Consider the following 56,128-nt stretch of genomic DNA (forward strand, 5'->3'; position numbering starts at 1 on the left):
TTCAATTCCTACCGAGCCGCGGCCAACCAGTTCATCGCGCAGGGAGGCGGCGGCAAGATCATCGGCGCGGCCTCGATCGTCGCGTTCCGACCCTTCGCACTTCTCGGCCCCTACTCGGCGACGAAGTGGGCCGTACGCGGTCTCACCCAGGCCGCGGCCATGGAGTGGGCCGAACACGGCATCACCGTCAATGCCTACGGCCCCGGCATCGTCGGCACGGCGATGTGGGATCTCATCGACGAGAAGCTCGCCGCGAAGCACGGCCAGCAGAAGGGCGAGGCGCTCGCCGAGAACGCCCAGTCGATCCTGCTGGGCCGAGTATCGGTGCCCGACGATGTGGCGAAGCTCGTGAGCTTCATGGCATCTCCGGATTCCGACTACGTCACGGGCCAGACGATGCTCGTGGACGGTGGCATCCAGTTCTCCTGACGCGGACGAGGTCAGCCGGTGCGCAACCACCGGCTGATCTCGTTCGCCGCGGACCGCAACGCGTGCTCCACCTCGGCCGCCCGTCGACGGTCCACTTCCCGATCGGGGGTGCTGATGGCCACGGCTCCCATGACCGCACCCGACGCATCATGGACAGCCACTGCAGCGCACGCTTTCGTCGGAACGAACTCCTCACGCTCCCATGCCACCCCACGACGGGACACCTCTGCGAGGTGGTGTTCCAGTTCGTCGCGGTCGGTGATGGTCGTGGACGTGAGCCGCTCGGTGCCATGGGTGTCGAGGTACTCGGCTGCGTCCTCGCGGGACATCGCAGCGAGCAGGATCTTGCCGAAGGCAGTCGCGTGCCCGGCCTCGTGGAAACCGAAGTTCAGCGGCGTGATGCGGGGGTGGGTGGCGCAGTCGGCGACATGCGCCACCACAACGTCGGACCCGCGGTAGACGGCGAAGTAGCTTGCCGTCACCAGTGTCTCGTGCAGCTTCGAGATACGCTGCCGCACCGACACAGGCACGCCGACCTGGCGATGCAGGCTGACACCGAGACGAGCCAACTTGTATCCCAGCTCGAACCGCTGTCGCGCTCGGAGATGAACGAGGTAGTCGCAACCGACGAGTACCTGCAGCAGACGGTAGGTCGTGGGCAGCGGGAAGCCCAGCACCTCGGAGACCTCCTTGGCGGTGGCGCCGCCGCGATCGGCCACCACCTCGAGCACGGCGAGGGTCTTCTCCACCGTGGCGACTCCGCCGGCTCCGGCGCGCCGCAACCGCGTCGGGACGTCGGGGGTCGGGGGATCACGGGGAATTCGATCGTCGTCGAGCACACCCCCATCGTCTCTCAGCACCGCCGCAGGGGGCGGAAGATCGAGCCCACGGGTTTCGTCGATCACAGAACTCGACGGGCGCGACGGTCCAACTCGCGGCGCACCCGGGTGCACTCGTTGGAGACCGACACGACGTCGTCCGGTGGCGCGTCGCGGGCAATGGCGGAACGGCGGTCCGTCACCAGCCGCTCGTACCGTTCCTGCAACAGATCGGTGGACATCTCCGCATAGTTCATCGCCCGACTCAGCTCTGACCGAGAGGGTGACCCGGCAGGTCACACCACACTCTCGATCTCCACGATCAGGATCCATCACCGGAGGTCGACTCGGGCATGAATGGCAGATCCCCCACGGACGGTCCATTGACCCGTTCCATTGTGGCGCCACCCTCTCGCGACGCGGTTGACGTGGAGACCGGCCGCGCCTAATTTGGGTGAACCTTCACCCATATGGAACTGGAGCCCAGCGATGGCAGAGTCGATCGAGCAGCTGATGCACGCCAACCTCCTGCAGGTCTTCGGCGAACGGGACCCCGCGGCGAGGCGGGCCGCCATCGCGCGGACGTACACGGAGGACGTCGTCTTCTCCGATGCCGAGGCTCGGGTGCAGGGCCACGACGCACTCGATGCCAAGGTGCAGGCGATCCTCGACGACGCACCGGGATTCGTGTTCACTGCGGACGGCAGCGTTCACCTCATGCAGGACGCCGGCTACCTGGCGTGGGCACTCGGACCCGAGGGCTCCGATCCCGTCGTCCGCGGAGCCGATGTCGGCATCGTTCGCGACGGCCTCCTGGCACAGGTCTACACCGTCATCCTCACCTGAGGTCGGTGGCCGCCTCGATGCGGGCCGTCCGTCGTCGGCCGGGTACAACAGGACGATGACCGAGTACGACGTGGCATCCGAGTCTCCTTACGCCTTTCTCGGCGAGGAGGAGACACGGGCCTGGTACGCCTACATGAAGGTGCACCTGCGGCTGCGCTACGAGATGGATCACCAGCTGCGCGGCGATCACGGCATCTCCCTGGCCGACTACGACGTACTGGTGGCGCTGGTCAGCGATCCCGAGCGCACGCTCTCGGTGTCCGACCTCGCCACCCGCATCGGCTCCGAGCGCAGCAGGGTCTCGCATCAGCTCCGCAGCCTGAGCGCACGGGGACTCGTGACCCTGGCGACCGACCCCGACGACCGTCGAGTGACCCGAGTTGCACTGTCCGACAGAGGTAACGACACCCTGGCCGACGTGTCACCGCGACACATCGATTTCGTCCGGTCCGTCTTCTTCGACGCCCTCACTCCCCCTCAGGTGCAGGAGATGTCGACGATGTTCGAGGGCATCTACGACCAGCTGATCCGACACGGGACACTGCCCCGGCCTGTCGACCATCCGTGAGTCACCCGACTCCGATCAGTCGGAGTCGGACGGGAGAGCAACGACACATCTGATCTCACGGCGCTTCTCACGGGTTACCGACCCTCGAACACTTCCTGACACCGAGACTGGCGCGATTCACGAACTCCTGGTCGCCCGCTGCTCAGGAAACGGACCGCACGGCGCACGACGCGAGATACGCGGTGTCCGTTCATGCGAGCGTCGGGGCCCGCATGATGCAGAATCAGCCCATGACCACGGCGGAGTACGCATCTCCGCGACGAGCGCGCCCACCATTTCTCGATGTCGATCGGTCCGATCGTGCAGCGACCGAGGCGAACGCCGCTGCGCTGGACCGAGACCTTCGCGACCGTTGCGGTGTCCTGCTCGGCCTGATCGCCTCCGGGGACGACCGTGCGATGGTCGAACTGATGCTGGTCACTCGACCCGTGGTGTTCGCAGCGGCGTTGCGAGTTCTCGGAGACCGTGCGCGCGCCGAGGACACGGCTCAGGAGACGTACTTCCAGGTGTGGACCTCGGCCGGAACGTTCGACTCCGACCGAGGGACACCTCACGCCTGGTTGGCGACTCTCGCGCGCCGACGAGCGATCGACCGTTCGCGCTCCGACACGGCGTCGGCGAGGCGGGACACGGCGTACACCGCATCGCATGTCGACCGCGCTCACGACGGCGTCTGGGAAGCGGTGTGGACGAACGCCGACAACGATCTGCTGACGAAGGCACTGATCGAACTGACCAGTCTGCAGAGGAGCGCAGTCGACCTGGTCTACTTCCAGGGCCTGTCCTGCCGCGAAGCAGCCGAGCGGCTCGGCGTACCTCACGCCACCGTCAAGACTCGCGTGCGAGACGCCGTGTTGCGCTTGCGACTTCACCTCGCGCGCACCGCCTGAGCGAGCGTTCAGAGGGTGCAGCGAGTCCCTGCCTCGGGTGTGGCCAGCTCGACGAGATAGTCGGCCACGATCTCGTTCACGCAGGCATTCGCACCGGAGATCGCGACGGTGTGCTGCTCGCCGTCCACGGGGAGCAGCGTTCCGCCCAGAGTGTCCGCGAGGTTCACACCTCCTTCGTAGGGCGTGGACGGATCACCCGTGATCGAGATCGTCAGAGTGTCGGGAACGCCCTCGACATCCCGTGCGTAGGGAATTCCGAGTGTCGGCTCGGCCGGCCAGAACTCGCACGGATCACGAGCTCCCTCCGGACCGAGTCCCGCGTCCGTGAACGGCGCGATCTCCTGAATTCTCCGTTTGAGCTCGACTTCCTCCTCCGGTGTGTTGCGGTCCTCGTCCATGCAATTGACGGCGTAGAGCGCTTCGCTGAAGTTGGGGTGGGTGCCGTCCTCGTCGCGGCCGCCGAACACGTCGAGGATCTTCAGCAACGTGTCTCCCTGTCCCGCAGTGACCTCGGCTATCCCTCGGATGATGACAGGCCACACCGTCGAGTCGTAGAGTCCCGCGACCACCGCTCCGTATGCAGCGTCGAAGTCGAGGCGCCGACCGCTCTCGGTGACGATGGGATTCTCGACGAGAGGCCTGACGATGTCCTGGAACCTCTCGACCGCCCTGCTCGGATCGGGGCCCAGCGGACAGTCCGGAGACGCCGCACAGGACGCGGCCATCTCGTCGAACGAGCGCTGGAAGCCGGTGAACTGGTCGACTCTGCGGTCGGCCGTGCTCTGAGCGGGGTCGATGGCGCCGTCCAGGACCATGGCGCGCACGTTCTGAGGGAACATCTCGGCGTACACCGCTCCCAGTCGCGTTCCGTAACTCTGACCGAGGTAGCTCAGTTTCTCGTCGCCGAGCACCTCTCGCAGAATGTCCATGTCTCGCGCGGCATCTCGAGTTCCGACCGCCGAGAGGACGTCGTCGCCGCCCGAGCGCTCGGCGCAGCGTTCGACCAGGCGACGCGAGTCGTCCTCCGTCAGCGTTCTCGAGCCGGTCAGCACCGTGGTGTACGCCTCGCCGGCGTCGTTCTCGGCATCGGTGAAACAGTCGATCGCCGGTGTCGACGCACCGACCCCGCGAGGATCGAAGCCGATCAGGTCGAAGTGTTCGGTCACGCGACTGTCCGCCAAGGTCGTCGCACCCGCGGCGGCCATGCTCATTCCCGGCCCACCGGGCCCACCCGGATTGAGCAGTAGTGACCCGATTCGCTCACCCCGCGCGGGTGCCTTCAACAGGGCGATCTGCGCCGTCCGACCGTCGGGATCGTCGTAGTCCAACGGCACGGTCACGCGAGCGCACTCGAAGGTCGGGTCGGCGGCGAACGCAGTGGCATCGGCCGACGTCACCGCGTACCCGTCGCACGATTCGAAGGCCACGTCCTGGTCGTGAACACTGCTCAGATCCGGCTCGGTCCGCGGTTGCGCACACCCGGCGAGCACCAGCGCAGTGACTGCCACGGTGACTCCTGCCGTTCTGCGGCTCACGACAGCGACCCGCTCGGTGCGTGGACGGACGAGGGACTCGCGGAATGTTCGCGCCCACCCAGGTGCTGGGCGAGGAACCGCTCGACCTCGCGGTAGAACGCGATGGTGTTCTCGGGGTTGACGAACCCGTGTCCTTCGTCGTCGAAGACGAGGTAGTCGACGTGGACCCCACACGAGCGGAGGGTGGCGACGACGTTGTCGGACTCGGCTCTGGTGACACGAGGGTCGTTGGCTCCCTGCGCGATGAGCAGGGGCGCCGTGGACGCGTCGAGACGGCTGATCGGGGACCGCGCGAGCATGTCCGCTTCCTGCTCCGGATCACTCGGGTCGCCGACGAACCGGTACCAGTTGTTGACCAGGCTGGCCCGGAGAAAGGACGGTTGTGTCCTCATGAAGTTGGCGAGGTCCGAGATGCCGACCAGATCGACCGCCGCGGTGAACACGTCGGGGGTGAAGGTCGCGCCGACCAACGCGGCGTACCCGCCGTACGAGCCGCCCATGATCGCGACGCGCTCACGATCGGCGTACCCCTGCTGTACGGCCCACTCCACCGCGTCGACCAGGTCGTCGTGCATCGCGCCCGCGAGTTCCCCCACCGCGGCGTTGGTGTGAGCCTTCCCGTAGCCGGTGGAACCGCGGAAGTTGACCTGCAGCACCGCATACCCGCGGTTGGCGAGCATCTGCACGGCGGGATCGAAACCCCACGAGTCGCGATACCAGGGGCCGCCGTGGACGAACAGCACCATCGGCAGCGCGGTCGGGTCGACGCCGAGAGGCAACGTCAGGAAGGACGGCAGCGCACGCCCGTCGCGCGCCTCGATGGTCACCGGTTCCATCGGCGCCATCGCGGTCGGCTCGAGATGCGGATACGGACGGAACAACTGGCGGCTCGCACCCGTGGTGTGGTCGTAGAGATAGGTGACGGCGGGATCCCGATCGTGCACGAAACTGACGGTCCAGCGCAGTCCGCTCCGGTCCGAGGACAGTTCGCCGACATCGCCGTCCGAGAGCAGTTCGAGTGCTGCCAAAACCTCTCCGAAGCGCTCGTCGAGGACCCGTATCTCCTGGCGCTCGCCCAGGTATCGCACCCCGAGCAGGCCGCCGGTCTCGGCGTCGCAGATCAAGGGCGACGATGTCTGTTCGACAGCGCGGCGGGCTGCGTCGAGTTCCAACGTCGGGTGCGAGTCGACGACGGTCTCCTCGCCGGTGTCGAGGTCGAGGCGCACGAGGTGCGTCAGGTCGCGGCCGCGGGTCGAGCCCATCCACAAGCCTGTACCGTCCGGGGTCATCTGAGTCGGGGTGATCCCGATCGGGTAGTCCGTCGCGTCGATCGACGCGATCGGATTCCGTGTTCCCGACGGGGTGACCCGGGACAGGAGCAGGTGGCCGTCGTCGGTCATCTCCTGCTCGACGAGCGTGTCGTCCTCCGCGAGCATCAGCAACCGGTCCGTCCCGGCGCTGCGTCCGATCACGGTGATCTCACCCGTCGCGACGTCGATCCTGTGGAGGTCGAACTCGGCAGGGTTCCGCGCGTTGAGCATCACCGTGTAGCTGCCTGCCCTCCCGTGCACGGGCAGGAGTTCGATCGCACGAGCGCCGGGGAACGGCGTGAGATCGACGGCGGGACTGCGGGGATCGTCGAGATCGACACGGAACACGTGGTGGTTCTCGTCGCCTCCGCTGTCCTGCAGGTACAGCAGCCACCGGGGGTCGTCGGTCCACTGGAAGTTCATGACGCTGCGGGTCTCGTCAGCGCTCACGCATCGTGCATCACCCACGGCGGAGAGATCCGGGGCGATGTCCTGCACCCAGACGTTGAGCCTGTTCCTCCACGGTGCGAGGAAGGCGATTCTGTTGCCTTCCGGAGATATTCGGGCACCGACCGCGGCGGGCGGGCCGAAGAGGTCGTCGATCGCGATCAGATCGGGAGCAGTGGTCATGGGAGGTCCTTTCCTCTGGTGGGGCGGGTGTCGAGCTGTCTGTCAGTGGTGTCTCTCAACCGACGAAGTGCGTGGTCGAACGCCGGAACGCCCAGACGGTGACCACCACGGCGACCGCGAACAACGGCGCACCCATCGCGATTCTCGCGACGGCGAGCCAGCCGGTGGCGTCGGTGTCGTACAGCCAGTCCTGCACGAGGTACCGGGCACCGAAGAGCACCGCGAAGGTGAGAGTGGCGACGTCGTGGGCGCGGCGGACCGAGGAGTTCCGTCGCCAGGCATATCGGTTGCCGTGCAGCGCGTTCCACAGCAGGCCGGTCACCGGCCTGCGGATCAGCACCGATGCGAGTACCACGACGCCGGCCACCAAGCTGGTCCAGATGCCGAGGAGGAAGTAGCCGCTCGCACTGCCACTCATCGCCGCGACGGCGCCGGCGGCGAGAACGCCGACGAGACCGCCGCTCGCCCCGGCGATCGACTCACCACCTCGGACGCGATGGACGGTCAGTCCCAGTGCGACGAGCACCGCGGCGCCGATCGCGACCGGCAGCGTCCAGACGGCGTTCGCGACGACGAACACGATCACCGGTATCGCGGTGCGGATCATGCCGCTGGTGCCACCCAGACTGTCCACCACCCTCGCGCCGGCATCGGTGGTCGGTGCGTCCTGCGTGCTGTCGTGCGGCGGGTTCGCCATGTCGCCCTCCTTGCGCCTCGGTCGATCCGGTCGAATGTGTTCATCGACAACCAGAGTCGTCGAGCTGACCGACCGCTGCCAGTGCCTGCGTGCACCGGATACGGTGACACTGTCATCGACCGGTCATGACAGATGTCACGGCGTCAGCCGGTGCTCACTGCGTCGCCCGAGGACACTGGGCGTCCTTCTCCGGCATGGTGCCGTCGACGAGATAGTCGGTGACCACCTCCTGAGCGCAGGGGTTGGTTCCGAGTGCGAAGACACCGTGCCCACTGCCGTCGACGGTGAGCAGCCGGGAACGATCTCCGAAGCGCTCGTCGAGCAGTTCACCGCCGCGCAAGGGCGTGACCGGATCACGTCGATGCTGCGCGATGAGGATGTTCGTCGGTCCGTCGGAGTCGATGGAGACCGGGGGTTCGGTCGGGGCATGGGCCCAGAACGCGCACGGCATGATGTTCGCCGCCGCTGCGCCGAACAGCGGGTAGTCGACCCTGTCGGTGGCGACGGCATTCTCGTACGTGGTCACGTCGTGCGGCCACTCGACGTCGTTGCAGGTGACCGCCAGGAAGACGGACCACGAGTTGTCGCCGGCCGACGGTACCGGAGCCCCCTGCGGAAGGTCCCCACCCTGACCCGCCGCGAGTTGTCGCCGGTACGAGACCCACGCATCGGCCGCAGTCTCGTACGTCGCCGGGTTGTACAGCGTGACGAAGGTGGCCAGACGGAACGAGCGACCGTCGACCCCGTTCACGGGCGTGGCATCGAGCCTGGAGGCGATGTCGAAGTACGTCGCCCGCACCTCGTCCTCGGTCGCACCGAGACCGTATCGGTCGTGACGCTCGGCCATCCACCGGGCGAGATCCGGGAAGGTGTCTTCCATTCCTCGGGAATAGCGCCGCATCCCGGCTCGATCGAGATGGGTGTCACCGATGTTGCTGTCCAACACGATTCGGTCGGTGCTCTCGGGGAACATCGACGCATAGGCCGCGCCCAGCGCCGAGCCGTAGGAGTAGCCGAGGAAGCTCGCGGTGTCCTCGCCGAGAGCAGCTCGGACGCGGTCGAGGTCCCGCGCCATGTTCGTGGTGCTCACGTGGCGCAGCAGGCCGTCGTCCTCGGCGGCGCACCGGCGCGCGACTTCTCTCGCAGTACGAACCTGCTCGTCGAAGGCAGCCTGGTCGTACGCGTACGGCGGGACTGCGCCGTAGTAGTGCAGGTCGTCGGTGAAGCCGCAGCTGATGGGACTGGAATGGCCCACCCCACGGGTGTCCATGCCGATGAGGTCGTAACTGTCCAGCACGGACTGCGGCATGCCCCGATTCACCAGGAACGTCGGTTGGTCGAGCCCCGTACCACCGGGGCCGCCCGGGTTGAGCAACAGCACCCCTCGCCGTTCCTCCGGCTTCTGGGAGGGCAGCCGAGAGATCATGACGTCGATCTGTCCAGCGTCGGGGTCGTCGTAGTCGATCGGCACGGGCACCGACGCGCACTGCAGGCGCGACGGTTCCTCCGCTGGGTCACCGACGTCGTCGGGACATGAGGCCCACTCGAGGTCGGGCATGGAATATGGTTGCTGCACTGCAGTATCGGGCTGAGACGCGGTGGAGGTCGTCGAGCAGCCGACGAGAACGAGGCTGATCGCGGCCACCGCAGCAGTACGCGTGTCGTATCGGTTCACGGGATGTCCATTCGGTAGCAGGGGTGGCCGACGGCCGATCAGTTGCCGGCGGCGTCGAGCCAGTGATAACGCAGTCGCAGAGCGCGTTCCGTGCTGCCCACGGCGGCACCGACGGTGGAGGCGACCGTCGACCACGTCGGCAGATCGATCGGTGCGGCGATGACACCGACCGACTCGGCGATCGGCGGAATTCGAGACACCGTCTCGACGAGATACACCGCGAGCGACAGGACTCCGCTGAGAACGAGGGCGATCGAGACGACGCCGATGACCGAACTCGCCGCGGGGTGCCGCCTGTCGAATCGGGCCCGGCGCCCTTCGGCCGAGCGAGGGTCGGGGCTCAGCTGCCGCTCGCTCCCGTCAGCGGAGACGAGATGGCACCGCTTGACACCGAAACCACTCATCGCGACCTCGATGCGGCCGTCCTCGACGGGGAACGCGGCGGGCAGTGCCGACCGTGCTTCGCACAGACCGTCTCTGTACAGATCGGCCGTGACAGAACCGGAGGCCTGGTCCTGCCAGTGCCTGATGTCGACGGACCATTCCGGCTCATGGGGGCCCGACGGTGGGAGATGAAACAGCGCACGTCCCAGCAACTGCCACCATCGGAACGGCTGCAGTGCTCGCCCGTCGCCGGGTCGCACCCGACGAGCCGCGCGGCGGCGCCTGACTCGATCGAACATGATTCGCTCCTCTTCCGCCGGCCGTGCCACTAGCACGCTGTACTGTCGCGAACGATGGCCACGACGCTAGCACACCGTGCTAGCACACCGTGCTGGTCAAGTGATCGGTCCTGCTCAGAGCAGGAACGTGCGCAGAGGAACAGAGGGGCGCGATGCCGACACCGGACGAACCCGGCCCGGACACGCGGGCGCGGATACTCATCGCTGCCTGCGAGATGATCGGTGAGGATCCGGCGTCGACACTCAGCGTGCGATCGGTCGCCGCGCGCGCCGGAGTGAGCATGGGATCTCTCCGTCATCACTTCCCCACCCAGCGCGCACTGCGCGAGGCCGTTCTCGCCACGATCTACGACGTGGTGACACCGGACGCCGACGTCATCCACGACCGATCGATACCAGCTCGGGATCGCCTCGTGCGCTGCCTCGAGCAGGTTCTGGTGCCTGCCGTCGGTGCGCAGGCGCGGCGCGCGTTGATCAGCACCGTCGAGGCGTTCGCAGTACCCGAACCCACCGCAGACATCCGAGCGGCCTACGCGTCCTTCGCCGAGGAAGCTCACCGGAGAGTCGAGCAGTGGCTCGACATTCTCGCCGCCGAAGGTGCAGCGCCACAGGGTGATCAGTCGCTGAACGCCGCGTTCCTCAACACTGTTCTCGACGGCCTGTTCTGGGACCGGGCGATGCCCACCGATCCCGCCACGCTGCACCGAGCGACCGCCATTCTCCAGCATGCAGTGGATTCGGTCCTCACGCCGCCGTGACCACGTCGAGGATGTGGCTCGGGGGCTTCATCCTCACCGCGAGGAGGCGGATGGACGACCCGTGCTGCGCCGTGTCGACACCGCCCGGTGGTCGTGATATGCCTGGCGGCATCGTCGCCACCGCGCACGCATCGACCGACCGGAAGGTCCACCCATGACCGCCGACCTCGCCGCAGGCCCCGACACCCACTCGTCCTCGGCATGGGCGCCGCTGCGTGGCAGGGTGTATCGCACGCTGTTCATCGCTCAGCTGGTGTCGAACATCGGCCTGTGGATGCAGACGGTGGGATCACAGTGGTTCCTGGTGGAGCAGAACAGCAGCGCGACCGTGGTCGCCCTCGTGCAGACGGCCAGCCTGCTGCCCACCTTGTTCTTCGCCCTCCTCGCCGGCGGACTCGCCGATCTGCTCGATCGGCGCAGGTTGTTGATCGCGATCAGCACGTACACCGCCGTCGCCGCGACGGCCACCGCGGTGCTCGCCTTCACCGACGTGCTGACCCCGATGATGTTGCTGGCGATGACGTTCCTGCTGGGGTGCGGCTCCGCGCTGTCGTCTCCCGCATGGCAGGCCATTCAGCCGGAACTGGTCCCGGCCGAACAGATCCCGGCAGCATCCGCCCTGGGCGGCGTGACCGTGAACGGTGCGCGCGCCGTCGGCCCGGCCATCGGCGGCGTGATCGTGGCTGCGGCCGGACCCGCCGCGGTGTTCGCCATCAACGCCCTGACGTTCGTCGTCATCATCGGCGCGCTCGTCTGGTGGCGTCGGCCCGCAGACGACCGGTCCGTCGACCGAGAGCGCCTCGGCAGGTCCATGCTGACCGGGCTGCACTACATGCAGTCCGCACCGATCGTGCGCCGGATCCTGCTGCGCTCGGCCCTGTTCGCCTTCCCGGCATCGGCGCTGTGGGCCCTGCTGCCCCTGGCCTCGTCGCGCCACCTGCACTTCGGCGCGTCGGGGTACGGGCTCGTCCTGGGAATGCTCGGTGTCGGCGCAGTGTCCGGCGTGGCGCTCTACCCGCGGTTGCGACAGTCGATGTCGGGCAACGCCGTGCTGGCACTGTCCGCGGTCACCTATGCCGTCGGCGTCGTCTCCGTGGCCTACCTCCCCGCCGGCGCGGCCGTCCCGTTGCTGCTGCTGTCGGGCGCCGCGTGGATCGCCACCCTGACCACACTCAACGCGGCGATTCAGCTCTCTCTCGCGCACTGGGTGAGAGCTCGGGGGATGTCGATCTACCTGTTGGTGTTCATGGGCTCCCAGGCGCTGGGCTCGTTCGTCTGGGGTCTGGTCGCGTCGCACGTCGGTTTCGCTGCGGCGCTACTGATCTCGGCGGTGCTGCTGGTGGTCACCGCCGCCAGCGTCACGGTCCTGCCTCTGCGCGCCGACACCGGCACGCTGCCGCGCGGGGTGTCGACGGCGTGGCCGACACCGATGGTGATGTTCGAACCCGAACCCGACGACGGCCCGGTCGTCGTCTCGGTGACGTACCGGGTGCGGCCCGACTCGACGACCGACTTCGACCGCGCCATGGCGGCCGTCGGGAAAGCTCGCCGCCGGACCGGCGGGTACTCCTGGGCACTGTTCAGGAACGGCGAGGACCCGTCTCTGCGTGTCGAGCAGTTCACCGCCCGGTCGTGGGGCGATCTCGAGCGGCAGCACCGTGAGCGCTGGACCGAGTCGGATCACCAGCGGATGACCGAGGCTCTGTCCTACACGGTGACCGGTACGACCGAGAAGGAGGAACACCTGTTCGGCGTACCGGCCGACCGGTAGTGCGAGACCCCGGCCGGACGTGACGACCCCCGGTCAGGCGTGCAGGAACCTTGTCGTCAGCCACTGATCGGAACCCACGAAACCTGGAGGTCGCCATGCCCTACATCACCACCACCGACGGAACCGAGATCTACTACACCGAGCAGGGCACCGGAAAGCCCGTGGTGCTGAGCCACGGATGGCCGCTGTCGTCGGATGCCTGGCAGGTCGAGCTCAAGCTGCTCGCCGACGCCGGCTACCGGGCCATCGCCCACGATCGCCGCGGACACGGCCGGTCGTCCAAGACCTACACCGGCAACGACATGGACACCTACGCCCGTGACCTCGCCGAGCTCGTCGAGGCTCTGGATCTGCAGGAACTGACGTTGATCGGCCACTCGACCGGCGGCGGCGAAGTCGTCCGCTACGCCGCCCAGCACGGCGGATCCCGCGTCGCCCGCGTCATCACTGCCGGCGCCGTCCCGCCCATCATGCTGAAGTCGGAGTCCAACCCGGAGGGCACTCCGATCGAGGCACTGAACGACATCCGCGACGGCGTGCTGACCGACCGCTCGCAGTTCTACCAGGACCTCGCGCAGCCGTTCTTCGGCGCGAACCGTGACGGCGCCGCGGTCTCGCAGGGCGCGATCGACGACTTCTGGCGTCAGGGAATGCTCGTCAACCTTGCTGCCGCCTACGACTGTGTGAAGGCGTTCTCCGAGACCGACTTCACCGAGGACCTGAAGGCGCTGACGGTCCCGATCTTCATCGCCCAGGGTGACGACGACCAGATCGTCCCCATCGCGGCGGCGGCCCTCAAGTCCATCGACCTCGTCCGGGACGGCACGCTCAAGGTGTACCCGGGCGCACCGCACGGCATCTACGGCGACTACGAGAAGGCACTGGACGCAGACATCCTCGACTTCCTCGCCCGATGACCACCCCCCTCGCCCTCGGGCCCGTCGGCAACGTCTTCTACTTCGTCGACGATCTCGAGGCCGCAGTCGAGTGGTACTCCGCCCGGCTGGGTCGCACACCGATCCAGCGGGGCGGGGCACTGGTGGCCTTCGACATCGACGGGGTGCGGCTCACGCTGCACGAGAACGACGACTACAACTCGTCCGGGCCGGCAGGAGTCTCCGCCTACTGGACCGTGACCGACGTGGATGCGATCGTCGCGGACTGGACAGCCCACGGAGCGGTTGCACACCGGGGACCCAAGACGGTCTTCACCGGTGAACGTCTGTGCCAGCTGCTCGATCCGTTCGGCAATCTGTTCTCGGTGCGACAGGCTCCTGCGCAGACGAGTGTCGACGGCTAGGACAGGGGATCAGAGACCAGAAAAGCGGCCACGCGTATCGCGAGGCCGCTTTTTCTGAACTGTGTGGAGCCGCCTAAGAGAATCGAACTCTTGACCTTTTCATTACGAGTGAAATGCTCTACCGACTGAGCTAAGGCGGCGTGGCTCCCTGAGGAGCCATCGCAAGTTTAACCGGTCCCCCCGCCCGAACCCAAAACGGGGGTCAGCGGGCCGCCGCGCCCAGTGTGGCGACCATCGCGTCGACCGCGAACTTGGGCTTGACGTTCATCTCCAGCGCTTCGCGGCACCGGAGGATCGCCTCGATGCACTGCAGCAAAGACTCGGGAGTCGATACCGAGGCGAGGCCGCGGGCCTGGTCCTCCATGTCGGGGTGCGTCATCGTCGACGAGGCGCCGTACGACTGTGCGAGAGCGTCGCGGTACAGCCCGGCGAGGTCGATGAGTGCCCGGTCCAGCGAGTCTCGACCGGTACGAGTGCGCCTCGACTTCTGCCGCTGTTCCAATTCCTTGAGCACGCCGGCGGATCCGCGCAGCGCGCCCGCTGCACCCTTGCCGGTGCCGCCGGCGCCGAGTGACGTCCGCAGTTCGTCGGTCTCCCGCTCGTCGCGGTCGGCGTTGATCTGCACCGCGTCGGACTCGGCGGCCTTCACCAGTTCTTCGACCACCGCGTACTGGGTGGCGGGGCGGAGCGCCGCCTTGGCGATGCCCAGTGCCCGCTGCCGTCGCTCGCGTGCCTCGGGGTCCGTCGCCAAGCGGCGCGCGCGGCCCACGTGTCCGCCGCCCACCGAGGCGGCCCACGCGGCGGTCTTCTCGTCCAGGCCGTCGTTCTCCCGCAGCACGCGCGCGATGTCGTCGGGCTTGGGCGTCACCAGAGCCACGTGCCGACAGCGCGAGCGGATGGTGACGGCGATGTCCTCCGGATCCACGGACGGTGCGCAGAGCAGGAAGATGGTGCGGGCCGGCGGCTCCTCGACCGCCTTGAGGAGCGCGTTGTAGGCGCGCTCACCCAGCCTGTCCGCGTCCTCGATGACCACGATCTGCCACGTCCCCGTGGTGGGGCGACGCGCTGCCATCTGCACCACCTCGCGCATCTCCTTGACCGAGATGCTGAGGCCCTGCGGCACGATGCGGCGCACGTCGCCGTGGGTGCCGTGCATGGTGGTGGTGCAGGCGTGGCAGTGGCCGCACCCGATGACGTCCGGATCCGTGCACTGCAGCGCAGCCGCGAAGCAGACAGCGGCGATGGAGCGGCCGGACCCGGGAGGCCCGGTGAACAGCCACGAGTGCGTCATGCGGGAACCGATGTCACCCTCACGCGCAGCCGCCGCCGCGTCGGACAGCTCGGCGACCACCTCGTGCTGACCGACCAGCCGTTCGAACACTCCCGCCATGGGAGGAGAGCTTAGTGCTCCTGTGCGACAGCCCCACCGCGACGCTTGGCCAGCAACGAGGACACCCCGGTCATCACGGCCACGACGATGGAGCCGACGACGAGACCGATCAGCGCGGATGCCAGCGTGTTGACGATCCAGGCCAGCACACCCCCGATACCGGCGACGTCGTGGACCGCGTCCTCCATGTGGTGGACGAACTCGTAGATCGGGTGGAAGCCCAGCTCGTCAATGCCGTTGAGCAGGATGTGGCCGCCGACCCACAGCATCGCCGCGGTGCCCACCACGGACAGCACCGCCATGACCTTGGGCATGCCCTTGACCAGGCCGCGCCCGACGGTCTGCGCGATGCCCGACGAGGTGTCGGCCAACCGGAGACCGATGTCGTCCATCTTCACGATGAGACCGACAACGCCGTAGACGAGGACGGTGATCACCACGGCGACGACGGCCAGGATGATCAGTCGGCTCCAGAAACCCTCGGCGGCGATGGTGTCGAGCGCGATGACCATGATCTCGGCGGACAGGATGAGGTCGGTGCGCACGGCTCCGGCGACGACGGTGTCCTCGTCGCGAGGTCCGTCCTCGTCGTGATCGTGAGCGCCGTGACCGGAGACGGCGCCCCAGATCTTGTGCATCGCTTCGTAACTGAGGTAGGCACCGCCGACCATGAGGATCGGCGTCAGCAGCCACGGCAGGAACTGGCTGAGCAGCAGCGCGATCGGCAGGATGATGAGCAGCTTGTTGCGGAGCGACCCGAGGGCGATGCGCCGCACGATGGGGAGCTCGCGTTCGGCGGCAAGACCGCGCACGTACTGCGGCGTCACGGCGGTGTCGTCGATGACCACACCGGCGGCCTTGGCCGTCGCCTTGCCGGTCGCGGCACCGACGTCGTCGATCGACGCCGCCGCCAGCCTGGCAAGCGCTGCCACGTCGTCGAGCAGGGCTACGAGTCCGCCGGCCATCAGTACTCCCGAAGTAGGTCAGTGGTTCGAGAGTGAGAGTACCGCTCCGGGGGTGGGCTCGACCGCGCATCTCGCAGCAGTTCGCGCAGGCCCTGGACCGTCGCGAACCGCCGAGAGGTGCGCGTACGTTCTCCATCCCCAGCCTGTGGAACACGGCCGACGACTCGACGGCCGGATCGCGCACCCTTCGATACATGTCTCTGATCCCCCGAGCCGATCTCCGACGACGCGGCGTGTCCGACGGTGAGGTACGCGCTGCTGTCCGGTCCGGTTCGATCGTTCCCGTGCGCCGCGGCGTCTACGTCGATCCGGCGACGACCGACTTGTCCGACGACCGCACCCGCCGACTGCTCGAGCTACGCGCCGCCGTCCTCTCCTCCGACAGCGATCTGGTGGTGAGCCACAGCTCGGCAGCGCTGGTCCACGGCATCGACCTGTGGCCCGACATCGATCGTCGAGCACACCTGACGGCGAATCGATCCGGCGGTGGTCGGGCCGGCACGTCGCGCGTCGTGCACGCATCGCCACTGCACCCGGACGACGTGACGACGGTCGACGGGGTGCGTGTCACCTCGCTCGCCAGAACAGTGGTCGACCTCGCCTGTAGTCGGCCGTTCGAGTCCTCGGTCTGCTCCGGCGATGCTGCTCTGCGCCGAACATCGGCGGACGATCTGGCTGCGACGCTGGCCCGAGCGCACGGTCGTCGCGGGATCGACAGGGCGCGGCGGGCCATCGCCTTCATGGACGGTGGCGCCGAGAGCGTGGGTGAGTCTCGGAGCCGGGTCTACCTGCACCGGCACGGCCTCCCCGCTCCTGCGCTCCAATGCGACGTCCTCGACGAGCGCGGACGCTTCGTGGGACGGCCGGACTTCCTGTTCGACGGAGTGATCGGCGAGTTCGACGGGCTTGCGAAGTACCGCGAGTACGGAGATGCAGCGGATGTGGTGATCGCCGAGAAACTGCGCGAGGACCGGTTGCGCTCACTGGAGTGGCGGATCGAACGGTGGACGTGGAACGACCTGGCGACGTCGGCTCTCGCCGATCGTCTCCGGGCAGCGCTCACAGCAGCAGAAGGACGCGCACCCCTCGGCAGTACGCGCAGGCACGGGACGGTCGCGAACTGCGGGGAGGTGCGCGTCCAGGACGGCAATCGCGCCTAGAACTCCAACCCCATGTCACCCGCCACCACACCCATCGTCGACTGCCCGTCCAGAGCCTCGCGGAGGATGTCGGCGTGCCCGCTGTGGTGGGCGATCTCGCGCAACAGGTGCAGCAGTACGCGCCGCGCCGTCCACCAGATGCGCTCCGGCGCCCACGGTGCGGTGGGTTGCGGGATCAGGTCGTCGAGGTTGCCGAGCGCGGCGATGCACTGCTCGAGAGCTCGCCCGGCGGAGTCGAGTTCGGCCAGCACCTGTTCGATCGACTCGGGCACCTCGGGCTCGCCCGATCCCGAGAAGTCGACGGTCGAGTTCTCGTCGCGCTCCTCGAGCATGGTCACGTTCCCGCGGATCACCGACGCGACGTGCGCGATCAGCGAGGCGAGCGTGAACTCACTGACGGTCGTGCGCCGACGCGCCTGCTCATCGGTGATTCCCCGCGCCGTGATCGCGAGCATCCCGCGCTGATCGGCCAGGATGGTGACCAGATCGGGCTTCTCGCCCGTGACGTCGACCGACGGCCCCACGGATGTGTACGTCCCCGCCATGATGTGCCCCTCTCCTCGTGTGTGAGGAGAACGCTAAGGGCAATCGCGGACAGGTGCGGTCCTCAGGACTCGGCGGGCGGCGCCTTCTTCGCAGCGGTCTTCTTGGCGGCCGCCTTCTTCGCGGGAGCCTTCTTGGCCGGCGTCTTCTTCGCTGCCGCCTTCTTGGCGGGAGCCTTCTTCGCCGGCGCCTTCTTGGTGGCCTTCTTCTTCACGGGCCCGCGAGCGCGACGATCCGCGAGGAGTTCCATGGCCCGCTCGTCGGTGATGGTGCCCACCTCGTCGCCCTTGCGCAGGCTGGCGTTGGCCTCACCGTCGGTGACGTACGGACCGAAGCGGCCGTCCTTGATCACCATCGGCTGACCACTGACAGTGTCCACACCGAGTTCGCGCAGCGGCGGCGTGGCGGCACCCTGACGTCCGCGACGCTTGGGCTCGGAGTAGATCTTCAGAGCCTCCTCGAGGGAGACGGTGAAGATCTGGTCCTCGGTGGCCAGCGAGCGGGAGTCGGTGCCCTTCTTGAGGTAGGGACCGTAGCGCCCGTTCTGCGCCGTGATCTCTTCCTTGCTCTCGGGGTCGACGCCCACCACGCGCGGCAACGACAGCAGCTTCAGCGCGTCGTCCAACGTGACCGTCGCGAGATCCATCGACTTGAGCAACGAACCCGTTCGCGGCTTCGGTGCGGTCGCTTTCTTCGCGGCCTTCTTGGCGGGAGCCTTCTTCGCCGCCTTGGTGGCCACGGCGGTGCCGCCGCCCCCATCGGACGAATGCTGTTCCACCGGAACGATGTCCGGGGTGGGCTCGGGCTCCTCGGGGATGACCTCGGTGACGTACGGCCCGAATCGTCCTTCCTTGGCGACGATCTCGTGACCCGACAGCGGGTCGACACCGAGCTTGCGACCCTCCTGCGGAGTCGCGAACAGCTTCTCGGCGAACTCGAGCGTCAGCTCGTCCGGCGGAAGGTCGTCGGGCAGGTTGGCGCGCTGCGAGATCGGATCCCCGTCGGGATCGTCCGGGTTCTGCACCATCCGTTCGAGGTACGGGCCGTAGCGACCGACGCGGACGTGTACGTCGCGACCTTCGGAGTCGTCGAACAGGTGGATCGAGTTGATGACGCGGGCGTCGATGTCCTCGAGGTTCTGGCCGACCATCTTCTTCAGTCCGCCGGACCGTGCGACCGACCCCTCCGTGCCGTTCTCACCGCCGAAGTAGAAGGCGGACAACCAGTCTCCACGTCGTTCGCGGCCACCGGCGATGGCGTCGAGGTCGTCCTCCATGCCTGCGGTGAAGTCGAAGTCGACCAACCGGCCGAAGTGCGCCTCCAGCAACGCGATCACGGAGAACGCCACCCACGACGGCACCAGGGCGCTGCCGCGCTTGTAGACGTATCCGCGGTCGAGGATGGTCTTGATGATCGACGAGTACGTCGACGGGCGACCGATGCCGAGTTCCTCGAGCGTCTTGATGAGCGACGCCTCGGTGAAGCGGGCCGGTGGGTTGGTGGTGTGACCGTCGGGATCGAGACCGGTGGCCGTGACCGCCTGTCCCTGCTCGAGAACCGGCAACCGGGACTCGGCGTCGTCGGACTGTCCCCCGGCCTGGTCGTCGACACTCTCGACGTAAGCCTTGAGGAAGCCGGCGAACGTGATGGTGCGTCCCGACGCGGCGAAGGTGCACTCCTCACCGGTACCCGCGGTGCCCGAGATGCGCAGCGACAGAGTGGTTCCGCGCGCATCCGCCATCTGGGAGGCGACGGTGCGCTGCCAGATGAGTTCATAGAGGCGGAACTCGTCGGTGTCCAGCGAGCTGTGCAGTTGGCCCGGTGTCGCGAAGGAATCACCCGCGGGGCGGATGGCCTCGTGCGCCTCCTGGGCGTTCTTCACCTTGCGGGTGTACTGCCGCGGGGTGTCGTGCACGTACTCCGGGCCGTACAGCTCGGTGGCCTGACGACGTGCGGCATCGATCGCCGACGCCGACAGGTTCGTCGAGTCGGTACGCATGTAGGTGATGTAGCCGTTCTCGTACAACCGCTGCGCGATACGCATGGTGCGCTCGGAGGACATGCGGAGCTTGCGCCCGGCCTCCTGCTGCAGGGTCGAGGTCATGAACGGGGGGTACGGACGACGCGTGTACGGCTTGGACTCGACCGATGCGACGGTCAGATCGACACCGTCCAGAGCCTCGGACAACCGGCGTGCGCGCGCCTCGTCGAGAACGGTGACGCCCTCGGACTTGAGTTTGCCGTCGGCACCGAAGTCGCGTCCCGACGCGACACGAGAGCCGTCGACGTTGACCAGGCGCGCACCGAACGCCCGCGGCGTCGCCTCGGCGCCGGCGTCGAGCTGCGCCGAGATGTCCCAGTACTCGGCCGATCGGAACGCCATGCGCTCACGTTCGCGCTGCACGATGACACGTGTGGCCACCGACTGGACGCGGCCCGCCGACAGCTTCGGCATGACCTTCTTCCACAGCACCGGCGAGACCTCGTAGCCGTACAGGCGGTCGAGGATGCGGCGCGTCTCCTGGGCGTCGACGAGGTCGGTGTCCAGTTCGCGGGTGTCGGCGGCGGCGGCGAGGATGGCCGGCTCGGTGATCTCGTGGAAGACCATCCGTCGAACCGGAATCTTCGGCTTGAGCGTCTCGAGGAGATGCCACGCGATGGCCTCGCCCTCGCGGTCGGGGTCGGTGGCGAGGTAGAGCTCGTCGGCGTCCTTGAGCAAGCTCTTGAGCTCGGCGACCTTGCCCTTCTTCTCCGGGCTGACGACGTAGAGAGCCTCGAAGTCGTGGTCCACGTCGACACCGAGACGAGCCCAGGACTCGCCCTTGTACTTGGCCGGAACGTCTGCAGCACCACGCGGGAGATCTCGGATGTGCCCGACCGAGGCCTCGACCACGTAGTTCTTGCCCAGATAGGGCGCGATCTTCTTGGCCTTGGTGGGTGACTCGACGATCACGAGACGCCGAAGCCCGGACGCGCCGGACGACGAGTTCCCCGTGCTGTCTCCTGCTGCCACCTGCTGCCGAACCTTCCTGGTCCCCGCGAGAGGGAACCCGTTCACCTGCGTCGATACCCCGAACCGTTCGAAGCCGACACACTACAGAGTGACACACACGTGCAACTCGTATGTGACACCGCGGCCCATCGACCATCGGTGACCTCCGCCCGAGTCCCCCTCTTCCTCTACACGAGGACGGGCCACCCGCCCGCGGCGAGAGCGCCCGGTGGCGGCTCGCCGATGTTCTCGATGAGCCTGGTCACCCGACGCCGACCGGTGATCCGGAGTGCCGGCGTCCCTCCGTGGGTTCCCACCAGAGTCGGCGCCACACCGGCGCGCATCAACGACTGGGCGAGCACCGGATGCGTGTCGGGGGCGTGCGGATCGAGTCCGAGGACGAACCGGGCGCCGCCTGCCTCCTGCCGTCCCGCCGCGACCACCCAGGCCCGCAGGGCGCGCGGTCCGGGCACCCAACCCCCGGGCACCGCCTTCACCGCTCCCCGGACCCACTCCGCGGCGAGCGACGCCAGCTCGGGCACCGGCTCGGTCCGGACCAGTGGCCGTCCCTCGTCGGTCGTCGTGATCTCGGCGTCGAAGCCGCACGACTCGATCAGGTCGGCCACCGCGTGGGCACGCCAGGTGGCGTCGACGACGACGGAGATGCGCGTGCGCCCGGACACGATCACGGGCTGACCCTGCGCAGCCAGCAGCCCGGCGAGGTCGGCCGCGTCGGGCGGCGTCGACTCGGCGGAGAAGAAGGACAACTGGCTCACGATCGCGACAGTAAGCCACGAACGCCCCGCCGGCGTGGTGTCCGCGACGCAGTGTCACGGAAACGAGACGTCCCCCGCCACCTCGGAAGGCGACGGGGGACGTGTCGGTAGAGACTGTCCGATCGAGATCAGACGGCGCGGACGCCCGTGGCCTGGGGGCCCTTGGTGCCCTGTCCGACCTCGAACTCCACGCGCTGGTTCTCCTCGAGGGTGCGGAAGCCGCTGCCCTGGATCTCGGAGTAGTGGACGAAGACGTCAGCGGAGCCGTCCTCGGGTGCGATGAAGCCGAAGCCCTTTTCGGCGTTGAACCACTTCACAGTTCCCTGTGCCATGCTTGTCTATCCTTTTCTTGAACACCGGATGCGATGAACGGCACTTACAGTCCATCGGGCCGGTTCCGACCGCTGTGATGATCCCCCCCAAGAGTCACCCCGTGGGCAGAGCTTCACGCACCGCGCTCGCAACATTAGATCCTGCGAGCGTGAAAACGAACACAGAAGCTGCGACCGAGAACAGTGAACCACGTCGGACGGCGGCGCGACAGTCGACGAGACAACAACTTCGTAAATATCCTCGCGGGCTCTGTCCGCCCGTTCTTCTACGATCGACACGAGCACCGAGGGAGTGAGAGACAGTGAGCACGACGACCGACGCACCGGCCTCCTCGTTCGGCGGAATGCTGCTCGGACGAGCGCTGGCGGGAACGCCGCCGGGAGAGTCTCCGCTGACCCATGCGGCGGAGCTGCCGGGACGTGAGTCCCGGTACGCCGCATGGCCGCAGTGGCTCGAGCCCGCGGTCGTCGAGGTCTTCCAGGACTGCGGGATCCCGCAGCCGTGGACCCACCAGGCAGAGGCCGCGTCGCTCGCGTGGTCGGGCCGCAACGTGGTGGTCTCGACGGGCACGGCGTCGGGCAAGTCGCTGGCGTACCGGATGCCCGTGCTGTCCCGTCTGTCGACCGACGCGCGCGCCACCGCGCTCTACCTCGCGCCCACCAAGGCGCTGGGGGCAGACCAGCTTCGGGCTGCAGTGGACATGACGGACTCGCTCGCCGCGCGGGGCTTCCCGGACATCGCACCGAGTGCGTACGACGGCGACACACCCCTCGAGGTGCGCCAGTGGGCCCGGGCGAACTCACGGTGGATCTTCACCAACCCCGACATGCTGCACATCTCGCTGCTCAAGGGCCATCAGCGGTGGGCGCACTTCTTCCGCAACCTGGCGTACGTCGTCGTCGACGAATGTCATTCGTATCGAGGGGTGTTCGGCTCCAACGTCGCCCTGATCCTGCGACGACTCCGGCGCATCGCCGCGCGCTACGGCGCCGCGCCCGTCGTCGTTCTCGCGAGCGCCACCGCGTCGAATCCCGGGGCCGCGGCCAGTCGCCTGGTCGGTGCACCGTGCGAGGAGATCACCGAGGACGGATCTCCCCACGGTCCCCGGACCGTCGCCCTGTGGGAGCCACCGCTTCTGGACGTCACGGGTGAGAACGGGGCGCCGATCCGGCGCGCCGCCGGTTCCGAGGCCGCACGCATCATGGCCGACCTCGTCGTCGAGGGCGCCCGGACGCTGACGTTCGTCCGTTCCCGACGCGGCGCGGAGCTGACGGCACTGGGTACCGCGCGGCTGCTCGCGGACGTCGATCCCGATCTGCCGCAGCGCATCGCGGCATACCGGGCCGGATACCTCGCCGACGACCGCCGCGAACTCGAGCGGTCGCTGTCCGACGGCACCCTGCTCGGCGTGGCCACCACCAACGCACTCGAGCTCGGCGTCGACATCGCGGGGCTCGACGCCGTCGTCGTCGCCGGCTTCCCGGGGACGGTCGCGTCGTTCTGGCAGCAGGCCGGCCGCTCCGGTCGCCGCGGCCAGGGGTCGCTGGTGATCCTGGTGGGCCGGGACGACCCGCTCGACACGTACCTCGTGCACCATCCGGCCGCGTTGCTGGACAAGCCCATCGAGGCGACGGTCACCGATCCCACCAACCCCTACGTGCTGGGGCCACAGCTGCTCTGCGCGGCCATGGAACTCCCGCTGACCGACGACGAGGTGATCGAGCTCGGCGCTCAGGACGTCGCGCAGTCCCTCGCGGACCGGGGTCTGCTCCGCCGTCGGCCGCACGGGTGGTACATCACCGCGGACGCGACCCCCCATGCGGCGGTGGACATCCGGGGCGGTATCGGGTCGCAGATCGCGATCGTCGACGGCTCCACCGGACGCATGCTCGGCACCGTCGACGCCGGCCGCGCGCCCTCGACGACCCACCCCGGCGCTGTCCACATCCATCAGGGCGAGTCGTTCGTCGTGGACACGCTCGACTTCGAGGAAGGCCTCGCGGTGGTGCACCCCGAGGAGCCCGAGTGGACCACCTCGGCGCGCGAGATCACCGACATCGTGATCGAGGACGTGCACGAACAGCAGTCGTACGGGGAGGTCGACGTCGCGCTGGTGCAGGTCCAGGTGAGCCACCAGGTGGTCGGATACCTCCGCAGACTGCCGTCCGGAGAGATTCTCGACTCCGTGGAACTCGACATGCCGATGCAGGAACTCCACACGCGCGCAGTCATGTACACGATCACGCCGGAGTTGCTCGAGTCCGCCGGCGTGACCGCCGAACGTGTCCCCGGGTCGCTCCACGCGGCGGAGCACGCGGCCATCGGTCTGCTGCCCCTCGTCGCGACATGCGACCGATGGGACATCGGCGGCGTGTCGACGGCACTGCACGCCGACACCGGCCTGCCGACGGTCTTCGTCTACGACGGGTACGACGGTGGCGCCGGATTCGCCGACCGCGGCCACGCCGTCATCGGCACCTGGCTCTCCGCGACCCGCGAGGCCATCGCGTCGTGCGAGTGTGTCTCGGGGTGCCCGTCCTGCGTGCAGTCACCCAAGTGCGGCAACGGAAACGATCCGTTGGACAAGGACGGCGCCGTGCGCGTGCTCGACGCCGTCCTCGCCTGTCTGGAGGGTTAGGCAGACACGGTGGCCGGTTCGCCGAGCGCCACCGGTAGCGTGCGGAACCCGTGCAGCACACGGGTGTCCCGCTTGACGCCGGTGCCGGCGGACGACAGATGCGGGAAGCGGTCGAACAGCGTGCGCAGTCCCACCTCGCTCTCCGCGCGCGCGAGTGCGGCGCCGAGGCAGTAGTGGCGCCCACCCGAGAACGACAGGTGCTTGTTGGCGTTGGACCGACCGACGTCGAAGGTGTCGGCGTCGTCGAAGACCTGCGGGTCCCGATTACCGGCCGCGAGGACGCACACCACCAGATCGCCGGCCTCGAGGTCCATGCCTTCGAGGGTGACGGAACCCTTCGCGACGCGGGCCGTCATCTGCACCGGCGACTCGAGTCGCAGCATCTCGTCGACGGCCGTTCCCCACAGCGACGGATCGTCCTGCAGTCGCGCGAGCTGGTCGGGGTTGTTCATCAGCAGATTGATGCCGCTGCCGAGCAGGTTGACCGTCGTCTCGAACCCTGCCGCCAACACCAGACCCGCGGTGGCGCGGAGTTCCCGATCGTTCAGGTACACCCCGTCCTCGGACGCCGCGATGAGCTGACTCATCAGATCGTCGCCCGGGTTGTCGCGCAGTCCCGCGATGTGGGTGGCGAGCCAGCGGTCGAAGCCCTCGAGGCCCTGCTCGACCTCGCGGAACTGCGACCACGTCAGACCGACGTCGAGACTGGGCGCCGCGAGTTCGCCGAATTCGAGCACCTTGTCGCGGTCCGCCTCCGGCACGCCGAGGATGTCGCCGATGACGGCGACCGGAAGCTTCGCGCAGTACGACGAGACGATGTCGACCGTGCCGCCGCCCGCGGCCACGAGTTCGTCGAGGAGCGTGTCGGCCACCTGCTGCACGTTGTCGCGCATCGCGTTGACGGCGCGCGCGGTGAACACCGACGACACCAACTTGCGGTAGCGGGTGTGCGAGGGCGGCTCGACCGACAGCAGCGACGGCGGCGCCAGCGGGTGCAGAGCGGCGGTGCGGGTGCGACGCTCGATCGCCCGTAGCGGCTTCGGGAGGTTGCCGCCCACGACGACGGTGCGGTAGTCGTCCGAGCGCAGGAGGTCGAAGATCAACCCGTGGTCGACGGTGAGGTAGGCGACGCGGCCCTTGACGATCCTTCCCCGGTCGCGAATCTCCTGGTAGACGACACCGGGGTTCGCGCGAGTCACCGGATCGGCGATGAGCTTGGCCTGCGGGTCACCGATCTTGATGCCCCGTTTGGCGAAGAAGCGCACCACTCCGTGCACCGCGAACCACCGCAGCCGCGATCGTGCCTCGTCCTTGACGTCCGCCACTCTCGACATTCCGATTCCCCCGATGCTCGGCCTGCGATAACCCGGTTGCGCGTTACCGCACGTCACACGTGTGACTCACCTCATGATGCGCCGGTCACGACGCCGGTGTCTACCGTCGTGTCATGACCCTGCGTCGGAGCGTCGCCTCCTTGTGGATCGCCACAGTCCTCTACTGGCCGATGCAGGTGATCGTCTCGCGTTCCTGGACCACCCCGTACAGCTGGCGTGACGACGTCATCAGCGCCCTCGGTGCGGCGACGTGCACCGACTACTGCTCGCCCGATCACGTCGTCATGAACGCGACGTTCGTGGCCGTGGGCGGCGCCACCGCAGCGGGCGCGGCGCTCCTGGTACGTCCCTCGGTGGGCATCGCACGGACGGGGTGGATCCTCGTGGCGCTCTCCGGTCTCGCGACGTGCGCCGTCGGGTTCCTCCCGATGGACGTCGCACCGGTCCCCCACACCGTCGCGGCGCAGGTGCACTTCGGCCTGCAGCTCGCCGGAATGCTGTGTGTCGCACGATCCGTCGGTCGAGTCGCCTCGCGATTCACCTACGCCTGCAGTGCGATCGCCGTGGTGGGCGGCATCGCCTTCCTCAGCCCCGGGAAATGGGGACTGGGCTCGGGTGTCACCGAGCGGCTCGCCCTCGACACCCTGAACGTGTGGACCATCGGCATGGGCGTGCTCCTGCTGGCGCGATCGTGGAATCCAGGCCCCGGAATCCGGGGTCGATAGTCCACGATCACCGAGACCCCAGTTGCGTGTCTCTGTGAGGCGGGCTGCTGCACGAGCCGCCGTGGCCGCCAGCGTGAAGACCGGCCGCCCCGTCGCACCGGAAGTACGCAGGCTCGCCGAGTCGCGCTGACCGACATACCGAGGTGCTGGTCCACGATCACTCCTTTACCGGCCCCGCCCGCGCGGAGGCCACCGCGTCCCTCTCCCCGAAGCGCAGCAGCGCGATCCGCACCCGCACCCGGACCTGCACGTCCCACTCCTCCACCGCGCATCCGTCCAGCACCGCATCCATCCGGGCAGCCGATGCCGTCGCCGCCGCGCACCCTGCCTCGGACCCCGACGTCAGTGCGGCGGCACCCGCCAGCGCAGCGAGGTCCGCCGCCGACTGCGCCTGGTGACGGGCCGAGACGGCGGCACCCACCGAGACCACCGCCGCGGTCACCACCACCAGCGCCGCCGTGACGAACGCTCCCAGCACAGTCGCCGAACCGCGGTCATCCACCCGTCGGCTCCGCCGTCGCCACCGCACTCGCCGACACCGTCAACCCGGGCAGCGGCGACGACGCCTCCACCCGCACCGTCACCAGATCGCCGACGCGCGACACCGTCACCCGCGCACCGGGCGGGGCCACCGCCGTCGCCGACGTCACCGCGCTCTCGTCTCCGAGCGCCGAGAGCCGGGCACCCTCCCGCGCCGCGTCGATGCACCGGATGTGCTCGGTGACGGTGACCAGCGCACCGAGGCACAACACCAGGACGGCAACGATCGACGAGATCGCCAGCGCCGCCTCGACCGTCACCGCCCCGCTGTCGCCCGTGAGACCCGAGTCCCCCGTCAGACCTGCGTCTGCAGAGCCTTGTCGATGATGGACGTCAACGCGGTCACGATGCTGTCGCCCGTCACCACCGTGTAGAGCACGGCACCGAACGCCGCCGCCGCGATGGTGCCGATGGCGTACTCGGCCGTCGACATCCCGTCGTCCTCCCGCGCCACCGTCAGGATGCGCGCGCCCACCTCGGTCAGGAACTTGCTCATGTTCTCCCCCTTCGTGTTCCGAGGAGGACGTTCCCCCTCGGCGTTCTCGGGCGGGGGTCACATCACCCCGCCGTTCAGGACGGACCCGGCAAGCCCGATCACCACGGGCACGATGCCGAGGCAGACGAACGCGGGCAGGAAGCACAGCCCCAGCGGTCCGCTCACCATCACTCCGGCGCGTTCGCCCGCGGCAGCGGCAGCATCGTCGGCCCGCACGCGCAGATCGGCTGCCGCCTCGGCGGTCGCGTCGGCCATCGAGGTTCCCGACCGCGCCGAGCGGAGGATGACGCGTGCCACCGACTCGGTGTCGGGATGCGCCGCCAGCGCCGACCAGGCCGCATCGGGATCCGCTCCGAGAGTGAGCAACTGGGCGGCGCGGCGCAGTGCCGACGCCATGGGTTCGGGCGCGACGGAGGACACCGCCGAGGATGCGCTGCCGATGTCGAGTCCCCCACGGAGACAGGCGGACAGCAGGTCCAACGCGCCCGCGGTGGCGTGGTGGTCCGTCGGCGCCACCCCCACCGATGCGGAACCGTTCGCGCCCGGCACCCGGAGCCGGGCGCGCACACCGACGGCGGGCGGGAGCGCGAGCACCGCGGCGGCGAGGAGCACGAGAGTGATCGTCACGGTGCCACCTTCGCGACGATGGCGTCGGTCCAGAGCAGCCCGGCGCAGGCGAGGGCCACTCCGACGACCAGCATGATGGCGCCGGCGCCGCCTCCGGTGAGAACCGCGAGGGGCGCTGCGCCCATGGCCTGGCCGAGCAGGACGCCGACGGCGGGCAGCGCGGCGAGGACCATCGCCGTGGCGCGCGGGCCGGCCATGGACGCCTCGATGCGCCGGGCCGAGCGTCCGCGATCGCGCAGATCGGAGCGCACCGCGTCGAGCAGTGCCGCGAGACCCAGCCCGTGCACCTCGGCCACGCGCCACACGGCACCCACCCGGTCCCACGCCGGCCCGTGTCCGCCGACACGCACGGCATCCGACATCGTGCCGCCCAGTTCCGCACGGGCCGCGGCCGCGGCGAAGACGGTGCCGACCGGCCCGGGGTGCTCGCGTGCAGCGGTGCGGCAGGCCGTGGCCGGGTGGGCTCCCACGCGGAGTTCGGCCACCACCGTCTCGAGCGCCGCCGCCAGGGTGTCCCCCGCGCGGCGACGGTCCGCCCGCACGGCGCCTCGGGTGCGCCGCAGGGCGACGGTTCCCAGCACGACGGCCACGGCGGCACCCACCGCGGCGCCGAGGGCCAGCGCCGCCGCGCCTGCCGCGACGGGTATCCAGGCAGGCGCCGGCACTCGCACGGACACGAGCGAGCGTCGGCGCACCGGTCCGAGGCGCCGGCGCGCGTCCGTGCAGGGCAGCACCAGCAGAGCCGCCGCGAGACAGACCGCCGCGAGCATCACGCGGACCCCTCCCGCCGGCGCAGGATCGCGGTGAGAGCGTCGAGTCCTGGACCTCGTGCCCGCGTTCGCGACCAGGCGTCGACCACGGTGCACAGCCCGCGGTCGTCCCGTTCGAGCACGCCGATGGACGACAGCACACGCTGCCCGCTCGGCGTGCGGGCGGTGTGCAGCACCACCTGCACCGCGGCGGCGAACTGGCTGTGCAACGCCGCCCGGTCCATCCCACCGAGGGCCGCCAGCGCTTCGAGTCGTGCGGGTACCTCGTCGGGCGAGTTGGCGTGCACGGTGCCCGCACCGCCGTCGTGTCCGGTGTTGAGCGCGGTGAGCAGGTCGACGACCTCGGCACCGCGGACCTCGCCCACCACGATGCGATCGGGACGCATGCGCAGGGCCTGACGCACCAGATCGCGCACTCCCACCTGGCCCACTCCCTCCACATTCGCGGGCCGGGCGACGAGCCGCACCACGTGGGGGTGCGAGGGCGCCAGTTCGGCGGCATCCTCGACACAGATGATGCGCTCGGCCGCGTCCACCTCGCCGAGGAGTGCCGCCAGCAATGTCGTCTTGCCGGTTCCTGTGCCACCGACCACGAGGAAGGCCAGGCGTCCGGACACGATGCGGCGCAACAGACCTTCGGCGCCCTCGGCGAACGCGCCGGTCGCGGCGAGCGCTGCCAGACCCTGCGTCGCGGGACGGAGCACGCGGAGCGACAGGCACGTCCCGCCCTGCGCCACCGGCGCGAGAACGGCGTGCAGTCGCACTCCGAACGACCCGGGATCGATTCCGGGCAGACGACCGTCCACCCACGGCTGCGCATCGTCGAGCCGCCGCCCGGCCGACAGCGCCAGCCGCTGGGCGAGGCGGCGCACGGCGGCCTCGTCCCCGAACCCGACGCCGGCTCGCCGCAGACCCTGTCCCCGGTCCACCCACACGTCGTCGGGTCCGGTGACCAACACGTCGGTCACGCCGGGCTCGCGCAGGACGGCGTCGAGCACGCCGGCACCGCGGAACTCGGTGTCCAGGAGATGCAGTGCGCGCAGCAGATCCGCGTCACCGAGCACGCCGCCCGCCTCGGCCCGGAGCGCCTCCGCGATGAGGGCGGGCGTCGGATCCCGGTCGGCGTCGACGAGGCGCACCCGGACGCGATCGAGCAGATCCGTCGACACCCATCCCGTCATGTCGTGGGCGCCGAGGTGAGCAGTGCCAGGACGTCGCCGGCAGCTCGCGCCAGGGGAGATCGGCGGCCGAGGACCAGTCCACGCCCGTCGAGCATCGCGGCGAGTCGACGCTCGGGGCGCACGGAGGCGAGCAGGGGAAGACCCACCACGTCGGCCACCTCCGCGGCCGTCAGTCCGGACGGCGCGGGACCGCGGACCACCACTCCCACGTTGGCCGATGTCGAGGTGATCGACCGGGCGAGACACTGCGCCGCCGCGGCCGACCGCACCGTCGCCGGGACCAGCACGACCACCAGATCTGCCGCCTGCACGGACATCTCGTGAATGGGGCCTGCGCGCGGTACGTCGCACACGACGACCTCGCCCGCCGTGACTCCGGCGTCGACGACGGCGCGCCAGGCCGCTGCCGTGATGGTGTTCGTCTGCTCGCGCCGGGTCGAGAGCACCGCCAGATCGCCGCGCCCGGGCAGCGCGTGATGCAGTGCGTCGGCCGTGACGGTTCCGCCGTCGATCACCAGTTCCGGCCAGCGCAGGCCCGGTGTGCCGTCGAGTCCCGTGACGAGGTCCATCCCGCCGCCCGCCGCGTCTCCGTCCATCAACACGGTGCGCCCGGACCGGGACGCGACGACGGCCGATGCCGCGGCGAACACGGACGCACCGGCGCCGCCGCAACCGCCCACCACCGTCACGACCACACCGCCACCGACGGGGACGCGTGCGGCCGCGGACAGCACCCCCATGAGATCGGCCTCCTGCGCCGGCAGCGCGAGCACACGGGAGGTGCCGAGCCGCGACGCGCTCTGCCAGGCCTCGACGTCCGCCGGTCCGTCGGTCACCACGACGACACCGGGATGCCTCGAAAGGTGTTCCCGCACTGCTCGTTCGGCAGCTGCCGTTCCCAGCACGACGATGTCCGAGGACTGCCACAGCGCGCGGTCCGGCAGCGCGCCGAGGTGCGTCGACTCCCGACCCGCGGCGGCGGCGATGCGCCGGACGCGATCGGAGAGTGCGGCGTCGGGCACGATCACCAGGAGTGCTGAATCGAGGTCGGTCACGCCGTCGATCGTGCGGCGTCCGCGGTCGGTCCGCCAGGGCGACGAGCCGAACCTGTGGACAACTCGGTACCCGGGGACGGCGCCTGCGCCGGCGCGGAGAAGGTGCTAGCGCACCGGAAGTAGGGGACGACCCCCGCCAGGGGGGGAGGAGGCGGGGGTCGTCGGAGTTCAGCCCCGGGGGGTCGGGCTGAACACGCCCGGTTCGAGACCGGGTAGTCGAAATCTTACACCGCCGACCACCCGCACCGACACGGACGACCGTCGGTCCGTCGCGCCGTCGAAGCAGGTGGAGACACCGTGACCCGCGATCCACCTCCGGGCACCCTTAGGCTGACGGGGTGAGCACACCCCTCCGCCCGGACGCCCCCGGCCGCGTCGCCGCGTTCTTCGATCTGGACAAGACGATCATCGCCAAGTCCTCGACGCTGGCCTTCAGCAAGCCCTTCTTCGACGGGGGTCTCATCAACCGCCGGAGCGTGCTCAAGAGCAGCTACGCGCAGTTCCTGTTCCTGGTGTCGGGCGCGGATCACGACCAGATGGAACGGATGCGCATCCACATCGCCAACATGTGTACCGGCTGGGACGTCGAGCAGGTCCGAGCCATCGTCGCCGAGACGTTGCACGACATCGTCGATCCGCTGGTCTTCGCCGAGGCTGCCGACCTCATCGCCGACCACAAGCTGCGCGGCCACGACGTCGTCATCGTCTCGGCCTCCGGCGAGGAGGTCGTGGCGCCCATCGCGGAGGCTCTGGGCGTGGACCACGACATGGGTACCCGGATGGCCGTCGAGGACGGCAAGTACACGGGCGAGCTCTCGTTCTACTGCTACGGGCCCGGCAAGGTCACCGCCATGGAGGAGTTGGCCGAGCGCGAGGGATACGACCTGTCTCGGTCCTACGCCTACTCGGACTCGATCACCGATCTGCCGATGCTCGACGCGGTCGGACATCCCACCGCGGTGAACCCGGATCGAGGCCTGCGCCGCGAGGCGTCGGCCAGGGGATGGCCGATCCTCACGTTCTCCGACCCGGTCTCGCTGCGCGCCCGGTTCCAGGCCCCGTCGTCGGGCACGGTGGCCGGCATGGCCGCCGTCTCGTTCGGCGCCCTGGCCGCGGGCGCCGCGACGTACACGCTGCTGCGTCGGCGACGCTGAATCGATCGGGTTCGCGAAACCCTTGCTGTGGCGCGAGTCACAGAGTACAAATGGTCGTACGGGAAGACGGAAGGCCAAGAGCGGGCCGGAAGAGAAGGATCGCTCTCCCAGCCGGGCTTTCCCCAGCACGACCGATCAGTACCCACGCGTAGCGCGCCGCTATGATGGCACAAGCGTTGTGGGCCTGCGAAAGTCGCGCATCAGGGATGAGAACTTCGCACTGGTTGCGGACACGAGTCCCGGGCGCACGATTTCTCGCCGAGGCCTCGCGGAGTCCGCTCCGCCGCAACCCACTCTGCACGCCTGGTAACCGACGTTCGTGCTGACGGGCGACGTCGTCGAGGTGAGAACTCGGCAGCGTCGCCCGTTTCATGCGTCAGACAGAGTTGTCCGCGATGGTGGTCGCCTCGGCTGCTCCGGCCTCGAAGGTGCCGCAGCACAACAGCACCCAGCTCCCCACGCCCTGCTCGGTGCCGCGGGCGAAACCGTCGGCGCCGGTGCGGTACGCGGCGAGCCGCTTCGCCCAACTGATCTCCGGGACACCGAGATTGTGGGGGTCGAAGCCCGTGGACACGGCCACCAGCCGCGAGGCCGCCCGGGCCACGATGCCGTCGGCCGTGCCGAACGGCTTCAGCGCCAACAGTTCTCCGTGCACCACGGCGGCCAGCACCGGGGCGGGCGCCTTCGTGGCGCCGGTCACGAGATCCGCCAGGAACGCCAGGCGGTCGGCTGCGTCCGCACGGGGTCGTCCGAGATCGTCCTGTGTCGTCGCCAGGTCCGCGGCGGCCAGGAGGTGCAGCCGCGCGAGTGCCTGCAGCGGCGCCCGCTGCCAGACGCCCACCATGATCGGCAGGGAGTCGCCGTCGAGAGCCTGGGCCACCCGCAGCGCGCCGGCGAGCAGGGGCGGAGCGGCCTCACCGTCCTCGGGCATCGCCGTGGAGGAACCCTCCATCGCGGCGGAGGCCCGCGCGGCCCGGACCGCCGCCTCGGCTGCCGTCGCCTTCCATCCGCGCCGGTTGGCCTTGTGCCGGTGCACCTCGCCCAACGCGTTCCGCGCCCGCTCGGCGGCGTCGCGCACCCCCTCGAGCTCCAGGATCGGGCCGAGGGGATCTGTGGCTGAGCTGGTCATCCGGTCAGGCTATCGGTGGTCCTACGTCGCGGTGGATCCGGCGTTCCGCTCGGCAGCCATCAACTCGGCACGCTCGCGGCGCCGGACGGCCTGCTGCTCCGGGTCGGGAACGGGCACCGCGGCGAGCAGCCGCTTCGTGTACGGGTCGGCCGGCGAGCGCAGGATGGTGTCGGTCCGATCGAACTCCACCAGCTTGCCCGCACTCATGACCGCGATGCGGCGAGCCAGCACCTCCACCACGGCGAGGTCGTGGCTGATGAACAGGCACGCGAAGCCGTACTCCCGCTGCAGCTCCTGGAAGAGCTCGAGCACCTTGGCCTGTACGGACACGTCGAGCGCGGACGTCGGCTCGTCGGCGACGAGGAGGGTGGGTTCGAGAGCCAGGGCGCGGGCGATGCCGACACGCTGGCGCTGACCACCCGACAGCTGATGCGGGTAGCGGTTGCGCATGTCCCGCGACAGGTGCACCTGATCGAGCAACTCCTCGATCTTGGTGTTGCGCTGACCACGGTCCATCTCGGTGTGCAGCAGCATCGGCTCGCCGATCGACTGGCCGATGGGCCACCGCGGGTTCAGCGACGAACCCGGATCCTGGAACACGATGCCGACCTTGCTGCGCACCGGACGCAGGTCGCGGGTCGACATCGACGTGATGTCCGTTCCGGCGATGGACAACGACCCCGAATGCAGCTTGAGCAGGCCGACGGCTGCCTTGCCGATGGTCGACTTGCCCGATCCGGACTCACCGACCAGACCGACCACCTCGCCCGGCTCGATGCTCAGGCTGACACCGTCGACCGCGCGGAAGCCACCGGAGCGACGCGAACCCGGGTACTCGATGACGGCGTCGACGAGTTCGAGCGCGTACCGCACGTCGGGGGTGTCGTCGGTGCCCGCCTGCCCGGTCCGGGAACCGAGGTGGGGCACGGAGGCCAGGAGTTCGCGGGTGTAGGCGTGATCGGGACGATGGAAGATGTCGCCGGAGGTGCCCTGCTCGACGATGTCGCCACCGCGCATGACGAGGATGCGGTCGGCCATGTCGGCGACCACGCCCATGTCGTGGGTGATGAGCAGGATCGCCGCGTCGACCCGACCGCGGAGGTCGCGCATGAGCTGCAGGATCTCGGCCTGCACGGTCACGTCGAGTGCCGTGGTCGGCTCGTCCGCGATGAGCACGGACGGCTCGGATGCCAACGCCTGGGCGATCATCGCGCGCTGGCGCTGGCCACCGGACAACTGGTGGGGGTAGTACTTGACGCGCTTCTCCGGCTCCGGCATCTCGACGAGCCGCAGCAGCTCGATGACACGGTCCTTGGCCTGCGCCTTGCTGAGCTCGCTGTGCGCGCGGATGGCCTCGGTGATCTGCCACCCGATGGTGTAGACGGGGTTCAGAGCCGTCATCGGCTCCTGGAAGATCACGGCGATGTCCTTGCCGCGCACCGAGTTCAGCTCACGTTCCTTCAGGCCGATCAGTTCGCGACCGTTGAGCGTGATGCTGCCACTCACGCGGGCGTTGTCGGCCAGCAGGCCGGGCACCGCCATGGCGGTGGTGGATTTACCCGAGCCCGATTCGCCGACGATGGCGAGGATTTCACCGCGAGCGAGGTCGAACGAGACGTTCCGTACGGCTGTACGCCACGTCTTGTCGACTTCGAAGTCGATCGTCAGATCCGAGACTCCGAGAATCGGGCCGGTCTTGTCGTCACTCATGTCCGTCAGCTCCGTTTCGGGTCGAGCGCATCTCGCAGCGCATCGCCCATGAGGATGAAGGCCAGCACGGTCACCGACAGGAACCCTGCGGGGAAGAGCACCAGGTGCGGCGAGGTGGAGATGTAGTTCTGGCCGAGGTTGATCTGCAGGCCCCACGAGATCGCCGGCAACTGCAGCCCGATACCCAGGTAGGACAGCGTGGCCTCGGCCGCGATGAACGTGCCGACGGCGATGGTCGCGTACACGAGCACGGGTGCGAGGGCGTTGGGCAGGATGTGGCGGACCAGGATGCGGAACGTGCTCGCGCCCAGTGCCTGTGCGGCCTGCACGTACTCGCTCTGCTTGATCGAGATGACCGACGAGCGGACCAGTCGCATGGCCGTCATCCACCCGAAGGCGATGAGAGCCAGCGCCACCGTGGTGACGGTCCGCTCACTGGTGACGGTGAGCAGGACCAACGCGCCGAGCAGGAGCGGGATGCCGAAGAAGATGTCGGTGAAGCGGGCGAGCAGGCTGTCGAGCACGCCGCCGAAGTACCCGGCGAGCGCGCCGATCAGGACGCCGATGATCAGCACGCCGATGACGGCGAGCAGTCCGATGGTCAGCGAGATGCGGGCGCCGTAGATGACGTTGGCGTAATAGTCGCATCCCTGCAGGTCCGTTCCGAACCAGTGCTCGGAGCTCGGCGAGAGCCGGGTGTCCGACAGGTCGCAGGCGCGCGGATCGATCCCGCGAGCGAACAGCTGGGGCACCACGGCCATCAGGACGAGCACCGCGGTGATGACGGCACCGAACCAGAAGAAGACGCTGCGCCGCAGCTTCTTCCACGCGTTACCCCACAGGCTCGCCTGGCCGACCAGCTCCTGTGCCTCACCGGTCACGACGTTGCCCGGCTCGCCCTCGGCGGCGACATGCTGTGCATCGTTGGTCATAGCGCCTACTCGTATCGAATTCGGGGATCGAGGAGCGCGTAGAGCACGTCCACGACGAGGTTGAAGAAGATGTAGAAGAAGACCATCAGCGTGACGATGCCGACGACCACCGCGCCTTCCTGACGCTGCACGGCGTCGAAGATCGCGCGTCCGAGGCCCGGCAGGTTGAACACCGACTCGGTGACGATGGCGCCGCCCAGCAACGCACCGATGTCCGCGCCGATGAACGTCACGACGGGAATCATGCTGTTGCGCAGTGCGTGACGCAGGACGATGCGCCGGTACCCCACGCCCTTGGCGCGGGCGGTGCGGATGTAGTCCGCCGCCATGGCCTCCGACACCGCGGACCGCGTGAGACGCGCGACGTACGCCATGGACAGCGACGCCAGGACCAGGCCGGGCAGCAGGTAGCTGTACCACCCGTCGTTGATACCCGCGATGGGGAACAGGTCGAACTTGTAGCCGAAGAGGTACTGGGCGACGAAGCCGAAGACGAACACGGGAACCGACACCAGCAGCGTCGTCGACACCAGCACGAGGTTGTCGAAGAAGGAGTTGCGGCGCAGACCGGAGAGCACACCGGCCGCGATGCCGATGACGGCCTCGAAGACGATGGCCACGATGGTCAGCCGCACCGTCACCGGAAGACGCTGGGAGATGGTGTCGAGCACCGGGCGCCCGGCGAAGTCGGTACCGAAGTCACCCTGCAGGAGCCCGCCGACGTACTTGACGTACTGCACCAGGAACGGGTCGTCGAGGTTGTACTGCGCACGCAACTGCGCGACGACGGCCGGAGCGAGCGGGCGATCGCCCGCGAGCGCGCGGATGGGATCACCCGGAAGGGCGTACACCATCGCGAAGATCAGGAACGAGGCGCCGATCAGGACCGGGATGGTCAACAGCAATCGGCGCGTGATGAAGCGACCCACTGGGTTCTCCTCTTCGGGGTCTCACGGTTCACGCGTCGGTGGGGCGCCCTGCGTCTGCACGGCGCCCCACCGAGTCGAGAGAGAGGTCAGCTGACCGTGACGTCCGCGACCTCGATGTCACCGAACAGGTCGATCTTGACGTTGTCGACCCGCTCGCTCCACACGGCCTGGTTCAGACCGTAGAAGAGCGGAGTGGCCGGCAGGTCGCGGAACAGGATGTCCTCGGCCCGCTGGTACTCGGTCGTCGCGGCGTCGATCGACTCCGCGTTGTTGCCCTGCGAGAGGGCGGCGTCGAACTCCGGGTTGGAGTAGAAGCTGACGTTCGAGCCCGCCGGCGGCAGTGCTGCCGAGCTGTAGACCGGCGACAGGAAGTTGTACAGCGACGGGTAGTCCATGATCCAGCCCGAACGGAACGGACCGGTCATGCCCTGTGCGTCCTGCAGCGGAAGATACTGCGCGAACTGCAGATCGCCGCGGAGCACGTAGTCGACTCCGAGGTTGGTGCGCAGCTGGTTGCCCACGGCGGTCATCCAGGTGTCGTGTGCCGCACCGGCGTTGAACCACAGCTCCACCGGCTGCGACCGGTCGAAGCCGGCCTGGTCGAGCAGCGTGTTGGCCTGAGCGGCGTTCAGCTCGCACTTGGTGCCGCAGGCATCGTCCCGGTAGCCGTCGACGACGGGCGAACCGAAGGAGGTGGCCGGCGTGCGGGTGTTGGTGAAGATGGCCTCGGTGATGGCCTGACGGTCGATCGCCATCGAGAACGCCTCACGCACACGGGGATCCGAGAAACGCGGGTCGTAGGTCGGGAACGCGAGCGAGGTGATGTCGGGGCGAGCGCGCTCGCCGTACCGGTCACCGAACTGGTCACGTGCGGTCGCCCAGGCGTCCGGCGGCAGATCCAGCATGACGTCGAGGCCGCCGGCCTGAACGTCGGTGTAGCCGGTGCTCAGCTCCGTGTAGACCTTGAACTGCACGCCCTGCGACTGTGCCGGGTTCTCACCCTTGTAGTCGTCGTACTTGGTCAGGGTGATGCCCTGGCCCTCGACGAAGTCCTCGTCGGCCTTGAAAGGGCCGTTGCCGATGGGACGACGTCCGAAGGCGTCGGGATCGGTGAAGAACGCCTCGGGCAGCGGCGAGAACGCGCTGTAGCCCAGGGTCACCGGGTAGATCGCGAAGGGCTCCTTCAGAGCCACGCGAATCGTGGTGTCGTCCACGGCCTCGAGGCCGGTCATCGTGGCCGCGGTGGGCTCAGCGCCCTCGGCGGCCTGCAGATCGTCGTAGCCCTGGACGTTCTCGAAGAAGTACGAGGCACCGAAGGCGTTGGTGCTCAGCGCGGTGTAGTTCCACGCATCGACGTAGGACTTCGCGTCGACGGGCGTGCCGTCGTGGAACGTCCAGTCCGGCTTGAGCTTGATCGTCCAGTTCTGCTGGTCGTCGGACTCGACCGACTCGGCGACGCCGGTGTACTCGACCTCGCTGCTCTCGTCGTTGTAGTTCACCAACGGCGTGAACAGGGCCTTGAGGACCTGGTTGCCCTCACTCTCGGTGGTGTTACCGGGAACGAGCGGGTTCTCGGGCTGGCCGATGTACAGGCTGTAGGTGCCCTCGGCGCTCGAGGACCCACCCCCGCCACCACACGCCGCGAGCATGCCCACGGCGGCGATGGCCACCGAGACCACCGCGATCGTCTTCTTGACTCTCAACATGTCCTCCATCGAATCCGGCACGAACAGGGTCGACTGCACGCACCGTCCGCGGGTGGTCCGCGGGTGTCGGGTGGGCCACGGGCGATGACCGGCGTGACCCGGATATTTGCTTGACTTTAGACACACTCACAAAGGTCTGTCGTGCACTCCCCCGAAATCGGAACGACCCGGGTCCGCCCCGAAATACGGACGTAACCTGACAGGACTGGACCTCACCGGTCAGACAGCCTGATGAGAGGCGATTTTCGTGTCTCGTCACCATCCATCGCTGCTGCACACCGCCCGTCGCGCAGAACGCACCTCTCGCCGCACGTCCCGGGTCGCAGCCCTCTGCAACGGTGCGGCGCCGGTCACACGTGACTACCCTCACAGTCGCGACACACCGAACCGAGACACCAGTTCTTCCGAGAGGGGCCAGGTACCACGATGACCGAGACCGTGACCGACGACGGCGCGACCAGGGACACGGAATCGGAGCACCCGGTGTCCTATCCCCCGAGTGACGACTTCGTCGCGCAGGCCAACGCCGGATCCGAGCTCTACCAGGCGGCGAAGGACGATCGCCTCGCGTTCTGGGCCGAGCAGGCGAACCGGTTGCACTGGCACACCCCGTTCGAGCAGGTGCTCGACTGGTCGGACGCCCCCGTCGCGAAGTGGTTCGTCGGCGGTGAACTGAACGTCGCCTACAACTGCGTCGACCGGCACGTGGTCGAGGGCCGCGGCGACCAGGTGGCGATCCACTGGGAGGGCGAGCCCGGCGACAGCCGCGACCTCACCTACTCCGACCTCCTCGCCGAGGTCAGCCGCGCCGCGAACGCCTTCACCGATCTCGGGCTCGTCTCGGGTGACCGCGTCGCCATCTACATGCCCATGGTCCCCGAGGCCATCGTCTCGATGCTCGCGTGCGCCCGCCTCGGACTGACCCACAGCGTCGTCTTCGCAGGCTTCTCGTCCTCCGCGCTGCGCTCGCGCATCGACGACGCCGAGGCCAAGCTCGTCGTCACCACCGACGGCCAGTGGCGCCGCGGCAAGGCCGCGCCGCTCAAGGACTCGGTCGACGAGGCCGTGGACGGCGCCGCGTCGATCGAGCACGTCCTGGTGGTCAAGCGCACCGACATCGACGTGCAGTGGACCGAGGGCCGCGACCTCTGGTGGCACGACACCGTCGGGTCCGCCTCCCCCGAGCACGAGGCGCAGGCGTTCGACTCCGAGCACCCGCTCTTCATCCTCTACACCTCGGGAACCACCGGTAAGCCGAAGGGCATCATCCACACCTCCGGCGGCTACCTGACGCAGACCGCCTACACGCACCACTACGTTTTCGACCACAAGCAGGGCAAGGACGTCTACTGGTGCACGGCCGACATCGGCTGGGTCACCGGGCACAGCTACATCGTCTACGGCCCGCTGGCCAACGGCGCCACGCAGGTGGTCTACGAGGGCACCCCCAACTCTCCCGACGAGCACCGGCACTGGAACATCGTCGAGAAGTACGGCGTCACCATCTACTACACGGCGCCCACGCTCGTGCGCACGTTCATGAAGTGGGGACGACAGATCCCCGACGCACACGACCTCTCCTCGATCCGCCTGCTCGGCAGCGTCGGCGAACCCATCAACCCCGAGGCGTGGCGCTGGTTCCGCGACGTCATCGGCGCCGGCAGCGCCCCGATCGTCGACACCTGGTGGCAGACCGAGACCGGCGCGATCATGGTCTCGCCGCTGCCCGGCGTCACCGCCACCAAGCCGGGATCGGCCCAGACACCGCTCCCCGGCATCTCGGCCGCCATCGTGGACGACGACGCGAAGATGCTCGGGCCCGGCGGCAACGGGTACCTCGTACTCGACGAGCCGTGGCCGTCGATGCTGCGTGGCATCTGGGGCGACATGGAGCGCTACAAGGACACCTACTGGTCCCGCTACGCCACCGAGGGTTGGTACTTCGCCGGTGACGGTGCGCGCTTCGACGACGACGGCGACCTCTGGGTCCTCGGACGCGTCGACGACGTCATGAACGTCTCCGGTCACCGCATCTCCACCTCCGAGGTGGAGTCGGCTCTGGTGACCCACCCCGGCGTCGCCGAGGCAGCCGTCGTGGGCGCGGCGGACGAGACCACCGGCCAGGGCATCGTCGCCTTCGTCATCCTGCGCGAGGGCATCGAGAACACCGGCGACGCGCTGATCACCGAGCTGAAGGCTCAGGTGTCGAAGGAGATCTCGCCGATCGCCAAGCCGCGACAGATCACGGTGGTCCCGGAGCTCCCCAAGACGCGCAGCGGAAAGATCATGCGCCGCCTGCTCCGCGACGTCGCCGAGGGCCGGGACCTGGGCGACACCTCGACCCTCGTCGATCCGGCGGTCTTCGACGCGATCGCCAAGGCCGGCCAGAAGTAACCACGCGTCACGCAGAGAGAGGGGCTCGTGCACCGAGTGCACGAGCCCCTCTCTGCTGTCGGCAGTCCGTCAGGACACTGTGTCGAGATCGCGTCCGCGCGTCTCCTTCATGACGACGAGTGCGAACAGCGTCAGTGCCGCGGCGACGGCCAGGTACACGCCCACCCACGCGACACCGTAGGAGTTCACCAGCCAGGTCGCGATGAACGGCGCCACGGCCGCTCCCAGGATGCTGGCCGTGTTGTAGGAGATACCCGATCCGGTGTAGCGCACGTTGGTCGGGAACAGCTCCGGCAGAACAGCACTCATCGGTCCGAAGGTCAGACCCATCAGCGCCAGGCCGACGCACATGAACAGCAGCATGCGGCTCTCGGTGGCGGACTCGGGAGCAGCGAACCACTTGAACGACAGGCCGAACAGGATGATCGCGGTCGTGATGACGATCAGTGTGATGCGGCGGCCGAACCGATCCGCGAGCCAGCCGGAGACCGGGACGAACGCGGCGAAGAACAACACCGAGATGAGCTGCAGGCCCAGGAAGTCCGTGTAGGCGATGGTCACGGCGACACCGCTGTGATCGACCACCTTGCCGGTGCCGTAGCTGACCACCCACGTCGTCATGACGTAGAACAGTGTGTACGTCGCGAGCATGACGAACGTGCCGAGGATCAGCGGACGCCAGCTGGTCTTGAAGACCTCCGCCACCGGCGTCTTGACGCGCTGGCCGTTGGCCACGGCGCGCTTGAACACCGGTGTCTCCTCGAGCTTGAGTCGCACGTAGAGGCCGATGATCACCATGATCGCGCTCAGCAGGAAGGGCACACGCCATCCCCACGTGAGGAAGGCGTGATCCGATCCGGACGTCTTGGAGTCGTAGTCCATCGACAACGTCAGGATGAGGAAGATCCCGTTGGCCATCAGGAAGCCGATAGGGGCACCGAGCTGCGGCCACATCGCGGCCCAGGCCCGCTTGCCCTCCTTCGCGGTCTCGGTGGCGAGCAGTGCAGCGCCCGACCACTCGCCGCCCAGGCCGACACCCTGCGTGAAACGCATGAGCGCCAACAACATCGGGGCGATGATGCCCACGCTGTCGTACGTCGGCAGCAGTCCGATGAGGAAGGTCGCGACGCCCATGGTGAGCAGGGACCCCACCAGGGTCGCCTTCCGGCCGATGCGGTCACCGAAGTGTCCGAACAGCACCGAACCGATGGGCCGCGCGACGAAGGCGAGGCCGAACGTCGCGAACGACGCGAGCAGGGCCGTCGTGTCGTTGCCCGCGGGGAAGAACAGTCGGGGGAAGACGAGGACGGCGGCGGTGGCATAGATGTAGAAGTCGAAGAACTCGATGGAGGTTCCGACCATCGAGGCGATCACGATGCGACTGCGAGGTACGCCGTCCACTGCATCGAGATCGGAGTCCGGACCGGCGATGTTCGAACCGTCGGGGTTCGGAACGCGGTCCGCGGAAGTGCTTGTCACGGGTTTCTCCTGTTGGGAGGCGGGTTCGTCAGCAGGAAGTTACCCGACGCATCGTGACGTGAGGGCCGATACCGGCCACTCGGTTCGTGAGTGCTCACCACGCGGGGACCGACGTCCGGCGGGACCGGCCCCGTCCGGCGGCGATAGTGTGAGCCCCGAACGGGTAAGGACATAAGGTTGGCCGGTATCGCCGGACGATCACTGTCGAGCGCGACGAACATCTTCGAAGGGACTTGCACGTGAGCAGCAGCCGAGGCACCGACACGAGCGGTCGGACGACCGCTCCGGCCAGTATCTCCTCGATCCCGCTGACGGACGTCGACAGTCGCAGCAACCCCGCCACGGCCAGCATCGGCACCCTGGTCAAGGACGCGACGACACAGGTCTCCACGTTGGTCCGCGCCGAGGTCGAACTGGCCAAGGCCGAGGTGACCGGCGAGATCAAGAAGGGACTGCAGGGCAGCGTCCTCTTCATCCTCGCGCTCGCGGTCCTGATCTTCAGCTCGTTCTTCTTCTTCTTCTTCCTCGCCGAGCTGCTCAACGTGTGGGTCACGCGGTGGCTCGCGTTCCTCATCGTCTTCCTGATCATGGTGGTCATCACGGCGCTGCTCGCGTTCCTCGGCTACCTCCGGGTGAAGAAGCTGCGCAAGCCCGAGAAGACCATCGACTCGCTGAAGGCGGCCTCCTCGGTGCTGCCGGGCCAGGGCGACGGCGCATCGCCGAAGAAGCCGTTGGACGCGCTCGACGTGCGCGCCCCGCTCTCGCGCTGACACCGCGCGCGCGTACCGACGACAGTGGCCGCACCCGACCCGTCGACCGTCCGATATCCCGGCCCGTGGCAGCACCGCGACATCCGCGCCAACGGCATCCGGTTCCACATCGCCGAGGCGGACACCTCGGCGTCCGCCGACCCGGGACGCCCTGATCCGAGTCGGCCGGCGCCGCTGGTCGTCCTCGTCCACGGCTTCGCCGACCTCTGGTGGTCGTGGCGCCACCAGCTGACCGCTCTCGGCGCCGCCGGCTATCACGCCGTGGCAGTGGATCTGCGGGGCTACGGCGACAGCGACAAGCCGCCTCGCGGCTACGACGGCTGGACCCTCGCCGGTGACATCTCCGGCCTCGTTCGCGCGCTCGGACACTCCGAGGCGGATCTCGTCGGGCACGCCGACGGCGGACTCGTGTGCTGGGCGACCGCAGCGCTGCACCCTCGCGCTGTTCGCTCGATCTCGCTGCTCGCCTCACCGCATCCGATCTCGTTGCGACGGGCCGCGATCCGGGACTCGGCGCAACGCGCGGCGCTGCTGCCGTCGTTCCTGCGCTACCAGGTTCCGCTCGCACCCGAAAAGACGCTCGTCGCCGACGACGGTGCCGAGGTGGAGCGACTCGTCCGTGCCCGGTCGTCCGCGCAGTGGCAGTCGTCCACGGAGTTCGGCGACGTCGTGTCGAGGATGCGGTCGGCCGTCCGCATCCCCGGTGTCGCACACAGCACGTTGGAGTATCAGCGCTGGGCGTTCCGCAGCCAGTTCCGTTCCGACGGTCGCCGCTTCCGCGCCGCGATCGACCGGACCGTCGATCTACCGGCGCTGCAGATCCTGGGATCTGCCGACCCGTACGTCCTGCCGACAACGGCGCGCCGCGACTCCCACTGGGCACCGCAGCTCGTGGAGCATCGCGTGACGGGATCGGGGCACTACGTGCACCAGGAACGCCCGGACGAGGTCACCGACGTTCTCCTGCGCCATCTTCGAGCGAGCGGTCAGCCCCTGTAGGGGTCGACGAGGGTGCTCTCGATGATCGCCTCGAGACCGACACGGACGCGTCCCGACGGAGGCGGTGTCCCGCGCCCGAACAACCGCACCACAGCGGCCACCGACGCGCCGCCCAGAGCCACGTCACTCCCCAACTGCGGCCACGTCGACAATGTCGTACCGATGTCCGGCAACGATGCCGCCATGCGCGGCGTGATGCGCTCCATCTCGAGGATGCGCCCCGCCAGTGGCGCCTTCTCCCGCGGCGTCATCCCCGCGACCGCCGCGGCGTCGACGTCGCCGAGCAACCCGTGGAAGTACGGTCGGTCGGGTTCGAGGTCGTAGCGCTCGATGTCGAGCACGCCCCCGTCGCTGGTCTCCATGATCACGGGAATCCCGCGGCGACGGCACTCCTGCCGCACCAACACCTTCGCGTCGATCGAGTCGCACTCCTCGACGACGATGTCGAGGTCGGCGAGAAAGGCGTCCGTGGTCGCCTCGTCGATCCCGGTCGGGAACGTCGTCACCTCGAGGTACGGATCCAGTTCGGCGATGCGGCGAGCCGCCAGCACCGCCTTGTTGACGCCGAGGTCGAACACCGACGCGGGCACACGGTTGAGGTTCGACAGGTCCAGATCGTCGAAGTCGGCCAACCGGAGCTCGCCGCACAGCCCTTCGAGAGCGAGGGTGTGCGCTACCGCGTGGCCGACGCTCAGACCCACGACGCCGACGCGCAGGCGCCGCGCAGCATCCTGCTCGTCCACGGTGATCTTGTTGCGGTTCCGGTCCAGGCGCAGCAACCGGAACCCGCGCGGACCGAGCACCCGCACGAGCGAGCGACGCCAGGGGTAGTGCACCCACCGGGTCGGCTCGTCCAGGAGCTCGGACGACGGAGTGGGCAGCAGTGCGTCGAGCGACTGGAGCTGCTCGGCGGTGGTGTCCAGGATCGCGTCGTCCCCGATCTCGGACATCAGTCGATCGAGAACCTCGTGATCGCCGAGGTCGGTCGGATCCAGGACGCGGTGCTCGCTCATGCTCACTCCTCTGCCGTCACGGGAGGGGTTCCGTCTTGTCGCGGCGCTGCACCGGCGTCAGGGTCGGTGACCACCGGACGACGTCCTCCATCGCGAATGCCACTCGATCGCGGCCCGCCGTCTTCGCCGCGTACAGCGCGCGGTCGGCCGCGTAGGTCAGTCGGTCGAGGGTGGCCTCGACGTCGTTACCGCCCCTCTCGTCGAACACCACGTTCGCCTGCGCCACTCCGATGCTGACGGTGACGTCGCACGCGGAGCGGACGCTCTCGAGCACCTTCTCCTCGAGCCCCGCGACGGACTTGCTGAGGCCGAGCACCAGGAACTCCTCCCCGCCCAGCCGGGCGACCACCGCGTCCTCGGGAACGTAGGCGGCGATCGCCTCGGCGACCGTGGTGAGCACGACGTCACCGGCCGCGTGACCGCGAGTGTCGTTGACGGACTTGAAGTGGTCGACGTCGACGAGCGAGACGACGATGGCGTCGGACTTCTCCGATGCCTCCGCGAGCATGGCGCTCACCCGCGGCAACATGCCGCGGCGGTTGAGCAGGCCGGTGAGCGGATCGGTGTTCGCCAGGGTCTCGAGGCGGGCTGTCACCGATTCGAGCGAGCTGCGCATGGTGGCGATCAACACCGCCGGCACCACCACGGTGGTGACCGCGGCGCCGGCCGCGACGAACCGCACCGCGCCCTCGGAGCCGTTGATGCTCAGTGCCGTCGCCATGATCACCGCGGCGCCGGTGAGCGAGATCGTGACCTTGGGCGGCGATCCGGACGCCGCGATGGCGGGCACGACCGCCAGCATCGCCGTGACCGCGCGGGACCCCGACGGATCGGCGATCAGATAGGCGGAGATGGCGACGCCGACCATGCCACCCGACCCCAGCACCGTGAACTGCCGGTCGGACAGACGACCGGCACGCAGGGTGATGCCCACGGTGACCACGGTGAACGCCACGATGACGGCCAGGAGCGGCAGCGTGCCCGGCCGCAGGAACGTGGGCTGGAGAATCGCGATGACGAGCAGGGGCAGCGCCCCCGATGCACTTGCCATGACCGCCTTCGACCGCGTGTCGAAGTAGTTGCCGGCCGCCGTCAGCTGCCGACCGCCGCGGCGGCCCATCCTCGCCTCGTCTCCCGTCGTCACCGTCACCCGTCACATCCCGTGTCCGCGCGCCGCAGACCGTCGGATGATTCCCCGGGAACCGTCGGACCAATCGGACACACGTCGCGCGCCCCTCGAACAACCCGTGTCGTGATCGCCACGTCACGGCGTCGACGTACCCCCATCGATGCTCCCCCCGTCGAGCCGGGGACGCGGAGTACGTCGTCTCCTCGCCACCTTCGTGATCACGGTACGCGGTGCGGGCGCTCCTCGGCGTGACAGCGGATGCATCCTCACCCGACGCAGGATCCCGTACCGGCAGGTTGCCCGTTCTGCAGCCCCGTTGCCACCTCGTCGGCGACTTCTGCTGCGGTCAACACGAATCCGGTATCGGAGTTGTCGACGGCGGCGCCGAAGACGACGCCGAGAACCGTGCCGTCGGTGGCCACCAGCGGTCCGCCGGAATTGCCCTGACGGATCGATCCGCGCACGGTGTAGACCTCCCGGTCCACCGTCCCGGTGCGGTAGATGTTCGGCCCGGTGAGGTTCAGTGTCTCGCGCACCCGCGCGGACGATGCCGTGTACGGGCCACCGCCGGGATACCCCAGCACCACCGCGTCGGTTCCCGATTCCGCGCGCCCCGTCGCGAACGGCAGGACGTCGGCGGTCAGATCCGGCACGTTCAGCACCGCGATGTCGACGGCGGGATCGAACAGGACGACCTCCGCGTCGAGCGGGCCGTCCACGGTGTCGACGGCCACCGACGAGGTGCCGGCGACGACGTGCGCGTTGGTGATGACACGGCCCGGCCCGATGACGAAACCGGAGCCCTCGAGCGCCTTCTGGCAGCTCTCGGCGATACCGCGGATCCGCAGCACGCTGTCCTGGAGGTCCGCCGCGATCGGCGACGCCAGCACGCTGGGATCCGGCGGACCGACCTCGGCCACGGGAGTGCGGCCGAAGGGTCCGATGACGTCGGGGAGACCCGACGTGTCGAGCAGAGCCGAGAACTCGTTGGGGATCTCGCGGACCCACTCGGGCGCCACATCGTCCACGGCGCCGAGGATCGACGATCCGCGCACGGCCGCGGCGATCTGCGGTTGCGACGCCGCGGTGAGCGGGACGGCCAGCAACCAGGCCGCGACGAGCACGGCCACCGCCTGCAGACCGGCACCGATGACGCTGTCCACCGAGCGCGCCGCCGGGCTGTGGATCCCGCTGCGCAACGCTCGTCCCAACACCATGCCCGCGATCTCGCCGACGATCACCATGACGACGATGAGGGCGACGCCGACGAGCACGCGCATCCGCCCTTCCTCGACGTGGTCGAGGACGCGCGGTGCGAGCAGGATGCCGGCGACGGCACCGAGGACGACACCGAAGAAGGCGAAGGCGGACGCGACCGCGCCCTGCCGCCACCCCGACGACGCGGCGAGCAACGCCACCAGTGCCACACCGATGTCGAGCCAGGTCGATCCCGTCACGGGTGCAACTCCTCACCGACGGCGGCGAGCGACGTCTCGAGGTCCCGGACGTCCTCGGTGTCCCAGGGGGCACCCCAGCCCGCCGTCTCGAGGACGCCGGACAGCACTCCGGCCGTGAAACCCCACACGAGCATTCCTCCCACTGCGAACGCCGGGCCCCGATAACCGAGGGGGTGGCGCACCACGAATCTGTTGACCGGATCGAGAAGATCGGTGAGCGGCACGGCGACGACACGCTCCGTCTCGGCGGTGTCCACGACGGACACCTCGCTCGGGACGCGCCAGTACGCGATCACCGGTGTCACCTCGAAGCCCGACGGGGGCACGAAGATGGAGTCGAGCACCGTGAGCGGCTCCACGCCGTCCGGGTCCACCCCGGTCTCCTCCTGCGCCTCCCGCAGAGCGGTGCCGACGGGTCCGTCGTCGCCGGGATCGGCTGCGCCGCCGGGAAAGGCGACCTGACCGCGATGTTGCCGCAGCGAGGACGCGCGTTGGGTCAGGAGCACCGTGGCGTCGGTGGGCAACTCCGCCGCGTCGGGCCGCCCGCCGAAGAGCACCAGCACCGCGGCCGGTCTGCCCGTCGCCCCGTCCGGTGCGTGGCGGGCGATCACCGGGTTGCTCGCGTCGTCGCGCACGGTGTGCACGGCGGCCAGACGGGACAGCCACGGCGGCGTGCCCGCGTGATCCGTCACGCCGAGACTCCGAGGTGGGTGCGCACGGCGTCCGCGATCTCGTCGACGGAGCGGAACGGCTGCGGGAGAACCGCGGCGACGGATCCGTCGGCGGCGAGCAGCACGCTGACGGGCAACACGGCCGGAGCTCCGACGGCAGCGGCGACGGCAGCGGACGGATCCTGCACGCCGGGTAGTCGGACGCCGTAGTCGGCCAGTCGGGTCAGGGCGTTGCCCTGGCGGGGATCCTCGTGCACCGTCACCACGGTAACGGCACCGCCCGCACGCTCGGCGTACTGCTGCAGATACGGCAGTTCCTCCGCGCACGGGCCGCACCAGTAGGCCCACAGGTTGAGCAGAGTCGGTGTGCCGGCGACGGCCGCACCGAGATCGACCGGCGCTCCGTCGGCCAGGCAGGTGGTGCGCAGACCCGCCAGTGGGCCGGCGGGCGCCGGGGCGCCGGCCGGCGGCACGGGGCACGCGGCGAGCGCGGCCTCGGTGCGCAAGGGGGCCAGCTCCGTGTCCGTCGCGTCGTCGGTGGGCGCCGCGCCGAAAGTGTCGCGGTAGTCGGCGAAACTCGCCGGTCCCGTCGGATCGTCCCCGCGCGGCCAGATGGCGACGATGAGGGCGACGACCACCACGAGCGCGGCCAGGCTCCACCTCGCCGCGGACGACCTGCTCACGTCTCGATGCCGGCCAGGGCGAGGATGTGGTCCGTCTCCGGCCCCTTCACCAATGCCGCGGCCTTGACGGGGTCGGTCGGCCCCAGCCCGTACGACGGGCAGTCCTTCGCCAGCAGGCAGACACCGCACGCCGGCGTCCGCGAATGGCACACGCGGCGGCCGTGGAAGATCACGCGGTGGGACAGGATCGTCCACTCCTTGCGCGGGATCAGCGCACCGATGGCGTGCTCGACCTTGACCGGATCCTCCTCCTCGGTCCAGGCCCAGCGGCGGACGAGTCGGCCGAAGTGGGTGTCGACGGTGATGCCGGGAATGTCGAACGCATTGCCGAGGACCACGTTGGCCGTCTTGCGCCCGATACCGGGCAGCGTCACCAGCTCCTTCAGCGAGGCGGGAACCTCACCGTCGTACCGCTCGAGGAGCTCGCGGCCCAGCCCGATGAGGGAGTTGGCCTTGTTGCGGTAGAAGCCGGTGGACCGGATGTACTCCTCGAGCTCCGTCCGGTCGGCCTCCGCGTAGTCGCGCGCCGACCGGTACTTCGCGAAGAGTGCCGGCGTGGTCTCGTTGACCCTCTTGTCGGTGCACTGCGCGGAGAGGATGGTGGCCACCGCGAGCTCGAGCGGGGTGGTGAAGTCCAACTCGCAGTAGACGTGCGGAAAGACCACGCCGAGGTCGCGATTCATCCGGCGTGCCCGGCGCGTGAGCGCGAGGGCGGACTCGTCTCGTTTGCCCACGTGAGAGGGACCGGCGGCTGATTTCTGCACGCCACGACTCTACGGAACGCCCCCGACAGCACGCTCCGGTCGTGTCCGCACCGGTGACCCCGCCGTGTTCTTTTCGAGACGTCGACAGTGTTTACTCCTCGGTATGCAAGCACTCGCTGTGGTTCTGTTCCCGGTCTTGCTGATGCTGTTCGCCCTCGCCATGGAGCGCTTCGAGGCGCGGCTGAACCGCGCAGGAGTCCGCGAGCAGGAGGTTCAGGAATTCCTGGACGCCGCCAGTTCCGCCGAGGTCGCCACCCTGGCCGCGGAAGGCTTCCCGAACGCCCTCGCACGGTTCCGCACCCGACGTCGCCGCGGTGGCGACGTCATGGAGGAGGACGTCGCTCTTCTCGACGACAGGGCACGCCGCGCCAGCTGAGCACCCGCCGACACGGCCCCCGGTCCGACGCCGACGCGTCGAGGGTGGCTGTGATCACTCCTGTGGCCGCCCGGCGACGTAGACTCCGACCGGACACATGAAGACGACACATTCGTAGATCTGCCGATCTTTCAGGGCAAGGGAGTACACGTGGACGAGGTACTGGCACGAGCCGGCATCTTCCAGGGGGTCGAGCCGTCTGCGGTGTCGGCGCTGACCAAGCAGCTGCAACCGGTCGATTTCCCGCGTGGCCACGTGGTCTTCAACGAGGGTGAGCCCGGCGATCGGCTGTACATCATCGTCAGCGGCAAGGTGAAGCTCGGCCGCCGCTCCCCCGACGGTCGCGAGAACCTCCTGACCATCATGGGTCCGTCCGACATGTTCGGTGAGCTCTCGATCTTCGATCCCGGCCCCCGCACCTCCACCGCCACCACGGTCACCGAGGTGCGCGCGGTGAGCATGGATCGCGACGCCCTGAAGGCCTGGATCGATCAGCGCCCCGAGATCGCCGAGCAGCTGCTCCGGGTGCTCGCCCGCCGGTTGCGTCGTACCAACAACAGCCTGGCCGACCTCATCTTCACCGATGTTCCCGGCCGCGTCGCCAAGGCACTGCTGCAGCTCGCACAGCGTTTCGGCACCCAGGAGGCCGGCTCGCTGCGCGTCGTCCACGACCTCACGCAGGAGGAGATCGCTCAGCTCGTCGGCGCCTCTCGCGAGACCGTGAACAAGGCGCTCGCCGACTTCGCGCACCGCGGCTGGCTCCGCCTCGAGGGCAAGAGCGTGCTCATCTCCGACTCCGAGCGACTCGCCCGGCGCGCACGCTAACCGCGCAGATACGTCAGCTGGGCCTTGACCGACATCCGCGCCGCGGGCCACAGCTTCTTGTCGACGTCCGCGTAGACGTGACGCACCACCTTCAGAGGGGTGGCGTCGGGTCCGAGGACTTCGAGCGCTGCCCGCACCTGGTCGAGTCTCTGTTCGCGATGGGCCCGGTAGGCGCGGGCGAGCACCGCGGTGTCGGGCTGGTCCGGCCCGTGGCCGGGCAGCGCGACGCGTCCCTCACCGAGTTGCTCCAGTCGGTCGAGTGAGGCCAGGTAGTCACCGAGATCCCCGTCCTTCCCGTCCAGGACGGTCGATCCGGCACCGAGGATGGTGTCCCCGGTCAGCACCGCGTCGTCGAGGACCAGGCTGACGGAATCGGCGGTGTGGCCCGGTGTCGCCGCGACGGTGAGTTCCACCCCGGCGGCCGCGATCACCTCGCCGTCCACCAGCGGCGCGGCGTCACCTCGGAGGTACGTGGACGTGACCGCGCGCACCGGCGCGGACGTCGACCGGTGCAGTCGGGCGATACCGCCGGTGTGATCGTGATGGCGGTGGGTGATCAGGATCAGCGCGACGCGTCCCTGCGCCGCGATGCGGTCGACGTGCGACCGGGAGCGCGGGCCCGGATCGACCACGATGCACTGCTCGTGCCCCGGGGCTCGCAGAATCCACGTGTTCGTGCCGTCCAGCGTCATCTTCCCGGGGTTCTCGGCCAGGAGGACGGACGCGGTCGACGTCACGCGCCGCAGCCGTCCGTACGCGGGGTGCTTCTCCGATGCCGTGGGATCCTTCTCCGCCATGCGACCACTGTGCCAGCCGACGCAGGTTCGGTGCAGACCGGGACAGAACCTAGGCTCGCACCATGAGAATCGGTCTGATCGGTGCCGGACCCTGGGCTCGTCAGGCCGCGGCACCCGCACTCACCGCGCATCCCGACATCGAGTTCGCCGGCATCTGGGCCCGCCGTCCCGACGCCGCGGCACAGACGGCTCCCGAGGTCCCGTACGTCGACGACGTCGATGCACTGATCGACTCCGTCGACGCCGTCGCGTTCGCGGTACCCCCCGAGGTGCAGTTCGATCTCGCCCGTCGGGCGGCTGCCGCGGGTCGACATGTGTTGTTGGACAAGCCGATCGCCGGTTCTGCGGCGGATGCGGCCACTCTCGTGGCCGCGATCGACGAGGCCGGGGTCTCGTCGATGGTCACGCTGACGCGTCGCTTCGCACCCGAGACCCGAGCATTCCTCGACGCCGTGCGCGACACGGAGGTCGCGACCGTGACGGCGACCTGGCTGTCCGGCGCCCTGCTCGGCGGCGAGTACGCCGGCTCGACGTGGCGGCAGGAGGGCGGCGCCCTCATGGACGTCGGCCCGCACGTTCTCGATCTCGCGATGGAGGTGCTCGGACCGGTCGAGTCCGTGGCGTGGGCGAGGCGTGACAACGCGTCCGACACGTGGTCGCTGGCTCTGCAGCACGGGAGCACCGCCGGAATCTGGACGAGCCTGGTGACGCTGTCCATGCGGACGCCGGTGCGCCCGTCGGTGCTGCGGGTCGGCGCGAGCGGACCGGGCGGCCTGGTCCAGTTGTCGGACCGCACCACGCCACCCGACCGGTGTTATGCGGTACTGCTCGACGAGTTCCTGGAGTCTGTCCGGACCGGCACCCGCCACGAGTGCTCGGCACATCGCGGACTCGCTCTGCAGCGCGTCATCGAGCAGTGCCGGACCCTCGTGGCGAGCGGTCGGTGACGCGCACCCGTCAGGCGGGTGCGACCTCGACGATCATCTCCACCTCGACGGCTGCGCCCAGAGGCAGCTCGGCGACTCCGACAGCCGACCGAGCGTGGATACCGGCGTTGCCGAACAGCTCCCCGAGCAGGTTCGACGCACCGTTGATCACGCCGGGCTGACCGGTGAATCCCGGTGCCGACGCGACGAATCCGACGACCTTGACGATGCGGACCACGGAGTCGATGCCGACCAGCGCGTCGATCGCGGCCAGTGCGTTCAACGCACAGACGCGGGCGGCGGCGGTCGCGTCTGCGGCCGACACCTCGGCCCCGACCTTGCCGGTGGCGGTCAGCGCGCCGTCCACCATGGGCAGCTGACCCGAGGTGAAGACGTGATCTCCCGACCGCACCGCGGGAACGTAGGACGCGACCGGCGGCACGACGGGCGGAAGGGTCAGCCCGAGCTCGGCGAGCTTCTCCGTCACACCCATGTCAGCTCTTCGGGCGCTTGAAGTAGGCGACCAGGTTCTCGCCGGTGGGGCCGGGCATGACCGTGACCAGCTCCCAGCCGTCGGCACCGAAGTTGTCGAGGATGGCCTTGGTGTTGTGGATCAGCAGGGGTGCGGTGAAGTATTCCCACGTCGTCGATGCGCTCATGGCAGGAGCCTATAGCGCACCGGGTCAGTAAGGTCGAGGACGTGTCGGAGACAGCAGGTGCGACGTCGCACCCCACCGGATCGTCCCCCCAGGCGGAGCGAGGATGGCCGCCCGAAGCGGACCGCGCTCGACTGCACTTCGTCTCGGGCAAGGGTGGGACGGGCAAGAGCACCGTCGCCGCCGCGCTCGCCCTGGCCCTCGCCGCAGGTGGGCGCAAGGTTCTACTGGTCGAGGTCGAGGGACGCCAGGGCATCGCCCAGCTCTTCGACGTCCCCCCGCTGAGCCCGGTGGACACCAAGGTGGCCTCCGCCGACGGCGGTGGTGAGGTGTACGCGCTGGCCATCGACATCGAGACCGCGTTCCTCGAGTACCTCGACATGTTCTACAACCTCGGCTTCGCCGGCCGGGCGATGCGGCGGGTGGGAGCCATCGAGTTCGCCACCACCATCGCCCCCGGTCTGCGCGACGTACTCCTCACCGGCAAGGTGAAGGAGCGTGCGGTCCGCACCGAGAAGAACGGTCGGCTGCTCTACGACGAGATCGTCGTCGACTCGCCGCCGACGGGGCGGATCGGGAGCTTCCTGGATGTGACGACGGCGATGCGCGACCTCGCCAAGACCGGCCCGGTGCGATCGCAGAGCGAGGGTGTGGTGAAGCTGCTCCACTCCGAGCAGACACTGGTGCACCTGGTGACGCTGCTCGAGGCGCTGCCGGTGCAGGAGACCGCCGATGCTGCTGCGGAACTCGCAGCGGCCGATCTCCGACTGGGCACCGTGGTCGTCAACCGCACCGAGGAGTCGTTCCTTCCGGCGGAGGCGCTCGCCGAGGCGGCCTCCGGGAACCTCGACGCCGCCGCGATCGAGAAGAAACTCGCCGATGCCGGAATCACGCTGTCGGAGGACGACTTCGCCGGCCTGCTGACCGAGTCCATCGAGCACGCGTCGAGGCTCGCGGCCCAGCGCGAGAGCGAACAGCGTCTCGGTGACCTCGCGGTGCCGCGCCTGACGCTCCCGGCTCTGGCCGACGGCATGGACCTCGGCGGACTGTACGAGCTCGCCCACCACCTCACGGAACAGGGAGTGCGATGAGCACCGTTCCCACTCTCGACATCGGGTCCATCCTGACCGATCCGTCGTCGCGGATCGTCGTGTGCTGCGGCTCCGGCGGTGTCGGCAAGACCACCACCGCGGCGTCGATGGCGTTGCGGGCAGCCGAGAACGGGCGCCGGGTAGTCGTGCTGACGATCGATCCCGCACGGCGCCTGGCCCAGGCTCTCGGCGTCGGCGAGCTGGACAACACTCCGCAGCCGGTCGCCCTCGGGCCCGGCGCCACCGGCGAACTGCACGCGATGATGCTCAACATGCGTCGGACGTTCGACGAGATGGTGATGGAGCACTCGACGCCGGAGAAGGCCCGGCAGATCCTGAACAATTCCTTCTATCAGACTGTGGCGTCGTCCTTCTCGGGGACGCAGGAGTACATGGCGATGGAGAAGCTGGGGCAGCTCGCCGCCAGCGGTGACTGGGATCTCGTGGTCGTGGACACGCCGCCGTCGCGCAACGCGCTGGACTTCCTCGACGCCCCACAGCGTCTGGGGTCGTTCCTCGACGGTCGCATGATCAAGCTGCTGATGGCCCCGGGTCGCGGGCTGGGCCGAGTGGTCACCGGCGCCGTGGGTCTCGCGATGCGCGGCGTCTCGTCCATCGTCGGCAGCCAGATGCTCTCCGACGCTTCCGCTTTCGTGCAGTCGCTGGACTCGATGTTCGGTGGCTTCCGCGAACGTGCGCGCCACACGTACGACCTGCTGCGTCAGGACGGAACCCATTTCGTCGTCGTCGCGGCCGCGGAGCCCGACGCGCTGCGGGAGGCATCCTTCTTCGTCACCCGCCTGTCCGAGGACGGCATGCCGTTGGCTGGACTGGTGCTCAACCGCACGCACCCGACGCTGAGTTCGCTGCCGTCCGACCACGCCGTCACGGCCGCCGACCAGTTGGACGCCGAAGGCACCCCCGATGCCGCTCTGGCCGCGGGAGTGCTTCGCGTGCACGCGCATCGGGCCGTCACCGCGAAGCGCGAGATCGGACTGCTGCGTCGTTTCACCGCCGCTCACCCCCGTGTTCCCGTCGTGGGGGTGCCCTCGCTGCCGTTCGAGGTGTCCGATCTCGACGCACTGCGTGCCGTCGCCGATCAG

56 protein-coding genes and 1 tRNA gene (2 of these 57 running past the window's edge) are annotated in these 56,128 nt (G+C 68.8%); 20 read left to right on the plus strand and 37 right to left on the minus strand.

All coding sequences use genetic code 11. The annotated features are described in order from the left end of the window. Positions 1-429, plus strand: partial view of an SDR family oxidoreductase gene (locus HQ312_RS13715; RefSeq protein ID WP_222638921.1) — the 3' portion only. 357 nt of this gene lie to the left of the window's left edge; 429 of the gene's 786 nt are visible here — the last part of the coding sequence; its start codon lies beyond the left edge, outside the window; it ends in the stop codon at positions 427-429. Positions 430-440: 11 nt separating this feature from the next. Here HQ312_RS13715 and HQ312_RS13720 read toward each other — a convergent pair whose 3' ends face one another. Together HQ312_RS13720 and HQ312_RS13725 are read right to left on the minus strand one after the other, a co-directional pair. Next, positions 441-1,268: an IclR family transcriptional regulator gene (locus tag HQ312_RS13720; RefSeq protein ID WP_222638922.1), complete on the minus strand. Its 828-nt coding sequence runs from the start codon at positions 1,266-1,268 to the stop codon at positions 441-443. A 62-nt stretch (positions 1,269-1,330) separates the two neighbouring features. After that, complete coding sequence (locus HQ312_RS13725; RefSeq protein WP_197027825.1) at positions 1,331-1,489, minus strand: hypothetical protein; 159 nt, start codon at positions 1,487-1,489, stop codon at positions 1,331-1,333. 247 nt (positions 1,490-1,736) lie between these two features. Between HQ312_RS13725 and HQ312_RS13730 the strand changes: the two genes are divergently transcribed. The 3 genes from HQ312_RS13730 (at position 1,737) to HQ312_RS13740 (ending at position 3,551) form a co-directional block, all read left to right on the plus strand. Then, positions 1,737-2,093, plus strand: a complete 357-nt coding sequence (locus HQ312_RS13730; RefSeq protein ID WP_056443437.1) for a nuclear transport factor 2 family protein — start codon at positions 1,737-1,739, stop codon at positions 2,091-2,093. Positions 2,094-2,148: 55 nt separating this feature from the next. Then, positions 2,149-2,661, plus strand: coding sequence for a MarR family winged helix-turn-helix transcriptional regulator (locus HQ312_RS13735; RefSeq protein ID WP_056443434.1), 513 nt, complete (start codon positions 2,149-2,151; stop codon positions 2,659-2,661). A gap of 230 nt (positions 2,662-2,891) precedes the next feature. Then, a complete protein-coding gene (locus HQ312_RS13740) occupies positions 2,892-3,551 on the plus strand; it encodes a sigma-70 family RNA polymerase sigma factor (protein ID WP_222638923.1) in 660 nt (219 codons plus the stop codon). An 8-nt stretch (positions 3,552-3,559) separates the two neighbouring features. On the opposite strand, the gene HQ312_RS13745 is transcribed toward HQ312_RS13740, so the two are convergent. The 5 genes from HQ312_RS13745 to HQ312_RS13765 all read right to left on the minus strand — a co-directional run bounded on the left by HQ312_RS13745 (position 3,560) and on the right by HQ312_RS13765 (position 10,081). Continuing rightward, on the minus strand, positions 3,560-5,059 hold the full coding sequence (locus HQ312_RS13745; protein ID WP_308123892.1) for an alpha/beta fold hydrolase: 1,500 nt from the start codon (positions 5,057-5,059) through the stop codon (positions 3,560-3,562). Positions 5,060-5,082: 23 nt separating this feature from the next. Next, positions 5,083-7,026, minus strand: a complete 1,944-nt coding sequence (locus HQ312_RS13750) for a S9 family peptidase (protein ID WP_222638925.1) — start codon at positions 7,024-7,026, stop codon at positions 5,083-5,085. Between the two features lie 55 nt (positions 7,027-7,081). After that, entirely contained in the window at positions 7,082-7,723 is a 642-nt protein-coding gene (locus HQ312_RS13755) for a DUF3159 domain-containing protein (RefSeq protein WP_222638926.1), read from the minus strand. Positions 7,724-7,877: 154 nt separating this feature from the next. Continuing rightward, positions 7,878-9,398, minus strand: coding sequence for an alpha/beta hydrolase (locus tag HQ312_RS13760; RefSeq protein WP_222638927.1), 1,521 nt, complete (start codon positions 9,396-9,398; stop codon positions 7,878-7,880). Positions 9,399-9,436: 38 nt separating this feature from the next. Further along, positions 9,437-10,081 carry a hypothetical protein gene (locus HQ312_RS13765; protein WP_261781762.1) on the minus strand — a complete coding sequence of 215 codons (645 nt, stop codon included), beginning with the start codon at positions 10,079-10,081 and terminating at the stop codon, positions 9,437-9,439. A gap of 152 nt (positions 10,082-10,233) precedes the next feature. On the opposite strand from HQ312_RS13765, the gene HQ312_RS13770 reads away from it, so the two are divergent. The 4 genes from HQ312_RS13770 (at position 10,234) to HQ312_RS13785 (ending at position 13,910) form a co-directional block, all read left to right on the plus strand. Beyond that, the gene (locus tag HQ312_RS13770; RefSeq protein ID WP_222638928.1) at positions 10,234-10,839 is read left to right on the plus strand and encodes a TetR/AcrR family transcriptional regulator; all 606 of its coding nucleotides are present in this window, start codon (positions 10,234-10,236) and stop codon (positions 10,837-10,839) included. Positions 10,840-10,993: 154 nt separating this feature from the next. Further along, positions 10,994-12,610 (plus strand): MFS transporter, encoded by a 1,617-nt coding sequence (locus HQ312_RS13775; protein WP_222638929.1) that lies wholly within the window; start codon positions 10,994-10,996, stop codon positions 12,608-12,610. A 95-nt stretch (positions 12,611-12,705) separates the two neighbouring features. After that, on the plus strand, positions 12,706-13,527 hold the full coding sequence (locus tag HQ312_RS13780; protein WP_222638930.1) for an alpha/beta fold hydrolase: 822 nt from the start codon (positions 12,706-12,708) through the stop codon (positions 13,525-13,527). Beyond that, on the plus strand, positions 13,524-13,910 hold the full coding sequence (locus tag HQ312_RS13785; RefSeq protein WP_222633218.1) for a VOC family protein: 387 nt from the start codon (positions 13,524-13,526) through the stop codon (positions 13,908-13,910). The genes HQ312_RS13780 and HQ312_RS13785 overlap by 4 nt, the downstream gene beginning before the upstream one ends. A 64-nt stretch (positions 13,911-13,974) precedes the next feature. Here HQ312_RS13785 and HQ312_RS13790 read toward each other — a convergent pair. From HQ312_RS13790 to HQ312_RS13800, 3 genes are all read right to left on the minus strand, one after another. Continuing rightward, a tRNA-Thr gene (locus HQ312_RS13790) sits at positions 13,975-14,050 on the minus strand. 62 nt (positions 14,051-14,112) lie between these two features. Then, the gene (locus HQ312_RS13795) at positions 14,113-15,300 is read right to left on the minus strand and encodes a DNA polymerase III subunit delta' (RefSeq protein WP_027506716.1); all 1,188 of its coding nucleotides are present in this window, start codon (positions 15,298-15,300) and stop codon (positions 14,113-14,115) included. 11 nt (positions 15,301-15,311) lie between these two features. Then, the gene (locus HQ312_RS13800; protein ID WP_222638931.1) at positions 15,312-16,265 is read right to left on the minus strand and encodes a DUF808 domain-containing protein; all 954 of its coding nucleotides are present in this window, start codon (positions 16,263-16,265) and stop codon (positions 15,312-15,314) included. Positions 16,266-16,297: 32 nt separating this feature from the next. On the opposite strand from HQ312_RS13800, the gene HQ312_RS13805 reads away from it, so the two are divergent. Then, positions 16,298-17,425 carry a type IV toxin-antitoxin system AbiEi family antitoxin domain-containing protein gene (locus tag HQ312_RS13805; protein WP_222638932.1) on the plus strand — a complete coding sequence of 376 codons (1,128 nt, stop codon included), beginning with the start codon at positions 16,298-16,300 and terminating at the stop codon, positions 17,423-17,425. Here the strand turns inward: HQ312_RS13805 and HQ312_RS13810 are convergent. The 4 genes from HQ312_RS13810 to HQ312_RS13825 all read right to left on the minus strand — a co-directional run bounded on the left by HQ312_RS13810 (position 17,422) and on the right by HQ312_RS13825 (position 22,068). Then, the gene (locus HQ312_RS13810) at positions 17,422-17,970 is read right to left on the minus strand and encodes a DUF664 domain-containing protein (protein ID WP_222638933.1); all 549 of its coding nucleotides are present in this window, start codon (positions 17,968-17,970) and stop codon (positions 17,422-17,424) included. The genes HQ312_RS13805 and HQ312_RS13810 overlap by 4 nt on opposite strands. A 62-nt stretch (positions 17,971-18,032) precedes the next feature. After that, positions 18,033-20,981: a type I DNA topoisomerase gene (topA, locus tag HQ312_RS13815; protein WP_222638934.1), complete on the minus strand. Its 2,949-nt coding sequence runs from the start codon at positions 20,979-20,981 to the stop codon at positions 18,033-18,035. Positions 20,982-21,148: 167 nt separating this feature from the next. Next, positions 21,149-21,736: a hypothetical protein gene (locus HQ312_RS13820; RefSeq protein ID WP_222638935.1), complete on the minus strand. Its 588-nt coding sequence runs from the start codon at positions 21,734-21,736 to the stop codon at positions 21,149-21,151. Between the two features lie 128 nt (positions 21,737-21,864). Then, complete coding sequence (locus tag HQ312_RS13825; protein WP_005248460.1) at positions 21,865-22,068, minus strand: cold-shock protein; 204 nt, start codon at positions 22,066-22,068, stop codon at positions 21,865-21,867. Between the two features lie 344 nt (positions 22,069-22,412). Between HQ312_RS13825 and HQ312_RS13830 the strand changes: the two genes are divergently transcribed. Next, entirely contained in the window at positions 22,413-24,707 is a 2,295-nt protein-coding gene (locus HQ312_RS13830; RefSeq protein WP_056444270.1) for a DEAD/DEAH box helicase, read from the plus strand. On the opposite strand, the gene HQ312_RS13835 is transcribed toward HQ312_RS13830, so the two are convergent. Continuing rightward, positions 24,704-26,041 (minus strand): cytochrome P450, encoded by a 1,338-nt coding sequence (locus HQ312_RS13835; RefSeq protein ID WP_222638936.1) that lies wholly within the window; start codon positions 26,039-26,041, stop codon positions 24,704-24,706. The genes HQ312_RS13830 and HQ312_RS13835 overlap by 4 nt on opposite strands. 113 nt (positions 26,042-26,154) lie before the next feature. On the opposite strand from HQ312_RS13835, the gene HQ312_RS13840 reads away from it, so the two are divergent. Further along, entirely contained in the window at positions 26,155-26,766 is a 612-nt protein-coding gene (locus HQ312_RS13840; RefSeq protein WP_222633343.1) for a DUF998 domain-containing protein, read from the plus strand. Between the two features lie 157 nt (positions 26,767-26,923). Here HQ312_RS13840 and HQ312_RS13845 read toward each other — a convergent pair whose 3' ends face one another. Genes HQ312_RS13845 through ssd form a run of 7 tightly spaced genes read right to left on the minus strand, consistent with a single transcriptional unit; the run spans position 26,924 to position 31,435 of the window. Next, positions 26,924-27,268 (minus strand): Rv3654c family TadE-like protein, encoded by a 345-nt coding sequence (locus HQ312_RS13845; protein WP_222633342.1) that lies wholly within the window; start codon positions 27,266-27,268, stop codon positions 26,924-26,926. Beyond that, positions 27,261-27,566 (minus strand): TadE family type IV pilus minor pilin, encoded by a 306-nt coding sequence (locus HQ312_RS13850; protein ID WP_285187117.1) that lies wholly within the window; start codon positions 27,564-27,566, stop codon positions 27,261-27,263. The genes HQ312_RS13845 and HQ312_RS13850 overlap by 8 nt, the downstream gene beginning before the upstream one ends. A 35-nt stretch (positions 27,567-27,601) precedes the next feature. Beyond that, the gene (locus HQ312_RS13855; protein WP_222633341.1) at positions 27,602-27,802 is read right to left on the minus strand and encodes a DUF4244 domain-containing protein; all 201 of its coding nucleotides are present in this window, start codon (positions 27,800-27,802) and stop codon (positions 27,602-27,604) included. A gap of 57 nt (positions 27,803-27,859) precedes the next feature. Then, entirely contained in the window at positions 27,860-28,429 is a 570-nt protein-coding gene (locus tag HQ312_RS13860; protein ID WP_027506706.1) for a type II secretion system F family protein, read from the minus strand. Further along, positions 28,426-29,199: a type II secretion system F family protein gene (locus HQ312_RS13865; protein ID WP_261782321.1), complete on the minus strand. Its 774-nt coding sequence runs from the start codon at positions 29,197-29,199 to the stop codon at positions 28,426-28,428. The genes HQ312_RS13860 and HQ312_RS13865 overlap by 4 nt, the downstream gene beginning before the upstream one ends. Beyond that, positions 29,199-30,380, minus strand: a complete 1,182-nt coding sequence (locus tag HQ312_RS13870) for a TadA family conjugal transfer-associated ATPase (RefSeq protein ID WP_222638938.1) — start codon at positions 30,378-30,380, stop codon at positions 29,199-29,201. Before HQ312_RS13870 ends, HQ312_RS13865 begins: the two co-directional genes overlap by 1 nt. Further along, positions 30,377-31,435, minus strand: a complete 1,059-nt coding sequence (ssd, locus tag HQ312_RS13875; RefSeq protein WP_222638939.1) for a septum site-determining protein Ssd — start codon at positions 31,433-31,435, stop codon at positions 30,377-30,379. Before ssd ends, HQ312_RS13870 begins: the two co-directional genes overlap by 4 nt. Before the next feature lie 338 nt (positions 31,436-31,773). Here ssd and HQ312_RS13880 point away from each other — a divergent pair, with 338 nt between their 5' ends. Further along, positions 31,774-32,589, plus strand: a complete 816-nt coding sequence (locus tag HQ312_RS13880; protein ID WP_027506702.1) for an HAD-IB family hydrolase — start codon at positions 31,774-31,776, stop codon at positions 32,587-32,589. A 376-nt stretch (positions 32,590-32,965) separates the two neighbouring features. Here the strand turns inward: HQ312_RS13880 and HQ312_RS13885 are convergent, their stop codons facing one another. The 5 genes from HQ312_RS13885 to HQ312_RS13905 all read right to left on the minus strand — a co-directional run bounded on the left by HQ312_RS13885 (position 32,966) and on the right by HQ312_RS13905 (position 38,992). Next, positions 32,966-33,718, minus strand: coding sequence for a hypothetical protein (locus HQ312_RS13885; protein WP_056443385.1), 753 nt, complete (start codon positions 33,716-33,718; stop codon positions 32,966-32,968). A gap of 21 nt (positions 33,719-33,739) precedes the next feature. Beyond that, positions 33,740-35,428 carry an ABC transporter ATP-binding protein gene (locus HQ312_RS13890; RefSeq protein ID WP_261782292.1) on the minus strand — a complete coding sequence of 563 codons (1,689 nt, stop codon included), beginning with the start codon at positions 35,426-35,428 and terminating at the stop codon, positions 33,740-33,742. Positions 35,429-35,433: 5 nt separating this feature from the next. After that, positions 35,434-36,360, minus strand: a complete 927-nt coding sequence (locus tag HQ312_RS13895) for an ABC transporter permease (RefSeq protein WP_051613564.1) — start codon at positions 36,358-36,360, stop codon at positions 35,434-35,436. Between the two features lie 5 nt (positions 36,361-36,365). Continuing rightward, positions 36,366-37,289, minus strand: a complete 924-nt coding sequence (locus HQ312_RS13900; protein ID WP_027506699.1) for an ABC transporter permease — start codon at positions 37,287-37,289, stop codon at positions 36,366-36,368. An 86-nt stretch (positions 37,290-37,375) separates the two neighbouring features. Continuing rightward, positions 37,376-38,992 (minus strand): ABC transporter substrate-binding protein, encoded by a 1,617-nt coding sequence (locus tag HQ312_RS13905; RefSeq protein WP_222638996.1) that lies wholly within the window; start codon positions 38,990-38,992, stop codon positions 37,376-37,378. 429 nt (positions 38,993-39,421) lie between these two features. Between HQ312_RS13905 and acs the strand changes: the two genes are divergently transcribed. After that, a complete protein-coding gene (gene acs / locus HQ312_RS13910; protein ID WP_222638940.1) occupies positions 39,422-41,389 on the plus strand; it encodes an acetate--CoA ligase in 1,968 nt (655 codons plus the stop codon). A 69-nt stretch (positions 41,390-41,458) separates the two neighbouring features. Here acs and HQ312_RS13915 read toward each other — a convergent pair whose 3' ends face one another. Beyond that, positions 41,459-42,751 (minus strand): MFS transporter, encoded by a 1,293-nt coding sequence (locus tag HQ312_RS13915; protein WP_222628740.1) that lies wholly within the window; start codon positions 42,749-42,751, stop codon positions 41,459-41,461. Positions 42,752-43,107: 356 nt separating this feature from the next. Between HQ312_RS13915 and HQ312_RS13920 the strand changes: the two genes are divergently transcribed. Continuing rightward, complete coding sequence (locus HQ312_RS13920; protein ID WP_222633335.1) at positions 43,108-43,638, plus strand: phage holin family protein; 531 nt, start codon at positions 43,108-43,110, stop codon at positions 43,636-43,638. A gap of 24 nt (positions 43,639-43,662) precedes the next feature. Beyond that, a complete protein-coding gene (locus HQ312_RS13925; protein ID WP_222638941.1) occupies positions 43,663-44,637 on the plus strand; it encodes an alpha/beta hydrolase in 975 nt (324 codons plus the stop codon). On the opposite strand, the gene HQ312_RS13930 is transcribed toward HQ312_RS13925, so the two are convergent. The 6 genes from HQ312_RS13930 to nth all read right to left on the minus strand — a co-directional run bounded on the left by HQ312_RS13930 (position 44,625) and on the right by nth (position 50,273). Further along, positions 44,625-45,650 carry an Rv1355c family protein gene (locus tag HQ312_RS13930; RefSeq protein WP_222633333.1) on the minus strand — a complete coding sequence of 342 codons (1,026 nt, stop codon included), beginning with the start codon at positions 45,648-45,650 and terminating at the stop codon, positions 44,625-44,627. The two genes, HQ312_RS13925 and HQ312_RS13930, sit on opposite strands and share 13 nt — an antisense overlap. Positions 45,651-45,666: 16 nt before the next feature. Continuing rightward, positions 45,667-46,800: a GGDEF domain-containing protein gene (locus tag HQ312_RS22215; RefSeq protein ID WP_222633332.1), complete on the minus strand. Its 1,134-nt coding sequence runs from the start codon at positions 46,798-46,800 to the stop codon at positions 45,667-45,669. 245 nt (positions 46,801-47,045) lie between these two features. After that, a complete protein-coding gene (locus HQ312_RS13940) occupies positions 47,046-48,236 on the minus strand; it encodes a MarP family serine protease (RefSeq protein WP_027506693.1) in 1,191 nt (396 codons plus the stop codon). Then, positions 48,233-48,928: a CoA pyrophosphatase gene (locus tag HQ312_RS13945; protein ID WP_222638942.1), complete on the minus strand. Its 696-nt coding sequence runs from the start codon at positions 48,926-48,928 to the stop codon at positions 48,233-48,235. The genes HQ312_RS13940 and HQ312_RS13945 overlap by 4 nt, the downstream gene beginning before the upstream one ends. Further along, a complete protein-coding gene (locus HQ312_RS13950; protein ID WP_222638943.1) occupies positions 48,925-49,590 on the minus strand; it encodes a TlpA disulfide reductase family protein in 666 nt (221 codons plus the stop codon). The genes HQ312_RS13945 and HQ312_RS13950 overlap by 4 nt, the downstream gene beginning before the upstream one ends. Further along, on the minus strand, positions 49,587-50,273 hold the full coding sequence (gene nth, locus HQ312_RS13955; RefSeq protein ID WP_081821412.1) for an endonuclease III: 687 nt from the start codon (positions 50,271-50,273) through the stop codon (positions 49,587-49,589). Before nth ends, HQ312_RS13950 begins: the two co-directional genes overlap by 4 nt. Before the next feature lie 184 nt (positions 50,274-50,457). Between nth and HQ312_RS13960 the strand changes: the two genes are divergently transcribed. Both HQ312_RS13960 and HQ312_RS13965 read left to right on the plus strand, forming a co-directional pair. Beyond that, positions 50,458-50,730, plus strand: a complete 273-nt coding sequence (locus HQ312_RS13960) for a hypothetical protein (protein WP_027506689.1) — start codon at positions 50,458-50,460, stop codon at positions 50,728-50,730. 150 nt (positions 50,731-50,880) lie between these two features. Next, positions 50,881-51,555, plus strand: a complete 675-nt coding sequence (locus HQ312_RS13965) for a Crp/Fnr family transcriptional regulator (RefSeq protein ID WP_027506688.1) — start codon at positions 50,881-50,883, stop codon at positions 51,553-51,555. Here the strand turns inward: HQ312_RS13965 and HQ312_RS13970 are convergent. Then, the gene (locus tag HQ312_RS13970; RefSeq protein ID WP_222638944.1) at positions 51,552-52,352 is read right to left on the minus strand and encodes an MBL fold metallo-hydrolase; all 801 of its coding nucleotides are present in this window, start codon (positions 52,350-52,352) and stop codon (positions 51,552-51,554) included. The two genes, HQ312_RS13965 and HQ312_RS13970, sit on opposite strands and share 4 nt — an antisense overlap. Positions 52,353-52,414: 62 nt before the next feature. Between HQ312_RS13970 and HQ312_RS13975 the strand changes: the two genes are divergently transcribed. After that, complete coding sequence (locus HQ312_RS13975; RefSeq protein WP_222638945.1) at positions 52,415-53,299, plus strand: Gfo/Idh/MocA family protein; 885 nt, start codon at positions 52,415-52,417, stop codon at positions 53,297-53,299. A 10-nt stretch (positions 53,300-53,309) separates the two neighbouring features. Here HQ312_RS13975 and HQ312_RS13980 read toward each other — a convergent pair whose 3' ends face one another. After that, positions 53,310-53,771 carry a RidA family protein gene (locus tag HQ312_RS13980; protein WP_222638946.1) on the minus strand — a complete coding sequence of 154 codons (462 nt, stop codon included), beginning with the start codon at positions 53,769-53,771 and terminating at the stop codon, positions 53,310-53,312. A 1-nt stretch (position 53,772) separates the two neighbouring features. Then, on the minus strand, positions 53,773-53,937 hold the full coding sequence (locus HQ312_RS13985) for a hypothetical protein (protein ID WP_197027831.1): 165 nt from the start codon (positions 53,935-53,937) through the stop codon (positions 53,773-53,775). 41 nt (positions 53,938-53,978) lie between these two features. Between HQ312_RS13985 and HQ312_RS13990 the strand changes: the two genes are divergently transcribed. Both HQ312_RS13990 and HQ312_RS13995 read left to right on the plus strand, forming a co-directional pair. Further along, entirely contained in the window at positions 53,979-55,025 is a 1,047-nt protein-coding gene (locus HQ312_RS13990) for an ArsA-related P-loop ATPase (RefSeq protein ID WP_307109624.1), read from the plus strand. After that, positions 55,022-56,128 carry the 5' portion of an ArsA family ATPase gene (locus HQ312_RS13995; RefSeq protein WP_027506684.1) on the plus strand. The gene runs 18 nt beyond the window's last position, so 1,107 of the gene's 1,125 nt are visible here — the first part of the coding sequence; its start codon is at positions 55,022-55,024; its stop codon lies off the right edge, out of view. Before HQ312_RS13990 ends, HQ312_RS13995 begins: the two co-directional genes overlap by 4 nt.

The sequence above is a fragment of the Rhodococcus sp. BP-316 genome, from assembly GCF_019836105.1.
GTDB lineage: Bacteria > Actinomycetota > Actinomycetes > Mycobacteriales > Mycobacteriaceae > Rhodococcoides.

What these genes read in the sequence shown, in the direction of transcription:
- HQ312_RS13810 (WP_222638933.1), bottom strand. Translation starts at nt 17,970, where the DNA reads ATGGCGGGGACGTACACATCCGTGGGGCCGTCGGTCGACGTCACGGGC.
- HQ312_RS13885 (WP_056443385.1), bottom strand. Translation starts at nt 33,718, where the DNA reads ATGACCAGCTCAGCCACAGATCCCCTCGGCCCGATCCTGGAGCTCGAG.
- HQ312_RS13785 (WP_222633218.1), top strand. Translation starts at nt 13,524, where the DNA reads ATGACCACCCCCCTCGCCCTCGGGCCCGTCGGCAACGTCTTCTACTTC.
- nth (WP_081821412.1), bottom strand. Translation starts at nt 50,273, where the DNA reads ATGAATCGCGACCTCGGCGTGGTCTTTCCGCACGTCTACTGCGAGTTG.
- HQ312_RS13870 (WP_222638938.1), bottom strand. Translation starts at nt 30,380, where the DNA reads ATGACGGGATGGGTGTCGACGGATCTGCTCGATCGCGTCCGGGTGCGC.
- HQ312_RS13960 (WP_027506689.1), top strand. Translation starts at nt 50,458, where the DNA reads ATGCAAGCACTCGCTGTGGTTCTGTTCCCGGTCTTGCTGATGCTGTTC.
- HQ312_RS13895 (WP_051613564.1), bottom strand. Translation starts at nt 36,360, where the DNA reads ATGACCAACGATGCACAGCATGTCGCCGCCGAGGGCGAGCCGGGCAAC.
- HQ312_RS13855 (WP_222633341.1), bottom strand. Translation starts at nt 27,802, where the DNA reads ATGAGCAAGTTCCTGACCGAGGTGGGCGCGCGCATCCTGACGGTGGCG.
- HQ312_RS13795 (WP_027506716.1), bottom strand. Translation starts at nt 15,300, where the DNA reads ATGGCGGGAGTGTTCGAACGGCTGGTCGGTCAGCACGAGGTGGTCGCC.
- HQ312_RS13890 (WP_261782292.1), bottom strand. Translation starts at nt 35,428, where the DNA reads ATGAGTGACGACAAGACCGGCCCGATTCTCGGAGTCTCGGATCTGACG.
- HQ312_RS13830 (WP_056444270.1), top strand. Translation starts at nt 22,413, where the DNA reads ATGCTGCTCGGACGAGCGCTGGCGGGAACGCCGCCGGGAGAGTCTCCG.
- HQ312_RS13975 (WP_222638945.1), top strand. Translation starts at nt 52,415, where the DNA reads ATGAGAATCGGTCTGATCGGTGCCGGACCCTGGGCTCGTCAGGCCGCG.
- HQ312_RS13755 (WP_222638926.1), bottom strand. Translation starts at nt 7,723, where the DNA reads ATGGCGAACCCGCCGCACGACAGCACGCAGGACGCACCGACCACCGAT.
- acs (WP_222638940.1), top strand. Translation starts at nt 39,422, where the DNA reads ATGACCGAGACCGTGACCGACGACGGCGCGACCAGGGACACGGAATCG.
- HQ312_RS13775 (WP_222638929.1), top strand. Translation starts at nt 10,994, where the DNA reads ATGACCGCCGACCTCGCCGCAGGCCCCGACACCCACTCGTCCTCGGCA.
- HQ312_RS13800 (WP_222638931.1), bottom strand. Translation starts at nt 16,265, where the DNA reads ATGGCCGGCGGACTCGTAGCCCTGCTCGACGACGTGGCAGCGCTTGCC.
- HQ312_RS13765 (WP_261781762.1), bottom strand. Translation starts at nt 10,081, where the DNA reads ATGTTCGATCGAGTCAGGCGCCGCCGCGCGGCTCGTCGGGTGCGACCC.
- HQ312_RS13915 (WP_222628740.1), bottom strand. Translation starts at nt 42,751, where the DNA reads ATGGTCGGAACCTCCATCGAGTTCTTCGACTTCTACATCTATGCCACC.
- HQ312_RS13750 (WP_222638925.1), bottom strand. Translation starts at nt 7,026, where the DNA reads ATGACCACTGCTCCCGATCTGATCGCGATCGACGACCTCTTCGGCCCG.
- HQ312_RS13980 (WP_222638946.1), bottom strand. Translation starts at nt 53,771, where the DNA reads ATGGGTGTGACGGAGAAGCTCGCCGAGCTCGGGCTGACCCTTCCGCCC.
- HQ312_RS13930 (WP_222633333.1), bottom strand. Translation starts at nt 45,650, where the DNA reads ATGAGCGAGCACCGCGTCCTGGATCCGACCGACCTCGGCGATCACGAG.
- HQ312_RS13780 (WP_222638930.1), top strand. Translation starts at nt 12,706, where the DNA reads ATGCCCTACATCACCACCACCGACGGAACCGAGATCTACTACACCGAG.
- HQ312_RS13725 (WP_197027825.1), bottom strand. Translation starts at nt 1,489, where the DNA reads ATGTCCACCGATCTGTTGCAGGAACGGTACGAGCGGCTGGTGACGGAC.
- HQ312_RS13835 (WP_222638936.1), bottom strand. Translation starts at nt 26,041, where the DNA reads ATGTCGAGAGTGGCGGACGTCAAGGACGAGGCACGATCGCGGCTGCGG.
- HQ312_RS13840 (WP_222633343.1), top strand. Translation starts at nt 26,155, where the DNA reads ATGACCCTGCGTCGGAGCGTCGCCTCCTTGTGGATCGCCACAGTCCTC.
- HQ312_RS13985 (WP_197027831.1), bottom strand. Translation starts at nt 53,937, where the DNA reads ATGAGCGCATCGACGACGTGGGAATACTTCACCGCACCCCTGCTGATC.
- HQ312_RS13735 (WP_056443434.1), top strand. Translation starts at nt 2,149, where the DNA reads ATGACCGAGTACGACGTGGCATCCGAGTCTCCTTACGCCTTTCTCGGC.
- HQ312_RS13730 (WP_056443437.1), top strand. Translation starts at nt 1,737, where the DNA reads ATGGCAGAGTCGATCGAGCAGCTGATGCACGCCAACCTCCTGCAGGTC.
- HQ312_RS13825 (WP_005248460.1), bottom strand. Translation starts at nt 22,068, where the DNA reads ATGGCACAGGGAACTGTGAAGTGGTTCAACGCCGAAAAGGGCTTCGGC.
- HQ312_RS13970 (WP_222638944.1), bottom strand. Translation starts at nt 52,352, where the DNA reads ATGGCGGAGAAGGATCCCACGGCATCGGAGAAGCACCCCGCGTACGGA.
- HQ312_RS13740 (WP_222638923.1), top strand. Translation starts at nt 2,892, where the DNA reads ATGACCACGGCGGAGTACGCATCTCCGCGACGAGCGCGCCCACCATTT.
- HQ312_RS13770 (WP_222638928.1), top strand. Translation starts at nt 10,234, where the DNA reads ATGCCGACACCGGACGAACCCGGCCCGGACACGCGGGCGCGGATACTC.
- HQ312_RS13865 (WP_261782321.1), bottom strand. Translation starts at nt 29,199, where the DNA reads ATGCTCGCGGCGGTCTGTCTCGCGGCGGCTCTGCTGGTGCTGCCCTGC.